Origin of the sequence: Westiellopsis prolifica IICB1 (assembly GCF_004323185.1) — a bacterium.
Lineage (GTDB): Bacteria > Cyanobacteriota > Cyanobacteriia > Cyanobacteriales > Nostocaceae > Pelatocladus > Pelatocladus prolificus_A.
In genome coordinates, this window is the sequence record NZ_NAPS01000001.1 from 2,590,993 (window position 1) to 2,641,441 (window position 50,449).

35 protein-coding genes, 1 tRNA gene and 1 pseudogene are annotated in these 50,449 nt (G+C 40.4%); 17 read left to right on the forward strand and 20 right to left on the reverse strand.

Features of this window, described 5'->3' with window-relative positions:
• Positions 1–176 precede the first annotated feature (176 nt).
• From B4U84_RS10820 to B4U84_RS10830, 3 genes are read right to left on the reverse strand one after another with little or no spacing between them, the layout of a single operon-like run.
• Positions 177–1,793: a hybrid sensor histidine kinase/response regulator gene (locus tag B4U84_RS10820; protein ID WP_131118870.1), complete on the reverse strand. Its 1,617-nt coding sequence runs from the start codon at positions 1,791–1,793 to the stop codon at positions 177–179.
• A gap of 59 nt (positions 1,794–1,852) precedes the next feature.
• A complete protein-coding gene (locus tag B4U84_RS10825; RefSeq protein WP_131117744.1) occupies positions 1,853–2,458 on the reverse strand; it encodes a chemotaxis protein CheC in 606 nt (201 codons plus the stop codon).
• Between the two features lie 7 nt (positions 2,459–2,465).
• The gene (locus tag B4U84_RS10830; protein ID WP_131117747.1) at positions 2,466–2,831 is read right to left on the reverse strand and encodes a response regulator; all 366 of its coding nucleotides are present in this window, start codon (positions 2,829–2,831) and stop codon (positions 2,466–2,468) included.
• A gap of 698 nt (positions 2,832–3,529) precedes the next feature.
• Between B4U84_RS10830 and B4U84_RS10835 the strand changes: the two genes are divergently transcribed.
• The 6 genes from B4U84_RS10835 to B4U84_RS10860 all read left to right on the forward strand — a co-directional run bounded on the left by B4U84_RS10835 (position 3,530) and on the right by B4U84_RS10860 (position 10,693).
• Positions 3,530–5,731 carry a chemotaxis protein CheA gene (locus tag B4U84_RS10835; RefSeq protein WP_165490295.1) on the forward strand — a complete coding sequence of 734 codons (2,202 nt, stop codon included), beginning with the start codon at positions 3,530–3,532 and terminating at the stop codon, positions 5,729–5,731.
• Between the two features lie 150 nt (positions 5,732–5,881).
• Complete coding sequence (locus B4U84_RS10840; protein WP_131117753.1) at positions 5,882–6,340, forward strand: chemotaxis protein CheW; 459 nt, start codon at positions 5,882–5,884, stop codon at positions 6,338–6,340.
• A 158-nt stretch (positions 6,341–6,498) separates the two neighbouring features.
• A complete protein-coding gene (locus B4U84_RS10845) occupies positions 6,499–7,803 on the forward strand; it encodes a methyl-accepting chemotaxis protein (protein ID WP_131117756.1) in 1,305 nt (434 codons plus the stop codon).
• 187 nt (positions 7,804–7,990) lie between these two features.
• Entirely contained in the window at positions 7,991–9,046 is a 1,056-nt protein-coding gene (locus B4U84_RS10850) for a protein-glutamate methylesterase/protein-glutamine glutaminase (protein WP_131117759.1), read from the forward strand.
• Between the two features lie 11 nt (positions 9,047–9,057).
• Complete coding sequence (locus tag B4U84_RS10855; protein ID WP_242677597.1) at positions 9,058–9,891, forward strand: CheR family methyltransferase; 834 nt, start codon at positions 9,058–9,060, stop codon at positions 9,889–9,891.
• Positions 9,892–10,030: 139 nt separating this feature from the next.
• On the forward strand, positions 10,031–10,693 hold the full coding sequence (locus B4U84_RS10860) for a cytochrome b N-terminal domain-containing protein (protein ID WP_131117764.1): 663 nt from the start codon (positions 10,031–10,033) through the stop codon (positions 10,691–10,693).
• Here B4U84_RS10860 and B4U84_RS10865 read toward each other — a convergent pair.
• Positions 10,660–12,588, reverse strand: coding sequence for a cation:proton antiporter (locus B4U84_RS10865; RefSeq protein ID WP_017313318.1), 1,929 nt, complete (start codon positions 12,586–12,588; stop codon positions 10,660–10,662). The two genes, B4U84_RS10860 and B4U84_RS10865, sit on opposite strands and share 34 nt — an antisense overlap.
• Positions 12,589–12,949: 361 nt before the next feature.
• On the opposite strand from B4U84_RS10865, the gene B4U84_RS10870 reads away from it, so the two are divergent.
• A tRNA-Glu gene (locus tag B4U84_RS10870) sits at positions 12,950–13,022 on the forward strand.
• 102 nt (positions 13,023–13,124) lie between these two features.
• Here the strand turns inward: B4U84_RS10870 and B4U84_RS10875 are convergent.
• The 3 genes from B4U84_RS10875 to B4U84_RS10885 form a co-directional block, all read right to left on the reverse strand.
• Entirely contained in the window at positions 13,125–13,697 is a 573-nt protein-coding gene (locus B4U84_RS10875; protein WP_131117767.1) for an SRPBCC family protein, read from the reverse strand.
• Positions 13,690–15,750 (reverse strand): GAF domain-containing sensor histidine kinase, encoded by a 2,061-nt coding sequence (locus B4U84_RS10880; protein ID WP_131117770.1) that lies wholly within the window; start codon positions 15,748–15,750, stop codon positions 13,690–13,692. The genes B4U84_RS10875 and B4U84_RS10880 overlap by 8 nt, the downstream gene beginning before the upstream one ends.
• Positions 15,751–16,583: 833 nt before the next feature.
• Complete coding sequence (locus B4U84_RS10885) at positions 16,584–16,919, reverse strand: ribbon-helix-helix domain-containing protein (protein ID WP_009453717.1); 336 nt, start codon at positions 16,917–16,919, stop codon at positions 16,584–16,586.
• A gap of 401 nt (positions 16,920–17,320) precedes the next feature.
• Here B4U84_RS10885 and B4U84_RS10895 point away from each other — a divergent pair, with 401 nt between their 5' ends.
• A complete protein-coding gene (locus B4U84_RS10895; RefSeq protein ID WP_017313314.1) occupies positions 17,321–17,839 on the forward strand; it encodes an HNH endonuclease in 519 nt (172 codons plus the stop codon).
• 16 nt (positions 17,840–17,855) lie between these two features.
• On the forward strand, positions 17,856–18,245 hold the full coding sequence (locus B4U84_RS10900) for an alr0857 family protein (protein ID WP_044452134.1): 390 nt from the start codon (positions 17,856–17,858) through the stop codon (positions 18,243–18,245).
• A 122-nt stretch (positions 18,246–18,367) separates the two neighbouring features.
• Here the strand turns inward: B4U84_RS10900 and B4U84_RS10905 are convergent, their stop codons facing one another.
• Complete coding sequence (locus B4U84_RS10905) at positions 18,368–19,372, reverse strand: NAD(P)/FAD-dependent oxidoreductase (protein WP_017313312.1); 1,005 nt, start codon at positions 19,370–19,372, stop codon at positions 18,368–18,370.
• 306 nt (positions 19,373–19,678) lie between these two features.
• A complete protein-coding gene (locus tag B4U84_RS31565; RefSeq protein ID WP_231295048.1) occupies positions 19,679–19,852 on the reverse strand; it encodes a hypothetical protein in 174 nt (57 codons plus the stop codon).
• Positions 19,853–19,892: 40 nt separating this feature from the next.
• Here B4U84_RS31565 and B4U84_RS10910 point away from each other — a divergent pair, with 40 nt between their 5' ends.
• Positions 19,893–20,624 (forward strand): hypothetical protein, encoded by a 732-nt coding sequence (locus B4U84_RS10910; RefSeq protein ID WP_231295046.1) that lies wholly within the window; start codon positions 19,893–19,895, stop codon positions 20,622–20,624.
• A 305-nt stretch (positions 20,625–20,929) separates the two neighbouring features.
• Here B4U84_RS10910 and B4U84_RS10915 read toward each other — a convergent pair whose 3' ends face one another.
• The gene (locus B4U84_RS10915; RefSeq protein ID WP_017313310.1) at positions 20,930–21,475 is read right to left on the reverse strand and encodes an NADPH-dependent FMN reductase; all 546 of its coding nucleotides are present in this window, start codon (positions 21,473–21,475) and stop codon (positions 20,930–20,932) included.
• Between the two features lie 432 nt (positions 21,476–21,907).
• Here B4U84_RS10915 and ftsH point away from each other — a divergent pair, with 432 nt between their 5' ends.
• Positions 21,908–23,824, forward strand: coding sequence for an ATP-dependent zinc metalloprotease FtsH (gene ftsH, locus B4U84_RS10925; protein ID WP_017313309.1), 1,917 nt, complete (start codon positions 21,908–21,910; stop codon positions 23,822–23,824).
• Positions 23,825–23,986: 162 nt separating this feature from the next.
• Here ftsH and leuA read toward each other — a convergent pair whose 3' ends face one another.
• Positions 23,987–25,681, reverse strand: a complete 1,695-nt coding sequence (gene leuA / locus B4U84_RS10930; RefSeq protein ID WP_017313308.1) for a 2-isopropylmalate synthase — start codon at positions 25,679–25,681, stop codon at positions 23,987–23,989.
• Between the two features lie 765 nt (positions 25,682–26,446).
• Complete coding sequence (locus tag B4U84_RS10935; protein WP_017313307.1) at positions 26,447–26,989, reverse strand: CAP domain-containing protein; 543 nt, start codon at positions 26,987–26,989, stop codon at positions 26,447–26,449.
• A 634-nt stretch (positions 26,990–27,623) separates the two neighbouring features.
• Here B4U84_RS10935 and B4U84_RS10940 point away from each other — a divergent pair.
• Both B4U84_RS10940 and B4U84_RS10945 read left to right on the forward strand, forming a co-directional pair.
• Complete coding sequence (locus tag B4U84_RS10940) at positions 27,624–27,821, forward strand: hypothetical protein (RefSeq protein WP_017313306.1); 198 nt, start codon at positions 27,624–27,626, stop codon at positions 27,819–27,821.
• 161 nt (positions 27,822–27,982) lie between these two features.
• Positions 27,983–28,153, forward strand: a pseudogene (locus B4U84_RS10945) (GMC oxidoreductase); the annotation flags it as partial.
• A 117-nt stretch (positions 28,154–28,270) separates the two neighbouring features.
• Here B4U84_RS10945 and chlP read toward each other — a convergent pair.
• Both chlP and B4U84_RS10955 read right to left on the reverse strand, forming a co-directional pair.
• Entirely contained in the window at positions 28,271–29,527 is a 1,257-nt protein-coding gene (gene chlP / locus B4U84_RS10950) for a geranylgeranyl reductase (protein WP_017313305.1), read from the reverse strand.
• A gap of 145 nt (positions 29,528–29,672) precedes the next feature.
• Entirely contained in the window at positions 29,673–30,275 is a 603-nt protein-coding gene (locus B4U84_RS10955; protein ID WP_017313304.1) for a YdcF family protein, read from the reverse strand.
• A gap of 302 nt (positions 30,276–30,577) precedes the next feature.
• Between B4U84_RS10955 and cbiE the strand changes: the two genes are divergently transcribed.
• Entirely contained in the window at positions 30,578–31,798 is a 1,221-nt protein-coding gene (gene cbiE, locus B4U84_RS10960; RefSeq protein WP_207390920.1) for a precorrin-6y C5,15-methyltransferase (decarboxylating) subunit CbiE, read from the forward strand.
• Positions 31,799–32,043: 245 nt separating this feature from the next.
• Here the strand turns inward: cbiE and B4U84_RS10965 are convergent, their stop codons facing one another.
• Positions 32,044–32,514 (reverse strand): DUF4870 domain-containing protein, encoded by a 471-nt coding sequence (locus B4U84_RS10965; RefSeq protein ID WP_026082154.1) that lies wholly within the window; start codon positions 32,512–32,514, stop codon positions 32,044–32,046.
• A gap of 130 nt (positions 32,515–32,644) precedes the next feature.
• Between B4U84_RS10965 and B4U84_RS30510 the strand changes: the two genes are divergently transcribed.
• Positions 32,645–32,782, forward strand: a complete 138-nt coding sequence (locus B4U84_RS30510; RefSeq protein ID WP_165490267.1) for a hypothetical protein — start codon at positions 32,645–32,647, stop codon at positions 32,780–32,782.
• A 221-nt stretch (positions 32,783–33,003) separates the two neighbouring features.
• Entirely contained in the window at positions 33,004–33,585 is a 582-nt protein-coding gene (locus B4U84_RS10970) for a fasciclin domain-containing protein (RefSeq protein ID WP_017313301.1), read from the forward strand.
• Positions 33,586–33,780: 195 nt separating this feature from the next.
• Here B4U84_RS10970 and B4U84_RS10975 read toward each other — a convergent pair whose 3' ends face one another.
• The 5 genes from B4U84_RS10975 to B4U84_RS10995 form a co-directional block, all read right to left on the reverse strand.
• On the reverse strand, positions 33,781–36,639 hold the full coding sequence (locus tag B4U84_RS10975) for a CHAT domain-containing protein (RefSeq protein ID WP_131117776.1): 2,859 nt from the start codon (positions 36,637–36,639) through the stop codon (positions 33,781–33,783).
• A 150-nt stretch (positions 36,640–36,789) separates the two neighbouring features.
• Complete coding sequence (locus tag B4U84_RS10980; protein ID WP_131117778.1) at positions 36,790–41,088, reverse strand: two-partner secretion domain-containing protein; 4,299 nt, start codon at positions 41,086–41,088, stop codon at positions 36,790–36,792.
• Positions 41,089–41,182: 94 nt separating this feature from the next.
• Entirely contained in the window at positions 41,183–43,759 is a 2,577-nt protein-coding gene (locus B4U84_RS10985; protein WP_131117781.1) for a two-partner secretion domain-containing protein, read from the reverse strand.
• A gap of 661 nt (positions 43,760–44,420) precedes the next feature.
• Positions 44,421–47,453 carry a two-partner secretion domain-containing protein gene (locus tag B4U84_RS10990; protein WP_131117785.1) on the reverse strand — a complete coding sequence of 1,011 codons (3,033 nt, stop codon included), beginning with the start codon at positions 47,451–47,453 and terminating at the stop codon, positions 44,421–44,423.
• Positions 47,454–47,620: 167 nt separating this feature from the next.
• On the reverse strand, positions 47,621–49,603 hold the full coding sequence (locus B4U84_RS10995) for a ShlB/FhaC/HecB family hemolysin secretion/activation protein (RefSeq protein WP_131117788.1): 1,983 nt from the start codon (positions 49,601–49,603) through the stop codon (positions 47,621–47,623).
• A gap of 158 nt (positions 49,604–49,761) precedes the next feature.
• Between B4U84_RS10995 and B4U84_RS11000 the strand changes: the two genes are divergently transcribed.
• Complete coding sequence (locus B4U84_RS11000) at positions 49,762–50,307, forward strand: serine/threonine-protein kinase (protein WP_242677598.1); 546 nt, start codon at positions 49,762–49,764, stop codon at positions 50,305–50,307.
• Positions 50,308–50,449 lie beyond the last annotated feature (142 nt).

The window sequence follows — 50,449 nt, forward strand, 5'->3', positions numbered from 1 at the left end:
AACGTTGAAGCAGATTGAACAAACGCTTTAATGTTCTCTATGGATGGAGGAATGTTAATAAACAACGTTGAAGCAGATTGAACAAACGCTTTAATGTTCTCTATGGATGAAACAACGTTGTAAGCTAATGCACCTTGAATTGCTGATTGTGCCGTACTTTCAGCGGTGGGAGGATGTCAATTTTTCACAAGTGCTGCAATTGCTGCAACTAACTTTGCAGGATCAGCAGGTTTGGCAATATGCATTTGAAAGCCGGCTGCAAAAACTTGTTGTTGCGTCGTTTCTGCGGCGTAAGCAGTCAGAGCGATCGCAGGAATTTTTCCGCCTTGATGAGTCGGTAGCGATCGCAGTTTGCGAATTAAAGCGTAGCCATCAAATTCTGGCATACCCAAATCACTTAACAGCAAATCTGGCTTTGATTGAGCGATCGCTACGAGTGCTTCCTTTGCTGAGGTTGCGATCGTCACAGTTGCTCCCTGTTCTTCTAACAAAAACGCCAGAAACTCGCGTGTATCTGCATCATCATCCACGACTAACAACTGCATACCTTCGAGCGGCGCATGGAGCATACACAATGGATAGTAATCATCACATGTTTTGTGAGCTGCACTTACTAATTCTTGATTCTTTTGCAGCACAGGTAAACTAACTGTAAATATTGCACCTTGTCCTTCTCCTAGACTTTCTGCCCAAACTCTACCACCGTGTAACTCGACAAGTTGGCGTACAATCGCCAAACCAAGTCCTAGTCCACCTGATCTGCGGGTGATACTACTATCTGCCTGACGAAAATACTCAAATACATAGGGCAAAAAGTCAAGATTAATACCCTGGCCTGTATCCTGAACTCGAATGTGTACGTGAGAATCAATTTCTTCTAAATAGACATCAACTTTTCCGCCTGTTGGTGTAAATTTGACTGCATTAGAAAGCAGATTCCAAACCACTTGTTGCAGACGACCACTATCACCCTTTACCCGTCCAATCTTTCTCCCTAAATTCAGACTGATTTGAATTGATTTAGCTTCGGCTGCTAACCGTACTGTCTCTAAAGCAGCTTCAATAACAGCAGCAAGATTAACGGTTTCTAAATTGAGTCCTAACTTACCTCGAAGAATGCGCGAAATATCCAGCAAGTCATCAATTAATTGTACCTGCTGTTCTGCATTTCGTTCGATAGTTTCCACAGCCCGAACCTTAGCAACTTCATTCAATGAGCCTTTTTTCAAAAGTTTTGCCCAACCCAAAATAGGATGAAGAGGAGAACGCAATTCATGAGAAACAATAGCGAGAAATTCATCTTTGACGCGGTTCGCTTTTTCAGCTGCTTCTTTTGCTTTTTGATGTTCTTCTGCTAGAGATAATGCCTGATCTCGCAAGTTTTTATATTCTTGAACTCGAAACGTTAAATCAGTGACATCTTGAATTGAAAAAAGAGCATAAAATCCATCTCCATCTAATGCAGGAACAGCAGTTACTGTTGTGTGTTGAATGCAGTATCTATCCTGCGGTAGCGGTACGGGAAGAACATATTTATGCAATTGCGAAGAAAAGATTGTAGGAGGGCCGCCTTCAAAAATTTGGTGTAAGCGGTTAGTATAGCGAGGTTGATTTAGAGGAGGAAAATAGTCATAAATAGAGTTTCCTAAAATCTTACTCCTGGGAATTTTCGTCCATTCCTCTAAACAGCAGTTCCAGAATAAAACGGTGTAATTTGAATGCAGAACAAAAGCTCCTAAAGGAATTAGATCTAAAAGGCTAAATTTTTCTTGAGCTTGTTCAATTTCGTTCATCATTACATCAAACCGTTTTTGATATTTTTTGGCACCGAAAATTATGATAATTATCCGGATCAGGTGACGCTAATTTCTTTATCAATTGCATTGATTAGCGCATCGAATGTACTTACCTCAAAGACTAAAATAATATCTCCGATAATTTCCAATTGTTCAATTGCAAATCTTGCTTGAGCAAGTATAATGTTAGAGTCATTTACATGGGTAGGTAATAATAAGTTTTCAATCGTATCTTCCAAATAAACGGGTAATGTGTAGTTCATGTGTTGCTTAAGCACATTGCTGATCGAACCCATGACCCCATTAATCACAATATTACCAATTTCGCTTAAAGTTCCTATTTTTACCGCATCCAGATCAACTGAACCTGGTTCCTCTCCAGTCAAAATTGCAACTAATGTGGATGCACTCTCTGTGGGAAAAATCAAGCCAGCAGTACCATAAAAAGATCCTGTAAAACCAAGCCTGACAGTTGCTAAACTATCACTCTGAAATCGTGTTGCTAATTCATGATAGGTATCCGCAGCAGTTAAGACTTTCACAAACGGAATTTGCAAACGAATGTGAGAATCTAGCATTTCATTGAGTAGACTTGCTGCTCGACCAACTCCAATATTAATCAATTCTTGTAAAGCATCTAGTTGATCTGCTGTCACATTCATGAGAGCTTTATTCCTTGCTATGAAGAACTTGTTGAACCGCCTCTCGCAATTCATGTTCTTTTGGCGGTTTATTGATAAAGTTAACTGCTCCCAAATTATAACTTTTATTGCGTGCTGCTTCCTGGATATCGGCAGAAATGATAATTGTGGGAATTTTCAATCCTTCATTTTGTAAAGCCTGGAGAAATTCAAAGCCATTCATATCTGGCATTAAAAGATCTGCTAATATGCAATTTGGTGTATGGTTGTGAACCATTTCTAATCCCTCGCGTCCGTTGGTTGCTTCTAGGATTTCATAGCCATCCACTTGCAGAAATTTGCGAATCATTCTGCGAGAAAAAGCTGCATCATCAATAATGAGAACTAATGCCATCCGCTTTACCCTTTTGATGTTTTACTCATAACTCAATGAATTTTAGGTTGGTGATACTATGCCTAATTCTATAAAGTTTATATGATTACTTATAATTTAATTTAAACTCACTGTCATCGCCTCTCCTTGCTAATGATAGAAGTGCTAGAGATTGAGTCAGGTTTGTTATTATAAGTGATTAACTCATCTTGATATAAATGAAGTAGAAATTTTAGTAATCGTTTACATCCATAAATTTTAATTTTAAAAAATGTGACTTGATATTTATATGAATTAATATAAATTAATAAATTAAATGAGATCATACCAATGATTGATCAAGATGCACAGAATATTAAAAAATTAACCGCCATAGACGCGCTCATAGGCTACCTGCACTAAGCCACTACTGGGCTTTAGACCCAGCACTAAAGTTTTTATTGATGCTTCTTACATAGCTGCCTACCTGTGGAAGCGGCTCCGCGTCTACTGCCCTCAGCATAAATGCCTTTCTTGGTAATTTTAATCTTTTCGGGATTAAGTCATACATACATCTCTCCAAAGAAATACATTGTTCAGATAAAATCAGCCATTTATGAGAAAATATCTGGAAATAGGATGAAAATTTAGGTTTACCCCCATTCCCTACTCCTTATTGCTTGTTTTCAATTCAAGTTACGATTAACACAAAACAGGTAGACTTTGAGTGTATCCAACAAATGGAGTTAGCAGAAATTGACGATGACATAGAGGCTTTTTTAGTTGAGAGTTATGAAAATCTGGAGCAAATAGAACGAAATATTATCGATTTAGAAAAAGCATCTGCTGATGGAGAAGCGCTTGTTCGTATTTATCGCTCACTCCACACGTTAAAAGGAAACTGTGGCTTTTTACCGTTTCCCAAATTAGAAGCGCTTGCTCATGCAGGGGAGAGTTTGCTTTCATCTGTGCGTGATGCAGCAAAGCAGCTGCCTAATGATGATCGCAATCTAGTACTCACTCCTCAAATCATCAATATCTTACTGCAAACAGTTGACAGTATCCGACAGATTCTATCTCAAATTAAGAACACCAGGGATGAGGGGGACAACGATTATTCCGAACTCATCAAAACTTTGACGAAATTACAACAGGCTGAATCGAGTTCTCAGCTGGCTGTGAATACTCAAGTGCAACAGCTTAGTGAACCTGTACAATTTCTCAATGGTGAACTGCTAGAAGTTTCCAATTTAAGAGCATCAGAATCTTCCTATATCCGAGTTAATGTTGATTTGCTTGATCAGCTGGTGAACTTGGTGGGTGAACTGGTTTTAACCCGTAACCAGGTGATCGGCTTGAGTAACAAGTTTCAAGATACCACCTTTGCTGCAACTTGCCAGCGTCTGAACTTAATTACAGCCGACTTGCAGGAAGGAGTGATGAAAACTCGTCTGCAACCCATTAGTACTATCTGGCAAAAATTCCCTCGCGTGATTCGTGATTTAGCGATCGCACTCGGTAAACAAGTCCAGGTAGATATGCAAGGGGCAGATACGGAACTGGATAAAAGTATTATTGAGACAATTAAAGATCCGTTAACTCATTTAGTCCGCAACTGCATTGATCATGGCATTGAATCACCGACTGAGCGATTAGCTAATGGGAAATCAAGTATCGGACGCCTATTTCTCAGAGCTTTTTATAAAGGTGGTAAAGTCAATATTGAAATTGGTGATGATGGTCGTGGTCTTGATCCAAAACAACTCAAAGAGCGATCGCAGCAACTAGGTTTAGTCAGCGCTGTGCAGGCGGCGGCGATGACTGAGTCGGAAGCTATGAACTTAATTTTTCTACCTGGCCTCTCAACCACTGAACAGGTTAATAATCTTTCCGGACGAGGGTTTGGGATGGATATTGTCAAGAGCAATATCGAGAAACTTAACGGTAGTATTGAAATTTACAGCCAGCCGGGACAAGGAACAACATTTAAAATTAAGATGCCCTTGACTTTGACAATTATTCCAGCATTAATTGTCAGCAGTGGAGGCGATCGCTATGCCATTCCCCAAGCAAGTTTACAAGAACTAGTGCGTTTAGAAGGAGAGCAAGCACTAAATAGTATAGAGACATTTTACGATGTACCAGTGTATCGCTTGCGTGGTAATCTCGTGCCATTGGTTTACTTAAATCAAGTGTTGCAACTTTCAGACAACATCAAGAACCTGGAAACACTGAGTTTGGTAATTGTCCAAGCTGATAACTATCAATTTGGATTAGTTGTAGACACAATTGAAGACATCCAAGACATTGTTATTAAACCTCTAGGAAAGCAGTTGCAAGCCCTATCTTTATTTGCCGGAGCCACTATTCTGGGAAATGGAACAGTCGCATTGATTATTGATGCGATCGCTTTAGCAAATCAGGCTGGTGTGAGTGCAAAACAAAAACAGCTATTATCGAGTGCAACGCCTGAAAATAATCAAGAGCAAGTGAGTGATCGCCAAATGGTTTTGTTGTTTGAGGGTTCCCAAGGCGCACCCATGGGAATTCCCCTAACAATAGCTTTGCGGCTCGAAGAAATTTCCCCTTCTGCTGTAGAAAAAGTAGCTAATCAGTATGTAGTGCGCTCTTACGGTGAGATTTTACCATTAATTGATTTACAAAATATTTTTGGCGATCGCCATGCAAATCACCTCGATGATCCCCTCCCAATCGTGATTGTCTCCCTTTCCTCACAACTTAGTGTTGCGCTGGTAGTTGAGCGTATTCTCGACATTGTAGAAGAACCACTGACAATTAAAGGTATTCCCAGTAGACCAGGTATTCTTTTCTGTACTGTTATTCAAAATCAAATTATCGAAATTCTTGACATAGAAGCCGTGATTCAAATTGCTAACCCCTATTTGCTGCAAGCCACTAAAGAAGACACGGTGATCATGTAGACGTGGAAAACAGAAGACGCGGTGAAATAATGATAATTCTTTCCCTGTCCACACCAGGTGCTACAACGGAGGAGCCACTGCGGTGGACGGGTTCCCCGGTACCTCCGCACGCACTGGCTTCCCTTGTCCTCCTTGTCCCCTTCAAAAACAATGGCTCAACAACTGTGTACCTTTTTGATCAACGAAATTTGCTTTGGTATCGATGTACAGCATGTTCAAGAAGTAATTCGTCCCCAAGTAATGACCCGTGTACCGTTAGCACCAGCAGATATTTGTGGATTAATTAACCTGCGGGGACAAATTCTCACTGTCATCGATTTACAACTGCGATTAGATATGGGTAAATCAGCGATGCGATCAACAATTCACCAAGGAGATGAAGCCCAGGGATTTAATATTATCGTATGTTCTGATCATGAAGTAGCTAGCCTAGTCGTTGATCAGGTTGGGGATGTATTAGAGTTTACAGAAAACACCTTTCAGCCCCCACCCGCAACGTTAAAAGGTAAAATGCGTCAAATGCTAGCAGGAGCTTACCCACTTGCAGAAGGTTTTCTGTTTGTTCTAGACACCGAAAAAATTCTAGAGACTTTAAATCGTGAACAGTAAAGAGAGTAAAGATAGTAAGAATTACCTGAAACTGTACAGACGCGTAGATGCTCCTAAGAGCTGCTTCAAGGTAAGAGTATAATCGCGTCTTTAACTGATAATTGTACAGACGCGATGTTCCTCGCGTCTCTAACTAATAACTTAGGAGTACTTGGCAAATGGCTACAAGTCGATCTGGGAAAACAGTCAGCTCTAAATCTTCCTCGGTCAACAGTGCAGATGCGATCGAAACCAATCAAACTACAACAGATGTGCAATTGCAGCCGTTACTGAAAGCACTAAAAGCAGCCAAAAACGGTGATTTTACTGTTCGTTTACCAGTCGAGAACAATGGTTTGGGTGAAATTGCCTCAGTTTTTAATGAATGGGTGAGTTTGAACCAAAATGTTACCAAAGAAGTTGCTCGCATGGCATCTGAAATTGGTACGGAGGGAAAACTCGGTTCTCAAGCAGTTGTTAAAGGTGCTAAGGGTTCTTGGCAAGAATTACTCGACAACTTGAACCAAATGTCTGCAAATCTGACAGAGCGGATCAAAAGTATAAATGAAGTCACCCTTGCTGTTGCCCAAGGAAACTTGTCTGGGAGCATCGAAGCAACTAACACTGGAGAGTTTCAGCAGCTGAGTGATAATGCCAATCAGATGATTTACAGCTTAAGGTCTTCAATCCGCCAAATGGCAGATGTGGCGACAGCAGTTGCATCTTCTGCTGAAGAACTGACCGCAGTTAGTAAGGAAATGACAGAAAATGCCAAACAAACCGCAGAACAAGCCACCTCTGCATCCGTCTCAGCAGAACAGGTGAGTCAGAATACTACTACAGTTGTAACTGCGGTGGAAGAAATGAATGCTAGCATTCGAGAAATAGCTAAAACTGTCGCTGAAGGTACAAAAGTGGCAAATGAAGCCGTTAAAACTGCCGATCGCACCAACCAAACCATAGACAAACTCGGTCAAAGTAGTGTTGAAATTGGCAAAGTCATAAAAGTTATTAATTCGATCGCAGGGCAAACAAATTTATTAGCACTAAATGCCACAATTGAAGCTGCAAGAGCTGGAGACGCAGGGAGAGGATTTGCTGTAGTTGCCAACGAAGTCAAAGAATTAGCCAAGCAAACGGCAAATGCTACTGAGGATATTAGCCAGCGAATTGAAGCAATTCAGAGTGATACTAAGGGTGCGGTTGCTGCTATTACTCAGATTACTAGCATCATCAACCGAATCAATGATCTACAAAGTGCGATCGCAAGTGCAGTTGAGCAGCAAACAGCAACCACTAATGAAATCGCTCGTAATATAGCTGAAGCAGCCAAAGGAACGTCGGATATTGCCAAAAATATCGGGATTGTAGCGCTCAATGCTCAAAGTACAACAATTGGAGGCAGTAACACATCCGACGCAGCCACAGAATTAGCTCGTATGGCAGTAGATTTACAGAAAGTCGTCAACAATTTTAAGTATTAATCTAATGGTCTGTCACACTAAGTATGCTGAGTAAAATAGTTTTTAGACTTATCTTCTTTCCCTCTTCCTTCGCGCTCTTGTCGAGTCTTTGATCATCGCAAATTGTACAGACGCGAGGAACATCGCGTCTGTTCCCTATCTCCACAAATGAATTTAATTTTGTCCAATCACTTAACTGATAACTCTTATGCCAAAAATTCGGGTGCTGATTGTAGATGACGCGGTGGTAGTTCGCAGTCGAGTTAGTAAAATTTTGTCCAGCGATCCAGAGTTAGAAGTTGTAGGAGTTGCTGCTAATGGTCGCATTGCTCTTGCTAAGATTCCTCATGTAAATCCCGATGTTGTGATCTTAGATGTTGAGATGCCGGAGATGAACGGCTTAGAAACCCTGGCCGCTATCCGACAAACTTATCCCCAAGTGTCGGTAATTATGTTCAGCACCTCCACCCACACCGGAGCGAGTGCAACACTAGAAGCTCTATCTTTAGGTGCTTCAGATTATGCAACCAAACCCAGTAACTTAGGAAATGTGGAGGCAATCAACCAACATATCCGCGAGGACTTGATTCCCAAAATCAAGGTATTTGGTGCTGTAAATAGTCCTTCTCCCAAGCCAATCACAATTGCTCATGCAGTTACTTTTCCTATCCGTACGAAGATAGATCGAGTGGATGTTGTAGCAATTGGGGTTTCTACTGGAGGCCCTAATGCTCTGGCTACACTACTTTGTCAGCTTCCAGCCAATTTATCGGTTCCGATCCTGATTGTGCAACACATGCCTGCGATGTTTACAAAATTATTAGCTGAAAGATTATCCTCAAAATGTCAAATCTCAGTCCAAGAAGCTGTTTCTGGAGTGATAGTAGAACCAGGACACATTTGGATTGCACCAGGAGATTTTCACATGGTAGTGCAACAGGACAAAGCTGTGGTTCGATTGGCTACCCATCAAAAACCCCCAGAAAATTCCTGTCGCCCTTCAGTCGATGTCCTCTTTCGTTCGGTTGCACAGGTGTATGGTGCTGGGACACTCGCAGTTATACTTACAGGCATGGGACAAGATGGGTTACATGGCTGTCAATGTATCCGTGAAGTCGGTGGACAAGTGCTGGCACAAGACGAAGCTAGTAGTGTAGTTTGGGGAATGCCTGGTTTCGTTGTGAATGCTGGACTTGCCGATCAAGTTGTGGGACTCGATCGCATGGCAGATGAGATCATACGACGAATTTTTTTGGATCAGTAATGCAGCAGACTATGAGTATAAGCACTACTGATTTTAACTATCTGCGTCAATTAGTTTATCGTCATTCCGCAGTTGTGTTGGATGCTGATAAAAGCTACTTGGCAGAATTACATTTACAGCCAATTGCTGAATCAGCAGGATTTGCTGCGATCGCTAATTTGGTAAGTTACCTGCGAAGTCAACCGTTTAGCAGTTTGCACATTCAGACTGTTGAGGCGCTAGTCACCAACGAAACCTCATTTTTTCGTGATGGCTATCCCTTTGAAGCACTCAAACAATTTGTGTTACCAGAGTTGATCAAAAAACGAGCTATTGAGCGATCGCTAAATATTTGGTGTGCTGCTTGCTCTCATGGACAGGAACCCTACAGTATTGCTATGCTGCTGCACGCCTATTTCCCCATGCTTGCCAATTGGTCTGTAAGGCTGATTGCTAGCGATTTTTCCAGCAAGGTGTTAGCGCGGGCGCGTCAAGGACGTTATAACCAACTGGAAATTAAGCGTGGGTTGCCTAAAACTTTCTGTGAACAGTACTTTCAAAAGCTAGATAGTGAGTGGCAAATTCAGGAAGAAATTCGCCAAATGGTTGAGTTTCGTCAGATCAATATTGTCCAACCTTGGTCATCCCTGCCCAAAATCGATGTTATTTTTTTACGCAATGTTTTAATCTACTTTGATATATCAACCAAAAAATCCTTACTGAAAAAAGTTAAGCAGCTATTAAGGCCAGATGGTTACTTGTTTCTTGGTAGTGGCGAAACAACTATCAACCTGGATCAATCATTTGAGCGAGTTCAATTAGATAAAGGTATGTGCTATCGATTACATAATCCTGAAATTGGGTAGAGGGGATCGGGACAAACAAGTTAAAAGTCAGCAGAGACGCCATGTTCCTCGCGTTTGTACAAAGTCAAACATTTCTTAATATTTCTTAGTTAAAATTGTATAAAAGTACATTTATAGCGAAGAAAAGGAGCGGTGAGTGATGGAAAGCACCGATTTTAATAGGGTTCTGCGGCGCATAGCCACGATATTATCTGTCGTCATTATTACCCTATCTTTGGTTGCAGCTTCTACTGGCATTTTGTTGTCTATTTACTACGAACCAGCAGCAGGTAGGGCTTATCAGTCGTTAAAACTAATAACAGATCAGGTACAATATGGTTGGTTATTCCGTAAAGCCCACAATATTGCTGGTAATGGAGTAATTGCGATCGCACTGGTGCAAATTGTCGTGTTATTTTTGGGTAGACAATTTCGCAAGAGTTGGCTATCAGCCTGGATTAGTGCGATCTTCTTCACCCTAACAGCAATTGGATTAAGTTGGACAGCAATGATTTTAAGCTGGGATCAAGAAGGATTCTGGCGTTTTAGCATTGAATTGGGAACCATTGAAGCGATTCCTTTGATTGGTTCGCAGTTACGTGAAATCCTGACTGGTGGCGCAATTAGTACGCTCACTATCCAAAGACTCTACACCATCCACAGCTATATTCTTTCCATTGCTGCCATTATCATTTCTGTGGTGCATTTATTGAGCGTATTGTGGCAAGAAAAACAAATGAAAGCTCAACTTGCAAACTCTCAAGGTCACAACTTACCATCGAGTAATGTTCAAGGTGCGGGAGCATCACTAGCAGAAAGTTGAGATTGAGATAATTTAGTGATTGGAATTTCTTCGACTTCTGGTAGTTTTTCTAGAGAGAGGCGATTCGCATCTCTACCACCCGAAAGACGTTTCAAAAGATTCGGTCTGGGATCATGCAAAAGGTAGATAATGCGATCGCCACTTTGCCAAGCTTCACCCGCAGGCATGATTTGCAATTTCTCATCCCGTTCTAAAAATAATGGTACTAACTCCCCAGTCCGGATTAATGCTTGTAATTGAACCTTTTGCAATGAAAAACCCGGTTCTTTAAGTGTTGTCATCCCTAACTTGACTTGCCCATCTTTGAGATATTGATTCCAGGTTTTAATTTGAAAGTCTGCTATAAAAGCCTGGTTCACTTTAGTATTATTTTTACCATTATTAGCTTGGGGATCGCGGGGGAAAATTGCTAAGACGCGGGGTGGGTTAAACTCTTCTGCGGCTCGTTGTGCTAACACAAAATTCACCTCACCATTTTTGGTCATTGCCAAAAAAGTCCCCATCGAAGCCAATCCTGCTTCTTCTAAAACATTAACATCCAAAGCACTACTGGTTAATACTCGCAGGTTTTCAGCTTGGGCTTGTTGACTTGCTTCAGGATCAGTGTCAATCATGACAACCGCTTCTCCTCTTTCTTGTAGCAGGCGACCAATAAAAATACTCAAAGGATTGCAACCAACAATTACCGCTCCTGTCGCTTCTTTGGACGTAATTTCCAACCATCTAGCAATCCAGCCAGCAGTTAGCCCCTGACAGAAAACTGTCATGATAATTGTTAAGAAGACAAGGGCTTTAATAGAATCACCACCGTTAATACCGTGTCTGGTCAGTAAAATCGCAAACAAAGAAGCTACAGAAGCAGAAACAATCCCTCTAGGTGCAACCCAGCTCAGAAATAGTTTTTGTTGCCAGTTCAAGTCACTGTTCCAGGTACAACATAGGATGTTGATCGGACGGACAACAAACATCAACGCCAAAACAGTAAATAAACTGCCCCAACCTAGTGCAAACAAACTGTCAATAGATAAATCAGCAGCCAGTAAGATGAACAAGACTGAAACGCAGAAAATCGTCAACTGACCTTTGAAGTGTCGCAGAAGCCGTTCTTCTGGCACCGAAGCGGTTCCAAACACCACACCAGCCACTACAGTCGCCATCAATCCTGATTCACTGCGGAGCATTTGGGCTAATACAAATAAGCCCCAGGAACCAGCCAAGACTACTAGGTTTTTGACCTCAAAGGAAAGAAAATTAGCATATTTGCAAATTAACGCCATCAGCCACCCGCCTACGGCACCAATTATGCCACCAATACCTAGTCGCATGAGCAAGCTGCTGATTGCCCCAAAGGCGTCGGCGTTATCATTTAAGATCGTGTTCAGCACTACTACGGCTAGAATGGCTCCAACAGGGTCAATTAAAACTCCTTCACCCTCTAGCAATGTGGCTACTGGTCGTTCCACATTAATTTGCTTAAGTAAAGGACTGATTACCGTCGGTCCTGTGACAACTACTAGAGAGGCGAACAGAAAAGCAATAGCCCAAGGAAATTCACCCAGCCAGTGAGCCGCCATCGTCCCACCAACTAACGTGATTAAAGTTCCCAAGGTTACGAGTAATTGCAAACTTGTAGAAACTTTGTTTAACTCTCGCAGTTCTAGATTAAGTCCACCTTCAAACAAAATTATTGCCGTTCCCAAAGCGACAATAACCTCTAACCCAGTGCCTAACAAATGGGGATGCAGTAACCCAAAGCCGTCAGAGCCAAGCAGAATACCAAACAGTAATAAAAATACGATACTGGGTACTCGGAGGTACGCAGCTATTACTTGAGCGCTGATGCCCGCAACGACGGCTATAACCATCTGCAAGGTGATTTCAAAAGATGCTTCCATGTTGTAGATTTTGAGCTATGTTTTTCAAAATCTCTTGTAAAGAATTGTAAAGATTTAACTGACTAGGTGCAACATCACAACTTAATTTTTTTTGGTTCAGTAGAAAAACATTTTCCACTTAGTTGCTTATAATACAGCAGTTTTGGTGATTGGTAAAATCAAGACGATGCTAATCCTTGCTTTATCAGCTTTTGAGTGTCATGTTTACCTCCTAAAGTGCATTTTTTAACCATTGGCTATGAATCACTTTTGCTTCCACTAAGTTTAACCTGCTGCTATTTAAAATTTTGCTATCAAATTATTCGTTTGACCTGTTGACATTAAAAGTAAAAGCCGCTAAATTTATAAAAGTGTGAACCGCGCCCCCATCGTCTAGAGGCCTAGGACACCTCCCTTTCACGGAGGTAACGGGGATTCGAATTCCCCTGGGGGTATCCTTAGATATATAGAAAAATTAAGCCCTGTTAGAATTTGTAAATCTCTAGCAGGGCTTAATTTTTTCGTTAAGAGACTTCCCACACTCCCTTGTCTTAAGTTTATTTTTTGGAGTTCTCTAAACGCTGATAAATGGCCAGTAAATTGAGTTGTAGGTCTTTGGCAAGGCGATGTTCAATGATTCCCACTGGCATAGTCAGTTTAGGCCAAACTTTGACTGTGTAGGAAAGATTAGTTCCTATTTGTTGACCCAGGGAACACGGTTCTAAGCACCAGCTACCAGAGAAATCTTTAAAATCACCCTCTATCATTTGGAAAGTGATTTTTTTGGGAAAGCGTTCCTCAAGATCGAGAACCACACGTGCAGAAAAATTCATGCGTAAAAAGCGCTGAGAACCTATTTGTTCTAAGCGAATACCCCCGTTGGGGTGTTCCAGCAAACGACTTTGAGCTAAGTTTGGGATAAATTCGGCTAAGGCTTCATAGTTGGTGAGTACTTCCCAAACTTGTGTCACTGGTTGGGGAATTTGAATTTTAGCGGTAATTTGTCGCTGTCGGTCAGTGATCTTCTCGATTTGAATAGCCACAGCTTGCAAATCATTCGCTTCTAGGGTGGTTTCGTCTTCAATGGCGATGAAGTCGAGTTCTTCTGGTGTGTATTTTTCTTCAGTCACTTTCGGAGTAGGTTTGATCTTGGTCAGAAAATTGGGGCAGATTTAAAAGAAAACAGATTTTGCTGAGATCTGTATTTTCAATCGGAGTACTCTCCACAGCGATTTCCCCACTCAAATGCTGCACTAAGGATTTTACCAGAGCAAGTCCTAAGCCAGTGCCAGGAGTCCATCTTCCTCTACCGCGACGGAATGCATCAAATATATAGATGGCTTCTGCTTCTGAGATGCTATGTCCGACGTTGGTTATTTTAATAATAACCCGATCAACTTGTTGAATAAGTTGGTGTGTGGCTTCTAGCTGGATGATAGTATCTGTTTCTGAGAATTTAATAGCGTTAGTTAAGAGTTCTTGCAAAATGCGATCAAAACTTTCTATTTCAGTTTGTAGTTCTAGGGATGGTTCCGGTAACTCATAAGAAATAGTTAATCTTTTTTCTAGGAGTTTTTTCTCAAAAGATGCTGATATTTCTTGGATTCTGCTATTTAAGTCTAGGGTGGCAAATTGTGGGGGTTCTTGATGAGTGTCTAGTTTTTGGAGTGTCAATAGGTCATTGATTAAATTTATTTCTTTGGTACACTCTTCCTCTAGTATATCTAGATACCTGGTTTGCTGTTCGGGGGATCTTCCTGGTTGACGCAGCATCCGTAAAGCCATACGCATATTTGTTAAAGGATAGCGTAGGCGATCGCTCATGTTACTTAAAAACTCATCTTTAAGTTGGTTAAGTTCTCGCAATTGCTCAACATATTGCTTTGTTCTTTCATAGAGTTTTGCTTGAACGTCTAAACTGCGCTTTAACTGGGATGTACGTTCATCTACTAAGGTTTGTACTTGCCGTAGTGTTTGTGTTTGAATGATGGCATTGCTCAGTTGAGCGCAGACCATTTCTACCATGTTGATTTGCGCTGTTTCCCAGTAACGCGGTTGGGTTTGCTGTAATGCCAAAAATCCTAAAACTTTGCCTTGATTCTCCAAGCGCATTAACAGCATTGCAGGTAGTTTTTCTAAAATAAAAGCTTTGGCGATTGTGGAGGTATCTTTGCGCCGATCTCCTGTATCATTAATAATTACAGGCTTACCAGATTCTGTTGTAAAAGCACGCCGACTAATACCACAATCTAAAAGCCAGTAGGAATAGTCTTGGTTGTCTTGTTTATCAAGATAAATATCTTCTGGTTGTCTAGACCATTGACCAATAACTGTGGCTTTTGCTTGCGGAATTTGTTTTTTACGTAGATTTTTAAATAGGGGATCAGTATATTTAAGTAATATTATTAAACCCCGGTCGGCTTCTAGAGCTTCGGCAGTAGAAGCGATCGCAACCTGAAGCATCTGATTAATCTCCAAGTTGCTACGGCCGAGTATTGTTAATTGCTTGATCAGGTTTTGATGCTTGCCACAAGTTTTGATATATTGCTGTTGTGAGGCGATTAACTGTGCTTGTGCCACATGTTCTAGAGCGATCGCGCAGACTGACTCTACTGATCGCAGCAAAGATTTTTCTGAATCACTCCAATCATATACCTGGGACTTAATTAAGTTAATGACGCCGTTCTTTTTGTCTGCGAAACGGGTAGTAATTGCCAGAACCGATTTGATTGGTATTGGCAATTGTTGACATCCTATTTTCAAACTATTTTGAATTGTAGCAATGTCTTCTATAGTTGGTTCAGCAGCACATTGGACTACTGGTAAATCCAACTGGTCTAATGAGAATATCTCATCTGGGGACGAATTTAAATACTCTTGGGGACACCAATTGGCAATCAATTCTTCGCTACCAGTCACCTCTTTGTGTGCAGTCACTAAGCAGCAGCAATCTACTTTGAATGTCACTCCTAGCAATTGGGCAATGCCTTGCAGCATCATTGCTGATGTTGAGCGATTGGCAATGATATAGTTTATCTTTTGTCCTAATTGGAGGGCTACCTCTTCCTCTTGCTGCATCAGATTGACCGGGTAGTGTGTGAGTCTATCTATTTCATCTGGGCGTTGTGCTAACGAAGACAAACGCTTTCTTATTTTTGGTACGCTTTTGGATATTGAACCCATTTTCTTTGTACCCAACCTCCTACCATATTCTTGATTTTTTTGTAAGGCTGCACCCTGCGATTGAATGGTTTATCTTGTCTTTTAAACTTTCTTTCACCTGTTATAGCCCTTTTGTATTAGAGATGGTGAAATCTCTTTGATACAAAAACTTTGAGTAATAAAACACATAAAAATTAGTTTCGTCGTACAAACAAAGATAATTACAACTTCTTACACATCTGTTTTGTTACTAATATTCACTTAGGTTATCTTGTCTTTAACTATACATAAACCGTATTTGCTCTAGATTTACAGCAAAGATTTCGTAATTTGTTCCCGCATTAATACTGAAAAATAATCAGAATAATGTAATATTTATTTTATATTTTGTCCGTTGACAGCTTACTTATCACCAGGTCAAACACCAGTAAAGGTAATTAACGTAAGGGTTTAGCAGACTTTTTGCTCACTAAACAAGTTCAGTAAAAAATGTGTACTGAAACTAGTTGCTTTGCTCCTTATTCTTTAGAATCACTTAATCTTTGTGCTGATGTTTTATATCTGTCAAGTGTAGTCACACCCCCTGTGCTAGAAAATACTCATTTTCTAAATAGTTTCGACATATCTTAAAATCTGTTTTTATATTTATGTATGGTATTGAATTGATTAAGTAGTTAGAATAGGGGTTTTTTAGTTAAATATTATACTTACCTATTTATTTGTTATGTATTGAAAATAGGAATAGGGAATAAACATTGGGAATGAACAAGTCTTAGCTAATAGTGAATACAGCTTAGTTTTGCTTGAACAACTTCAACAACATTAACTAAGCTGCATTCAGTTGAATCCAAAATTTAACCGGCTAAACTTTCGACACTTAGAGGAACCATATCGCCCGTCCTCGTCAGTCCTAACAGCATCGGTTGTTGTGGCTGAATTAATTGACCCGTAAGTACACAACGTTCTTCTTGTTGGGCTGTAGCAGCTATACTGGCTCGAATGTCAGATCTCGAAAATCGAGGTTTCCACTCTCCTGATTTTTGCTGAACATAATTCCAAAGAATATCGCGGATGAGAGCTTGATATCCTTGATTGCCTGCTAGATCTTTAAGCTTATCTTTTAATTCGCGCTCAAGACGGATGCTGGTGACTTCCATATCGGTGGTGGGGGTGCGGGTAATCGTATGCATCAGTTTTTCTCCTAAAACTATAGACAGGATAGTAATACAAGTGTAGTATGTTTAAAGGAATGTTCAACAGGTGAAATTTTCTGTGATATCTATTTACCCCATCTCTACTTCTGTATGTGCCAACCACTCCCAAACTAGTTGGGAATCGGCACCTATGGGAGTGGAGTATTTATTTATGGGGTTAATTTGCCTGAAGCTGGGCAAATTTACAGAGGATAATCATGATTCTAAATATGCCAGGATTGGTGTAGTTATTCGAGCACCACAACTAAAACACAAAAGCGGGAGGTACAGACACTCAGATGCTGTACCGATATAAGAATCAAAGACTTTTAAGGTCAATTCTCAACCCCCGCTTTCACAAAGAAATAAGCGGGGGTTTTTTAATGAGGAGTCAAACCGTGACGATCGCAACGCAAGTTTTAGATCAATCTGTGGTGGTGTTTTCTCAAAATTACTTACCACTGTGCCGAGTAAACATCAAGCGAGCCATCGTACTCTTAATCACAAATAAAGCCGAACCGCTACATCTTAATACTAATAGCGGTTGGCAAATTCACTCTCCTAGCTTGATTATCGATGTACCAAAACAAATTCGCTTGACAATTGCTTCTCGTGAACGGATTTGGAAAGTTCCACCAGTAAATAGACGAGAAGTTTTACGGCGAGACCATCACAGTTGTCAATATTGCGGTAGCAGCAAACATCTGACACTAGATCACGTGCTTCCCCGTTCTCGCGGTGGACAGCACACTTGGAATAACGTGGTTGCTGCTTGCGAACGGTGTAACTCCAGAAAAGGAGATAAAACCCCCCAAGAAGCGGGTATGCGCTTACGTACTAAACCAAAAGCACCAGTCCATCCCACGATTGCTTTTGCGGAACAGTTTTGGATGGACGTGCAAATAAACCTGGAATAACAGGAGAGCATGAGGAATGCTGAAATTAACTTACACCGAAACGAGTTTTCACCTAGAGTGTCTAACTCTGTCTGTTGAGGAATGGGTAGCGCAACGAGTGATTTTGGCCCTACGAGTCGGTCAAAGTCTATCTATTGAACCTAGCACTGCTTCCTTTTTGCTTCCTGTGAATTTACCAGGACTAGAACAGCTCAAGGTGCAAGTGCGATGGGATGAAAGAAAAATTATCGCTTTATGTGTATCTGATTGTGAGTATGTTGAAGTCACTCTTAGCGGTTCTTGGCTATCGGATGGTTCTGAAAACGCACAAGGTGTGTTTGTTACTACAATGAGCGATCGCACTGAGTTTTTACTGCACAAACTTTGGGTTGCTGCTCAAGTTTGTACCTCTGTAATGAGTGAATAGTCCTCTAATAACCCAAGTTGCTTGCATCAGCCTACATGAAAAAAATGTAGAGACGTGTTCGCTTTTAGCGTTCCCGCAGGGTAATTTCGCGTCTCTACAAGGATTTTGGCTGATAGCCACACCTATAAATTATTCACTAAATAATCAGCAGCAGCTAATCCAGACAAAACAGCACCTTCCAGATTTGGTTGAATAAAAGCATCTCCACATAAAATTATTGGTCCCGGTTCAGTTAGCACCAAATAGGGTTCACCATACACTGTTTGTGGTTGACTGTAGCGCCAGCGATGCACTTGATAATCAATCACCGAAGATCCTAACCACGGTGATGCAGCCTCAAAAAGTAGATTGCTAATAACTACATTATCCTCCTCCCAGTGAGTTTCGCTAAACTCAGAATTTGCATGGAGTGTTACCGCACTACCTTGGGGTGAAATTCCCTTTTTTTGATTACAAGCAATCCAACTCAGGATATTTCCATCTAACTGCATACCCCCAGGACTAGGAATCTGGCTAGGTTGTGCCAACAAAGCTAGTACTGCTATGCAACGATAATAGACTATCTGTTCTAGTCGATGTTTTGTTTGTGGTGATAATTGTATTTGCGATCGCTCTAATAATTCCAGAGTTTGGGGTAGAGGTGGCGTTAATAATAACACATCTGCTGAAAAGGTGTCATTAGTTTCTGTCTCGACTTGCCAATAATCCTCCAGCCATGTAATATTACTCACTCTTGTATTTGTATGGACATCCAAATTTTCAGCCAAATGTTGAGCAATCGCACGGTTGCTACTAACTCCTCGATAGTAAATTTCTCTACTCAAAATGTGATTATTAAGTGACCACTGCTTAACAATTCCTTCTTGAATCCAGTTATTGACTAAAGTTTGAAATCTGGAATTTTGGACAGTAAAATATTGAGCGCCGTAATCAAAAACACCTTCGCCGTATTGAGCATTTTGGATGCGACGAGTTGCCATTCTCCCACCAATCGCTCGACCTTTATCAACTACAGTAACTTGCATGTGGTGATTGCGTAGTACTGTAGCTGCAATCAAACCAGACATACCACCGCCAACCACCAGATAGGAGAGTGTAGAGGCTGTTGAGGTCGTAAACGAAGACATGCGAAATACCTGCTCAAGAATATCGGGACTTGAAGTTCGATTTTCTCACGCTCTCTGCTTATTTTTTATTTTTTAAAATAAAAACATTTTATTATATACCGGGGCAGGCGATCGCTAACATTTCAAACTTCTGATAATTAGCACAGTTAAGTGAGAGCAATTAACATACATCAATACACCTTCTTGTTAAGTTTTGCACTTCCGTACAGTTTCAGAATTTTGCAAAGATTAATATTGATTAGCATCAAACTAACATATACTGAAACTGCCAAATTCTGAGCAGAAATTCAAATGTCAACAATTTGGTCAGTGAGTGCTATCAATAGCGATCGCCAAATTTGGAGGTAAGACATTGACAAATGGATCACACTCGCTCATCGGAGCAAAATTTAACAACAAGCAAAGTCTAAGCCAAACAATCTCCACCGACTTAGCTAACACAACCTCAGCAATTTCCTTAGTATCTTTAGATCTACCCACTGGTAGACAGGCTTTTACGAGCCAGATTATACCCAAAACCTTGAATGAGATTCTCCCGACCAAAGTAGATAACGTTGATACAAAAACTGAGGTAGCTAGCAAAGCTTTATACACTAAACCAAGTGAGCGAATAACTGGTTTTACTGTCCTATCAAATGGAACATTTGTTCTTGTAAGCACAGTATTAACCAAACACGGAAATTATAGTAAACTGCTATTTTTTGATCGTCGATCTTCTAAATCTAAAAAAATATCAGGATTTAAAAAAAACAATTGTACGATTGAAAGTTTAGTGGCTACAAAAGACGACAAACTAATTGCTATAGTCAGTCTCAATGGAGGTATTCCTCCTTTTGAGATGGTAGTAATTAATCCAAAAAATGGTAAGGTCTCTTCTGATTCTGATTTATTTTTACCAGAACTACCACCGGATAGGCGATTTAGCAATCTTGCACTCAGCCCGGATGGAAAAATTTATGGTACTACTCTGGGTATGGAAGGTATCACAAGATTGATACAACTAGACCTGGATAATAGATCAATGATTACTGGTAAAGGAAAAATTGTCACCTTGTCACCATTGATGTTTGACAACCAGCCTTTGCAAAATGACTTACTAAGTCTTAGTTTCTCTCCATCAGGAAAAGTTTATGCACTTGCTAATCCTAAACATGAAAAAACAAATTCTCTTTTTTCAGTTGATATAGAAACTGGAGATATGATACCTGTGTCAAAGATTGCAGTGGATAAAATTGCTTTTTCTCGAAATTGATATCTATTTAACTATATTTCCTCTTTGTGCCTTAGTGTCTTAGTGGTGAAAAAATAATCTTTTCAACACCCTACTCTAAGAGAAGCCGCTTTGCGTCTACGGGTACTCTACCTTGAAGCCGATGAGCGCGTCTACGCCACTTTGCCTACCCTTACGGGAAGCCGCTCCGCGTCTACGTGACGGGAAGCGGAGCCACTGCGTTGGACGGGTTCCCCGGCTTGTAGCACGTGGCGTCCAAGACGGCAAGTGGACTCACCAAGACACTAAGACACTAAGAAATTTTCGTTTTTCAGATTTACCCTTAATTAATCCACTTCTCTAAGCTTGCGGGTATTATCTACCAAACTTTGAGCAAACTGATCAAAACGTTGAGCAAGCTTGTCATCTAACAACTTCCCTTCAGGACTGAAAGCTTTCCACGCTTGTCCAATAGCAATTTGTTCGGGAATCACCCAGCCATGTACCCAACGCATAATTATCCTCAAATCATTCAGGGCGTTGCTGTTAGGTTGTCCCCCCAACACACTAATTAATCCAGTAACTTTACCAGACAATTGCTCAAAGCTCATCAAGTCTAAGGCATTTTTTAAAACACCGCTGACACTGCCGTGATATTCTGGTGTTGCCAAAATTAAGCCATCGGCACGACTCACAGCATATTGCAACTTCTGTACATCTGGATAATCTGGATACTCCTGTTCTCCGTTACAAAACGGTAATACCATTTCCCGTAAATCCAGTATTTCCACTTCTGCGCCTAAAGCTTCTACCCGTTGGGCTGCCAAACGTAAAGCTATTTGACTATAAGAGTCTGGCCTTAAACTGCCACCAATGCCAACTATTTTTACCATAATCAATTACCCAGTTGCTAATTAACTTCAATAAAAAGTCTCATTAACTGCATATACCACGGTTAAACAATGGCTAGTTGTTAACCATGACCAATGTTTCATTCCCACACCCTTACACTCGTATATCTCTTTTGAAATTAGCTAAACTTGCTTGAGGAATATATTTTTTGCAAGACAAACTCATTACGACTATGCTTATATCTTAACCATATGTAACTAAACCTGTCAAATTCTTGTTGAAAAGAATATTTTCTGGTAAAAAAATTAATAATCCCCGATCCCTGATCCCCGATCCCCAATCCCCAATCCCCGATCCCTATTTTCAAGACAGAGCTACACTAGAGTGAGAAAAGGTTATTTCTACTCTTTCTAAAAGATAAAGCCATAAAAAACCAGCGCTCAGATCATGGCAGCGGACAAAGGGTAATTCTTATGAGAAGTTTTGAAAAAAAGGTATCAACAAAACAGCGACCGACAAAACGTACAGCTTTGGCAGGGGCGTTGGTAGCTAGTATGATGATGTTGCCAGGATTTGTGACAGGTACTCCAGCCTTGGCACAAAAAGCAGAACAGCAGGATAACAACACTCTTACTTATGGTAAACTGCTCCAAAAAATTGAAAATGGAGAAGTCGTCAGGGTAGATTTAGACGAAACCGAAAAAGTAGCAGATGTGTATCTTAAGGGACAGGAGCCAAATGCTCAACCGCAACGTGTAAAGCTTTTGGATCAAAATCCAGAATTAATCAATACACTTAAAGCTAATCGAAATGTCCAGTTTGACGAGGTTTCCTCTGCTAACAGTAAAGCTGCTGTTGGTCTTTTGATCAATCTCATGTGGATTTTGCCACTGGTTGCTTTAATGTTGTTGTTTCTACGCCGATCTACGAATGCTTCTAGTCAAGCTATGAACTTTGGTAAATCCAGAGCTCGTTTTCAAATGGAGGCAAAAACTGGTATCAAGTTTGATGATGTCGCGGGTATTGAAGAAGCAAAAGAAGAACTGCAAGAAGTTGTTACCTTCCTCAAACAACCAGAGAAATTTACTGCTGTTGGCGCACGCATCCCAAAAGGAGTGTTGTTAGTAGGACCTCCGGGTACTGGTAAAACTTTATTAGCAAAAGCTATTGCTGGGGAAGCAGGCGTTCCCTTCTTTAGCATTTCTGGTTCAGAATTTGTGGAAATGTTTGTTGGTGTGGGTGCGTCTCGTGTTCGTGACTTATTCAAAAAAGCCAAAGATAATGCCCCTTGTTTGATATTTATCGATGAAATCGATGCTGTTGGTAGACAACGGGGTGCTGGTATTGGTGGTGGTAACGACGAAAGAGAGCAAACTCTTAACCAGTTGCTGACCGAAATGGATGGTTTTGAGGGCAATACAGGAATTATTATTATTGCTGCTACTAACCGCCCAGACGTTTTGGATGCAGCATTACTTCGACCTGGAAGATTTGACCGTCAGGTAATTGTTGATGCACCAGACAGGAAAGGGCGTTTGGAAATTCTAAAAGTTCACGCTCGTAATAAGAAGGTTGATCCAGCAGTTTCTCTAGAAGTTGTTGCACGCCGTACCCCTGGTTTTACAGGAGCAGATTTAGCTAACCTGTTGAATGAAGCAGCTATTCTTACAGCACGCAGACGCAAAGATTTAATTACACAGATAGAAATTGACGATGCTATTGATAGGCTGACTATTGGGTTAACTCTCAACCCATTGTTAGATAGCAACAAGAAGCGATTAATTGCCTATCACGAGATAGGACACGCTCTGTTAGCTACACTTTTACCCCACGCAGACCCTTTAAACAAAGTTACCATTATTCCCCGTTCTGGTGGAGTGGGTGGTTTCTCTCAACAAATTCTCAATGAAGAGATGATTGATAGTGGTCTTTACACTCGTGCTTGGATACAAGACAACATTACCATGACATTGGGAGGAAAAGCCTCAGAGGCAGAAGTATTTGGAGAATCTGAAGTTACAGGTGGTGCTAGTAACGATTTGAAAATGGTTGCGAACCTAGCCCGAAAGATGGTGACAATGTATGGGATGTCTGACTTGGGACTAGTAGCTTTAGAAACTCAAAATAGTGATGTCTTCCTGGGTAGAGATTGGGTCAGCCGCAACGAGTATTCGGAAGAGATGGCCACTAAGATTGATAGACAAGTGCGGGAAATGGCTATTGCTTGTTACCAAGAAGCCCGAAAAATTATCCGTGAAAACCGAGCATTGGTAGATCGCCTTGTAGACCTGTTAGTAGAACAGGAGACTATAGAAGGAGAGCAATTCCGAAAAATTGTTGCTGAGTATACTCAGTTACCTGAAAAGCAACAGTTAGTAGTTAGTAGTTAGTGAGTAGGAGCTTGAAATCAAAATCCCCGAAAGCATTTCTGTCAAAGGAAAACTTCAGCTTCAAAGGGAAAGATCCCCGACTTTTTAGAGAATTCGGGGATTTGATCTATTTGGAGTTGCAAAATTATTTTACTGATGAGCGATCGCAAATCACTATCAAAGCTACACTACATTTACACGCTGCAAAGCGCGATTCACAGCACTTAGTATTGCCAAGATTGACGCTGTGACAATATTGGCATGAATACCTACACCGTGTAATGTACCTGGGATGAAATTACCTGCGATTTCAACACAGGCTATAGCATCTGCATTACTCCCAGTATTGCGCGATCGCTCTTCGTAATGGTGAATTTGTATATCTAAACCCAAAGCATTGACAAAAGCGTCAATCGGCCCGTTACCTTGACCTTGAACTGTGATCATTTTCTCATCCTGTTGCAATCTAACTGCAATGTTTTGCACTCCACTGTAATCTTCAGTTTCAGATAAGTGATGAGTCATGTATTTCATTGGCGTACAAACTTGCAAATATTCCTGCTCAAATAATTGCCAAATATCAGCAGAGGACATTTCCTTCCCAGAAGCATCCATTGCTTTTTGGACAATTTGGCTAAACTCGATCTGCAAGCGACGAGGTAATACTAAATCATAATCCCGTTCCAGCAAGAAGGCGATTCCACCTTTACCTGATTGACTGTTCACCCGCACCACAGATTCATAGGTACGTCCCACATCTGCTGGATCGATGGGTAAATAAGGAACTTCCCATACAGCATCTGGTTTCTGTACAGCAAAGCCTTTTTTTATGGCGTCTTGATGGGAACCGGAAAAAGCAGTGAATACCAAATCGCCGACGTAGGGATGACGGGGATGAATGGGTAATTGTGTGCAATCTTCAATGATTCTAGCAACTTCGTTAATATTGGAAAAATCTAACCCTGGATGGATGCCTTGAGTGTAGAGATTCATTGCCAAAGTGACTAAATCAACATTTCCAGTGCGTTCACCATTGCCAAACAAACAGCCCTCAACCCGTTGAGCACCTGCCATTTGGGCAAGTTCTGCGGCTGCGACTGCACAACCGCGATCGTTATGGGGATGGACGCTGATCATCACGCTATCTCTGCGAGTTAAGTTGCGGTGCATCCACTCTACTTGATCTGCAAAGATATTTGGTGTGGCAACTTCGACACTTGCAGGTAAATTGATGATAGCTTTGTGTTGTGGTGTGGGTTGCCAGACATCTAAAACTGCATTGCAGATTTCTTGAGCAAAATCTAATTCTGTGGTTGTAAAGATTTCGGGTGAATATTGAAATTGCCAGTTTATCTCTGGTTGTTCGGCTGCTAATTCTGGAAATAATTTAGCTGCATTAACTGCTAAATTGATTGTCCCCTGGCGATCTAAACCAAAAACGATGCGGCGAAAAACGGGAGAAACTGCATTATATAAATGTACGATCGCACGTTTTGCACCTTTTAAAGCTGCAAAGGTACGACGGATTAATTCTTCTCTAGCTGGTGTTAAAACTTGGATAGTTACGTCATCAGGAATTAATTCCTGTTCTATCAAGCATCGCACAAAATCAAACTCAGTTTGGGAAGCCGAGGGAAAAGCGACTTCTATTTCTTTGCAACCAATGCTGACTAAAAGCTGAAACAGGCGTAACTTGCGGTGAATATTCATTGGTTCAATCAACGCCTGATTTCCATCTCTTAAATCAGTACTTAACCAGATTGGCGGATGAGTGATTGTTTGATTTGGCCAGGTGCGATCGCGTAACGGCTCCTTCAGAGCATCGTTTAAATTAATTGGTGCAAATGGGCGATATTTTGTTGCAGGATTTTTTAACACGTTTGTTTTTTCCTTTGTTGTTGATGATGTTTGTGAGGCGTTGTAGCGAAATATGTTGCGGAAAAAATTGGGCTATCAGGTTGCCACTTTGTCCAAACCTGACAACCCACAGATAGTCGTAGAAATGCCTCTAGTGCTAGATGCAATTGCATAAGAATCTCCTAATTTGTTGGTTTTTGGTTCTTGTTGCAAAGTTTTAGATCCCCCTAAATCCCTCTTTCTAAGCAGGACTCTGATTCTGTTTTGGAAAGGGGGCTAGGAAAGATATAGAAATATACTGCTAAGGGTTTAAACCTTAAACAAATCAAGTAATCTGCTTAAGCATACTTGAACTATGAGACTGCGATTTTAATCGCAGTTCTTTTAAAAATTTGGGATACTCGCGTTCCCTGTTAACAGTTCCCTTTTTAATTTAAAATCTATTTGCGTTTAAGGCATAGTAGCAGCCCTAGCCCTAATAGAAGGCTAGAAGTTAGTTGTAGAGAAAGCTGCTTGGTAAACATAGTATTAGTCTGAAAAGTCAACGACTTACGATAATATTAACCCTAAACAATTAATTAGGTCAAGACGGATTATATTCAAAAAAAAGAGAAGTTGGGGATCTATGTAAACATAACTGAGTTACAAAAAGTAAACATACCTAAAATCCTTACCAATGACCAATTACGAATGACAAATAACGACCCCAACTCATATCAGACGAGCCAATAGCGCTATAGCGCATGGCTTCGCGCTTGGCGCGTCTGGTACATTTGTGCCGACTTACTATCGTGTGCGAAGAAAAATTTGTGTAAAGTAAACTTCGCCTTGGCTATTGTTCGCAACACCAATTCCAGCAAGATTATAATTACTTTTTATATTAGCCAGATGTTCTGGACTATCTAGCCAGGATTTTACGGCTTGTGTTGCAGGATCACTGTAGCCCTGGTTATAAGCTATGTTTTCTGATGCTGCGCTGTAGGCAATACCAATACTTTGGATCCGCTGTTCCAATCCACTATGATCGAATGGGACTGTACCATTAGCCATGTTTCGACTATGAGTCCTAGCCTGCTCATCTATCGCAACGTTACGAGTAAAAGCTGGTAGACCTTGAGAGGCACGGTAATCATTAATTTGTTGAAAAACGGAATCTTCTATAACAACAGTATCTATAGTAGATGCTGTGATTTTAATAGTATGATGCGGTAATTGAGAATGCACCCAGCGTTTTGGTATATCAGTTTGGCTTGGTTTAGAAATTGCCATTACTCCACTGCTGAGGATAAAAGCTCCTATAAAGATGCTGCTAATTACTGTTTTAAACATCTAAAATTTTGCCTATATAGTTAGTGAATTATATTTTACTCTCTTAGAGAAAAAGAATAGTACCATATACGTATCAGTTTGACTAGTGAATAAAACAATACAATTAGCCCTTTCAAGGTGGAGCAAAATTCTCAACAATCAACTCCTCTGTAAGCTCTTATCTCTGTGTTCTCTGTGCCTCTGCGGTTAAATAAATAACTTTTAAACCGCAGAGAACGCAGAGAGCGCAGAGAGGAAAAAAGAGATTTTATGAGTCACCTTGAAAGGGCTAAACAATACAATTTAGCTAGTCGATTGATTTATCTAGTCTACCTGTTAAATTTTCTTCAGAATCACAAGATCAGGCAATAATTGAAGCAGCCTGTGTGAGTTAAAAATTTTTGTGATGTTGTGCTTTGCGTGAGTAAATGCAGTATTAAAAAAGAATCAAACAATCATAAAAACATTTGCTGTGTAGGAATTACACGAATAATATAAAAATTATTTCAAAAAAGTTGAGTATTTTTCCGTAAAAAAAATTTAAATTGATATAAAAAATAGACGTTTTCACAAATGAGCTAACGATACTTACTGCACAAGGCTTGTATATTCTTTTTCTAGGCTGTCTAACAACAGTAGACAGTGTTGTGCTGGCATGAACCAGCAGATTCAGGATAAATCTGCAATCCAGTTCGCTCAAGGTTTTTATGATAGATTGGGTTACGCAACTTCGGAAATTCAAGATGTATTTCCAAGAGCCTTTCAGGAAGGTTTAGTGGCGATTAAACTAGAAAACCTTTCCCAAGCCGAGATTCCAGTTATTAAAACAAGAATAAATATAGATAAACATTAAAGAAGCCAAAAGAGTAGCGATCGCGTGGCGATTCAGTTACCCACCAGTCCAACATGAATTGTCTCCTTTGATACCACACGTGGCTGATTATACTGTAAATCTTGTACCTTGCCCTAAATCCTTTGTCAGCAACCTTTTCAAGACTTAACGGGAAAAGTCAGGTCATAAACAAGGTTTGTGACTCCTATGGTCGCGTGTTCGGACACCCAGGTCTTTACATAGTGGATGGGTCATTGATTCCAGGTTCTGCTGCTTGCTCTACTCCCTCTTTGACGATCGCAGCTCTAGCAGAGTGGTGCATGGACAGAATCTTAAATGATGTCAAGAAATAGTAATTTTTTAATCGTACTTAAAAAAATTAGACGCACCTAAACTGGAGAAATTCCCCCAAATCAGGTGCGTCTTGTGTGTTCTCTTCTCAATACCCTTAATATATCAACTATCTGCGATTAGGGAGCAAGGGCATTACCGCGAATTAAGCTACCAATGGTCTTAGCAGTAATTTTTAGCTGGGTAATGGGATTAGCTGGCACGACGGTTTTGTACAGATAGCTATCAAAGGTTAGCCTTTGTACATCAAGGTCAGCACACATTTCTACAAATGCCTCGCGGGTGGCATCGGAACGATAGAATACGCTTTGCAGCAGGTCTAAGACTTTGTAGGTGAGTCCATATTTTTTATCCCAACGCTTTAAGTAGACCTTGAGGTCAGCTTCGGTGGGGATAAGAGCGCCGCTGTTGGACATTTCTACAATGGTTTCAGCACACATGCGTCCAGATTTGGCAGCAAAGTAAATACCTTCTCCAGAGGATTTGGTGACATAACCTGCTGCATCTCCTACCAACGCGATGCGGCCAACAACGCGACGGGGACGGGGATGTTCCGGAATGGGGTGTGCTTCGACTTTGATGATTTGACCACCTACTAGCTTATGGGCAGCACGGGCGCGAATACCAGCTTGCAATTGTTTGATGCTGGCTTTGTTAACGTGCATTGTGCCAGTACCCACGGCTACGTGGTCGTATTTGGGGAAAACCCAAGCGTAGAAGTCGGTAGAAACGTCGTCACCGACGTACATTTCTGCTAGGTCATTGTAATAGACCATTTGCTCTTGGGGTAGGCGAATCCGCTCTTGGAAAGCGATCGCATAATTATAATCCCCTGCGTCCATTTCTTTGGCAATACGGGAGTTTGCGCCATCTGCCCCAATAATTAAATCAACTTTGAGGGTTTTGGCAATGCCTTGGGCGCCACCTTCTGTATGGTCTACATAATGGATGGTATAGGGGTCAGTGTTGTTTGTAGGAATATCTAGCTTATGAACTGTGGCATTTATTAAATTTGCGCCTAATTTTGCCGCACGATTTCGCAGATAACCATCTAGCACCTCGCGACGGCACATTCCTATATATTCATCTTGTTTTACTAAATTGATATCAACCTCACGATTGGAGGGTGAAATCATTTTCATCTTCCGCACCTGGCGATCAATAATATCCTGGGGCAGGTCAAATTCACTGACCATGCACAGAGGAATTGCACCGCCACAGGGCTTGGCATTATCTAGCTTGCGCTCGAACAGGTAGGTTTCGATCCCAGCTTTTGCCAAAGTTTCTGCGGCAGATGAGCCAGCTGGGCCTGACCCAACAACAGCAACCCGTAATGTCAAAGGTCTACTCCCAATCTTCACATTTACCGAAAGCATCGTATCACGGACTTTTGGCTCATTTCTCTGTGTATCTTAGGATTTCACAGAATTGCAATATTCCTTAATGTTTCGCAATCAAAAATGCTGTTTTGGGGATTGGGGGTCGGGGATTGGGGATTGGGGATCTGGGATTGGGGAACATTTACAGTCTAAGTAAAAGATAAACGAAACAACCGAATGTTTCTCTGATCAGAAACTGAAATTTAGTTTGAAAACTGCGATAACGAGTAGTAGGTGTTGCAGATGGATGTGCATCCATTCCTAAGTCTTGTGCCATCAAAACTGCTCGTTTGAGATGCAAAGGATCGCTAACAATGAGAAACTTAGATAAATGCTGAGATAATGCAATATTCTTGGCATACAAAAGGTTCTGCTGAGTATTTTGAGAAGCAGTTTCGGTTAAGATATTTGCTTTTTTGACACCTTTGGAAATTGCATAGCGTTTACCAACAATTGCTTCGGCTATTTCTTTGTTTTTGCCAACTCCACCAGTAAAAATGAGATTGTGAACTTTTCCATGTTTGTAGAGATTAATTGCGTGGTTAATTCGTTCTCGAAAAACTGGTGAAGGTTTTTCTCCCCAAACTTCGGCTCCTAAAACAATAGCTGCATCGGCATTAATAACCTTAGTTTTGTTGCTGTAAGTGTAGATGCTGAATGTAATTATTGCAAGTATTGGCATAATTACAGGCATAAGACAAAGTAAAACGATAGCCAAATATGACTTTTTGATTTTGTCAATCATGAACATCATTTCGTTAACTGAAATCTTGTGCTGTCTGCTCTTGCCTCTTTGCTCAAATATTTAAGGTTATTAGTTAATATCACTGTCTCACACCATTTTTGTCATCCTGCTTTGAGATTATCTCGTGAGTTATAAGCTGGATAGACAAGCGATCGCAGATAGCATTACCTGGTATATTATATCGGACGATCTAAATATTATTTACAGAGGCTGTGAAGTCAATTCCATTTTCCATAGACGTGTAAGCGGCTTCTCGTAGAGTCATCTAAAATCCAAATCCAAAATCTAAAATCTAAAATCGAATGACTGACGTGCAAAAATGGCTATCTGTGGTAGGTATTGGTGAAGATGGGCTATCAGGATTGAGTGCGATCGCTTGTTCTATACTGCAAAATGCAAAGGTAATAGTTGGTGGAAGTCGTCATTTGGCTATGCTACCAGCCGATGATCAACGCGAAAAAATCATTTGGTCATCACCTATCAGCATATATGTAGAAGAAATTCTCCGTCGTCGGGGTCAATGTGTCTGTGTTTTAGCTAGTGGTGATCCCATGTGTTTTGGTATTGGTGTCACCCTCAGACGTAGCATACCGATTACTGAGATGACTATTATTCCTGCGCCTTCATGTTTTAGCCTTGCCTGTGCAAAACTAGGATGGTCACTTACAGAAATAGAGACATTAAGCCTCAACGCTCGTCCTCCGGCTCTACTCCAGACTATGATTTATCCTGGGGCGCGATTGTTGATTTTGAGTGAAGGGAAGCAAACCCCGATAATTGTAGCTGAAATATTGACAAAACGCGGATTTAGTGATAGTAAAATTACAGTTCTAGAACGCATGGGTGGTTCTCAAGAACGGATCATTGAAGGGACAGCCGCCTCATGGACAACTACAGAAGTAGCTGATTTAAATACTATTGCTGTTGAGTGTATTGCTGATCCTGGGGTTGTAGGATTATCTCGTTTAGCAGGCTTACCAGATGATGTTTACCATCATGATGGACAACTCACCAAGCATGAAGTACGAGCTATTACTCTTGGGGCTTTAGCTCCTGTTCCGGGACAATTATTATGGGATGTTGGTGCAGGGTGTGGTTCGATAGGTATTGAATGGATGCGGACTCATGCTCGTTGTCGAGCGATCGCGATTGAACAAAATCCCACTCGATTACAATATATTGCTGACAATGCTATTACCCTTGGCACACCCAATTTACAAATTGTCCACGGAAAAGTCCCCGCTGCATTAAAAGATTTACCCCAACCCGACGCTATTTTTATCGGTGGTGGTGCAACCGCACCAGGATTATTTGAAGTATGTTGGCAAGCTTTACCTCCCGGTGGGCGCTTGGTTGCGAACGCTGTCACCATCGAAAGTGAACAAAAGTTGCTGCAATGGCACAATCAAGTTGGTGGGGAATTGATGCGCGTTGCAGTTCAAAGGGTTGCTCCCATTGGCGGATTTTTGGGATGGAAACCAATGACACCTGTAACGCAATGGATTGTAGTAAAGTCTGAATAGTAATAATATCCTAAGCTGATGTGCGGTTAGATTAAATATTCTTGCGTTAGGGCTGTCCAGGGTCACTCGATTTTGGATTTTGGACGCGTGGATTTTAGATTAACCTCTTCTTTAAATATGCTTTTTAACCCACTTGAAGTGGGTTTTAGCTATGAGCCAGCTATTTATTTGAGGGCGAGATGTTGTTCCTCATCACATCGATCAAACTCACGTTATTACAAGTGTTTAAATGGACATGATATTACTCAATTTCTCAAAAATCTAATTGTACAGGGATAGCGATAGTGTTGACCTTTGTAGGCTTTTACAGAGGCAAAAATGACTAAACATAATTGTGTTAATAATAATATAGATATGAGTATGATTAAAACTGTTAATAAAGTATTTAAAGTTGTTTCTAATTGTTTAGAAGCTACATTGTTTGTGAGCGCAATCCCACAAGTTGTAAAAACTAGGAATAGGGAAATTATAATTACAATTAATGTATAAACTGTGATGGAAAGCTGAAAATTTAAAGATTCTTTGCCTTGAAAGTCTATCCACGGGTCTTGTGATTTTTTCCATTGCCATACTATCAATGGACCAAGAAGATTGAGTAACGGAAGATATATGGGTATGCCAATAAAGACTAAAGAAATTAATGGTATCCACAACAAAGCTGAGAGATGACACAGCATAGCCCAAATGCGTATTTGCTTGTTGTTACTTTCTCTCATAAAACCTCTCGGTATGCGGGAAACGAGCAAGTATGCGCGTTCTAACAGAGAAGCGACACGTAGCAAGATCCCGAAGGGTGCGATATGAACATCGCCGTGTTCCATTATCGCATTGCGGTGAAATAACACTGTGAGTATATTCGTTTGCTCAGAGTTCTCACGCTACTACGAAAGCATTGATGTTGGCGATTTGATCAGTATTAAGGGAATAGGTGCGATCGCTGAGAACAAAATTAATATTGATTTAAAAGTGTTATTTATTACTTAAATCAGATTATATTTCAGTACAAGCAAATTAAATAAGCTACTGTAAACAAGATTTTGATACAAAACAAATTACAGGACAGACTTTACTTGAATAATTTGATACTGATTTATACAATAGTGGTGTCATTCCAATTTTTAGTCTAAAATTATATAATTTTTCCGAAAACTAGCATTCAACTCTTGTAGTATTAGCGTAAAACTTAGAGTTACCAGGTAAGTCTTATGTTTCCTCAAAAAATTCATGCCTTAAGTGGCAAAAAATGGTTTGTCCGATTGGCTTGGGTGATGGGGATTATTGGTGTCACAACCATGATTAGTTCTCCAGTATTAGCTAGAAGATTCTATGGCTTTGCCTTTTTGCAACCTTCTGCTTATCGGAACTATCCTTATCGCAACTCCAATAGTACCATTGCTGATACTCTTGCTAAGGATGGTAAATATGCCAATCTAGTTTATGAATTGAAAGAAGCTAAACTTTTTGACCAGCTCAAACAGCCAGGTTATTTCACAATTTTTGCTCCGACAGATAATGCATTCAATGGCTTAGATAGCAATGTCTTCACCAAATATAGTAACAACCGTGAGAAAGTTTTGAAATATCACGTGATTGTTGGTGAAATTACTCCTGAGCAAATCAAAACTGGAGTACTCAAAACTCTAGAAGGTACTGAACTCAAAATCACTGAAGAGGCTGATGGTGAACTTAAGATAGGTAATGCTAAAGTCAACCATCCTGCCACAACTACCACAAATGGCGTGATTGTCCAAATTAATGGACTACTCATACCTTCTGATGTCCAATAACAACCTTTAGCTAATTTAGTTCAATCTTATAGACCATCCTAGAACATCCCCCAGCTTAGTTTTTCGTAGAGCTGGGGGATTTTTAAATTTTATAGGGCTTATGCAGGTGTCATAAGTAGAGACGCGATAAGAGACGTGATATATCGCGTCTCTACATTATTTATGTGTATCGCAATTAACGTGAAATGGTATTATTTATTGCCAGTTACCTACAACGACAAATGGCGCCCAGAAGTGGGGATTGCTGTATTGCTTGTCTTTAAGAAGAACTCGTTGTGCTTCCTGGAGTGCTTGCGCTTTGTTGATTTTAGTGGTCTTGGCATTTTCTAACTGACTATATAATTCACCCATGAGTTTAGCTGTGCTTTTATCTTCCACTGACCATAAGCTTGCCATTGTACTACGCGCACCAGACCGTACTGCTACTCCCGCTAGTCCTAAAGCAGCACGTTGATCACCAATCGCTGTTTCACAAGCACTAAGAACTAATAATTCTATCGGACTACGGGAAATTAGGGCGTTGTTTCGTAGCAGATTACCTAACTGTTTAACATTCAAGCGTTGATCCCAAAACAAGATAAAAGTATCGTCAGCGATCGAACTAAATTGAGCATGAGTTGCTAAATGAACAATCGAAACATCTGAGTTGAGAATTCGGTTTTGAATCTCTTTAATTGTAAATTTTTCGTTCAGGAGTGGTTTAGGTGCAATTCCTAATTTTTCGATTTGGTTTAGTTCCGATTGCACTTGAGCTAATTCTTTAAAACCTTGATGTGGTTTGCTTATTCCTGCTGTGAGGGCTTTGATATTAATGTCTGCTAGTGGTTTTGGATTAATTAGCTGTAACCCAGGAGTTAAAGCAATGGCATATTTTTCCAATAAATATTGTTGACCATCGTGCAGTACAGACATGGGAATATTTCTGAGTTTTTCATCCAAAACAAACACTAAGGTGTCAACTTTGCTGTTTTCTAAGTCTTGTTTGATAGGTCTAATTAGCCAATCGTATACTTGTTGGTACAAAGGCAAAGATTCTTCAAGCTTAGTATCAGGGTTTTTTAGAAAAGCCTGTATTTGTTCTACAGTCTCTTCTAATTCTTGTGTTTTAATTTGGGTACTGTAAAGACGTAGAATTCGATCACTTTGAGATGTTTTGCTTTGAGCTTTATTACTTTGGGATTGATTTGGTAGGCTAAGAATTACTTCTAAGCTGTCTTGGTCTGGCTTTTGTTTATTTGACAAAACAATGGGATAAATAACTGCGGCGCTGGTGTCTACTTCATCGATTTTTGTGCTATTTGCTTCTACACATGCTTCACGGAAAAAGTTATTAAGTTCAGCCAATTGTAGAGATTCTAATACATCTCTAGCTTGAGTTAATCGTTTCTGTCTTTCTTCATCTTTTCCGGCTTTTTTCAAGAATTGAGCATATTCCAATTCTAGTTCGACGAGTTGGCGATAAACCGGTTCTACACTAGCTCGAAAAGAAAACTGTACTTCTGGATTAACTGCTACTAAATCAGTACGTAATGATTGTAGGGAATTATAAGCCTTGGTTGAAGCTGCGATCGCATTTTCTAGATTTCCTTGCTTTCTGTGTATCCTGCCTAATTGCCAAAAATATTGATAGGATATATGCGGTGAATCAAGGCTCGAAACTGTACTCAAAGCTTGTCTAGTAAAATTTTCTGCTTGAGATAAATCCTCTTGACTACCTCTTTGTTCATACAGCGCACCGCGATTTCCGATTGCATAAGCTTCAGCTGGTTTGTCTCCTAATTTTTTAGCTTGGCTGGCTGCTTGTTCTAAAATCTGATCAATTTGGTCAAAACTTGGTAGTTGTGAATCTTGTTTTTGCTGAGATTTTTCGGGTTGGATGAGTTCTGCTAAACTTTGAGCATAATTGATTTGCTCGTAAACTCCTGTCCGACTGGGAGAAAATTGAACATTTTCAAGATTGAGAGATAACCAAAAAGCTTCTGCTTCTTTATATTTTTCTGGATCAGATTTTGCTTGTTTTAATAACAAACTGAGTTGATTTAGTTGTGCTTTTTGCCGTGTAGATGGTGATGTAGTTAGCTTTGATGCTTGGGTATAAGCATTTATAGCTCCTTGATAGTAATTTTCTCTGACGCGGCGTACTCTTTCATTTTCAGCTAAGGTTTTGGTTGTGTTACCAATACTTAAATAAGTAGCTGCTTGTTCTTGAGTAGAGTTTAATTTCTTAGCTAAATCTAAGCTACTTTTTAAAACAATTTGAGACTGTTCTGGTTGACCAATAAAACGGAGTATTTCACCCAGACTTCTCAAAGCTATCATTGTGGTTTCAGAAGAAGATTTGCTTGTAACTTTTTTGATTCTTTCTGTTAAATCTTCTGATGATAATTGATTAAAATCTTGACAACTGCTAACTCCAATTTCTGGATTCAAGACTTCCAATAAAGTTTTGCAAGCACGGGGGAAAAGACCCAAATCTTGCATAACTTGAGTTTGGTTAATTTTGTTTTGTGCTAATTTTGCAGGTTCCTTGATTTGACTATAAATTTTCGCTGCTTGTTGCCAACTTTCAAGACTTTGTGTTGATTGTCCAATGTCTCTTTGTAAATAGCCTTGAATATCTAAAGCTTGCGCCAAAATTTTCTGTTTGTTTTGACTTTCGGGCTGGGTTTGCAGTATTGCTAAACTGTCCTGATTAGCTTTGATGGCTTTTTCCCACTGTCCAAGTTGTTGATAAGTCAATGACAGATTGCTCAAAGCCATTGCTTGATTTAAATTATCTTTTTGGCTAGAAAATGCAGATACTGTTTTTTCCCACACAGCAGCAGCTTCTTGGAACTGACCAGAACGGTATAATTCGGTTGCTTGGCTAACGAGCTGTTGTGTATTGGTCTGAGTTTGCACAATTTGGGTTGATTGCGAAACCTTAGCAATCACTGGTGGTGTTGTAGATGCAAAGATAAACAGCAAAATTGCCAGAAAGAGCGATCGCTTACTATATATTTTTTTTATCTGACTACTTAAATTACGATTAAACTTTTTTCCCTTTGGTTTCATCTTAATATTCCCAATAGTGTTGTTTATTGTTTGGTGGTGGTTAATATAATAAGTAGAAATCAGTTAACAGTTAACAGTTAAGTAATAGAATTTGATAACTGAATAATCGTACAGACGCGATGTTACTCGCGTCTCTAACTGATAACTGATTTAAAACGGTGCAGGACAAGACGCAGAGACTTTACTACTACGCTGAGGAACAGAGGTTGTGGGATCATAGGATGTGAGAACCACTTCGCCCTTTTCGTTGAATATCCATCCTTGAGCCGGGATAATTTCCTTAGTTGCAGTTTGAATTTTTGGTAGATTATTAGTTACATTTTGAGGATTCTTGTTACTAGTAATAGGCTCTAGCAAATCAACGCGGACATTGTCACTGTTGAAACCGTCGTTAGGACCAGATGGGATACCACCGCGTCCAGTAATAACAAATGCACTACCAGAACCTTTCTGACAAGGATTTTGGGCAATTTGGCTACTGGGGTCTGTAGTATTTTCTGGTAATTCACTTAATCCCTGAGTCGGGTCAATATCTAATGTGTTGAGGTTAACATTACCAGAAACACCAGATTGGGAACTAGCGGTAATATCGCTGAGGGGTGTAGAGAAATCACGCGGTTGAATACCAAAGACAGCATCAGCTTGGATATTAATGTTACCTCCATTACCCCTGAATGCATCTGCTCTGATATCACTATTTTCCTGGGGTAAAGCTACGAGCAAGCCAGTATTAATATTGATATTCCCGCCATTACCAGCACCTTGATTTCTACCAGCAGTAGCAGATATCTCACTGTTACGGCGTAATAACAATACATCCTTAATATCTAGGGTGATGTTACCACCTGTGGCGCTACCACTTTCAGCCGTAATTTTTCCCCTGTCTAGGGTAAGATTACCAGCTTTGAGATCTATATTACCTCCCTCTCCGGTACCCGAACTCGTTGCAGAAATAATCCCACCATCTTTGATTGTGACTTGTTTGGGGTCAATGAAAATGCTACCACCTTTGCCTGTGGAACCTTCAGCGGTGTTAGCAAAGATACCGCTTTGTGGACCTTGGTTAGTAACCACATCTGTTGGTTCACCAAAGTTTCTAGCTTGCTCAAATCTTTGATTAAAGTTGGGGTCACTACCACTAATAGTTAAATTATCAGCAACCTTGAGGGTAATATTTCCAGCAGCACCATTCCCGCGAGAAGTTGTCAGTACTTGTCCACCACCAGTAGCACTAAAGTTTCTCGCATTAATAGTGATGCTACCCCCACTACCATCATTAGATGTTGATGCATCTACTACTGCGCCATCTGCAATCCTGAAGTTACCTGTGGTAATAGTAATATCACCTGCTGCTTGAGGCTGAGTTGCTGTTGTTCCTCTTTCCGCGCTGGTAAATATTCCACTAGAGAATTGTGTAGAACCGATGCCAGAAATATCGATAAAATCTTTAGCATTGATGACGATGTTTCCCGCTTTTCCTTTTCCAGGGGGTAAACCGTTTACTTCGCGGAAAACAACAGCACCAATCTCAGCACCACTAGTAAGGGTAAGGGATTTAGCATCAATATTGATATCACCTCCAAATCCTTCACCACCTGCTTCTACATTGCTTCTAATTTGGCTGGAATTAGTAAGTTTGATTGATCCATCAACTTGTATTGATATATCGCCTGCATTACCTTTACCAGAAGTGCTGTTATTGATCAGAGCAGAATTTGTCAAAGAAAGTGATCCTGCATTAATTGAAATATCACCACCCTGGCGATTCCCTGTTGATTGTGGTACTACACCACCAACAAGACTGGAAATTGCAGTAGAAAAATTATTACTCCCAACTCCATCCAGTGAGAGTGTATCGCGAGCATTAATTTTGATCGTACCTGCATTTCCTTGTCCAAAAGTACTGGCGCTAATTCGAGCGCCATTTTTGAGAAAGATGTTGTTTGCACTGAGGTTAATACTACCGCCATTACCATTACCATTTGTATCTACTTCACTAGCAACAGCACTAGGTAGTTGATTACTTCCCACTCCATCGAAAATGGCATCTTTAGTAATGTTAATGGTTATGTTCCCAGCATCTCCCCTGCTAAAAGTGTTAGCAAGAATTTGACCACCATTTGTCAAAGAAAGTGATCCTGCATTAATCGAGATGTCACCACCCTTGCGATTCCCAGTTGATTGTGGTAATACACCTGTAACAAAACTAGCTATTCGAGTCGAAATATTATTGCTTCCAACTCCATCAACTGAGAGTGTATCACGAGCCGTAATTTTGATAGTACCTGCATTCCCTTGTCCGAAGGTACTGGTGCTAATGCGAGCGCCATTTCTCAAAAAGAGGTTGTTTGCACTGATTTCAATCGTACCCCCATTACCTTCACCTGGATTTATTGCTTCGCTTCCAAGGCCACTAGGCTGTCCGTTGCTTGCGACTCCATCGAAAATGGCATCTTTGGTAACATTAATATTTATTAAACCAGCATCTCCCTTGCCAAAAGTACTGGAATTCAATTGACTTCCTTCGGTCAACAATAGTGAACCCGTCTTCACTTGGATATTACCTGCTTTACCATCTCCCTCTGTTTGGGAACGCAGTCGAGAAGTACCTCGAACATTTAGAGATTCAGAGATGTTCAAGTTAATATTGCCTGCATTAGAGGAACCATTTTCTCCACTAGAGCCAAAAGTACCAGTAAATAATAGTGCGCCATTGTCGAAGGAAAGCGATCGCGCAGTAATATCAATATCGCCTCCTTGTCCAGTATCAGAAGTAGAAGTACTGGCTGTACTCTTATTAAAAGAAACATTTGCATTCGGACTATCAATAATAATTTTTCCTGCATTACCAGATGCAAAAGTCGCAGCTCGCATACTGGCGTCATTACTGAATGAAACAGACTCAGAAGCTTTGATGCGGATATTTCCTGCATTCCCCTGTCCAAGGGTGGAGGTAGTTAATGCAGCAGAGTTGGATAAAGATAGCGATCGCGCATTAATATCAATATCGCCTCCTTGTCCAGTAACAGAAGTAGAAGTACTAACTGTACTATTATCGAAAGAGAGATTTGCATTTGGAGCATCAATAATTATTTTTCCTGCATTACCAGATGCATAGGTAGCAGCTTGCAGAAAAGAGCCACCACTAACAGAAACAGACTCAGAAGCTTTGATGCGGATATTTCCTGCATTTCCTTGTCCGAGAGTGGAGGTAGCTAATTGGGAAACGTTGGATAAAGATAGCGATCGCGTATCGATCACAATATCATTAGCATTACCTGTAGCTGAGGAATCAACACTACTACCGATTCCACTACCTTGTCCCTCTAACCCTTGCAAAGATACTTTATCTGTTGCTATGATGTCTATCTTTCCTGCATTTCCTTGTCCAAAACTAAAAGAACCGATTACAAATCTACCAGTTCCTTCTAAACTATTGGCATTAATAATTATATTTCCTGCATTACCTTGTGCTGAATCAAATACCACATTTCTAATTAAACTACTAGAATTACTATCTCCCTCAATTTTCACTGCTCCTGACGCATTAATGACAATATCGCCAGCTTGCGCTGAAGGTGTTCCCAAACCTGATTCAATTCCAGCAACAATATCTCCACCCCCGAAGACATTGAAATTGCGAGCATTGACATTAATACTACCTCCTCCTTCACCAAGTACATTGACAGTAGCAAAGTTTCCCACTGACACATCAGCTTTTGTCACACCATTGGGAAAACTCAAGCTACCATCAGGATTCAACCCAACGGTTCCCGCTTGTGATAATCCTCCTAGTTCAACTCTTGCTCCTGGCGCATACATAATTGCTTGATCTAAGCTAACGTTACCGCCTACTAATGCCAATGTTTCGCCTGATCGCACTCCAAGACCAAAAGTGCCTGCATTATTAGTAATATTGCCAGGATTATCCCGAAATCTCAAACCAATGGGAATATTAATAGTTAACTGCGGTACTGGTTGTGGATTGCTGGCACTAAATTCAAAGTTGTCAAATAATACACTATCGGCTGTAGTGCCAAAAAATGAACCACCACGCAGGTCTAGACTTGCATTCGGTCCAAAAGAAATCCCTCTTGGGTTAATCAAAAATAGATTAGCATTACCTAAAACACCAAGAACGCCTTGGATACTTGAGCGATTACCACCTGTAACTCTGGTGAGAATATTCGCAATACCAGCAGGGTTAGAAAAATAAACACCCCTACCTGCATCAACGTTAAAATCTTGAAAACTGTGAAATAGATTTGAATTGCGAATTGCACCCCTATCAATGCGATCGCTCGGTAAACCGTTAATCACATCTGGATTCACAACAGAACTTTCCACACCCAAGCTAGTATCTGGGTTAAGTTGGGCTATAGCTTTATGTATGGGTGCAAGATAGCCGAAAGTTACTAGAGATAAGATGAGGAAGAAGAGCGATCGCATATAAGGTTTCCTGGGATTTATAGTAGTATCTTGATCTTCTCTGTTGTTTATTAAACAGTTATTGAACTAGAAAATCTACCACTCTTAAAAAGCCTTAAAAACCAGCAGCGCAAACCGCAAAAGTACGAGAACTGCGTTGATAAGTAGCAGCTGTAGGGTCATAAGCTGTGAGAACTACCTCACCTTTGTTGTTAAATACCCATCCTTGAGCGGGGATAATTTGCTTGGTTTGGATAGTTCGTTGTTTAACAGTTGAACTGCGAGAATTACTGCTGTGGTTGGTTGGCTGAACTAAATCAACGCGGACATTGTCGCTGTTGAAACCTTCATTCGGTCCAGGAGCAAAACCACCCCTTCCTGTGACAGTAAATTCACTACCGATACCTCTTTGACAAGGATTTTGGGCAATTTGATCTGTGGGGTCTGGTAAATTATCTGGTAATTCAACTAATGCTTGACTAGGATCAACATCTATGGTGTTGAGTTGCACAGTACCATTCAAGGTTGCATTTTGTCGAGAAATAGCTGTGATATCGCTAGTAGGTTGCTTTCTTGGGTCTAAGTCTTGAGGACGTAATCTTTGCCAATCTTCACGAGTCCGTACAAATAACCCAAAAACACCATTAGAATTAATTACAACTTTTCCTCCCTGACCTTGATCAGCATTAGCTATGATGTCGTTGTTACCAAAGGGTTGGGCAATTAGAAAACCCCGGTTCTTGGTGAGGGTGTTAATGTAAATATTGCCACCATTACCATTTATAGCTTCAGTAGAAATAACACTTTCACCACCCATAAACAAATAATCTTGAACATCAAGATAGATATCACCACCATTTCCTGAAGTTGCTTGTGCGGTTATACTTCCTTTATTTTCGAGACGAATTGTATCAGATGTCACTCTGACTTCACCTGCATTTCCACTACCTTGACCATCGACAATAATTTTTCCCTGGTCTCGAATGATTAATTTGGGAGTTTTTAGGATCACAGTACCACCATCACCGATTGTGTTGTCACCAAGGACTACACTAGATATCGCGCTACCCTTTCCCCTAATTTCTGTTGATTCGGAAGCTGTGATATCTAATGTGGCTGCTTTCCCGGCGCTGATTGTACCTGTAACTAATTGTCCCCCATCCGTGATTTTTAACTGGCGCGTTTCTAGAGTTAAGTTTGAACCTGAACCTGTACTACCAAACTGGACAATCGTACCAATTGCAGTCGGAAGGGGAAAACCTGCTAGTGATAGCTGACCTTTAATTTCTACAGAGTCATTAGCTTTGATAAATACATTACCAGCTGACCCTGCTCCATAAGTATCAGCACCTATTTGTGAGCCACCTTGCGAGATTAATCGGTTAGCTTGTATGGTTAAATCGCTACCATTACCAGTAGCATTTGGTGAAACAGCAGTGTATATGGTACTGGGAACTGAATCATTGGTTGAGATTCCGCTGACCTCTAAGGTATCAGCAGCATTAACGCTAACATTTCCCCCAGGTTGAGAACCTGTAAAAGCAAAAATACCAGAACCATCGGTAAGTTTGATATTTCTTCCCTGTACTTGGATTTCTCCAGCACCCGCTTCACTACTACTATCTATTGAAGCTTTTTGAGTCAGAGAAATATCTCGGAAACCTGGTACATTTGTATACCCTAGTTGCCAGCCTTTATCTATAGGAGTGATACTAACAAAACTGGAATTATCAACACTTCCAACTTCAATTCTACCGCCATCTGCTAACAGATTTCCTCCTTCTAAATTGACATCACCACCCACAAGAGCAAGGGTTTTACCAGGTTGGACTGCTAAACCTGGAGGAGGAGTTGAGTTTCTGCTGAATTCTAAAAATTCTGGATTGAACTGGAGATTGTTACCCGACCCTTGAACACCAATTATTCCAGGATTATCCCGAAAGCGTAACCCGATGGGAATGTTTATGGTTAATTGTGGTGGTACTTGAGCGTTCCTAGCGCTAAATTCAAAGTTATTGTCAAAGACAAAACTATCAGCTGTCGTCGCCAAAAAAGAACCACCCAAGTCTAAACTGGCATTTTGTCCAAAGAAAATTCCTTTCGGATTGAGTAAAAATAAATTAGCATTACCCAAAACACCAAGTCTTCCAAGAATATTCGAGGGATTACCACCAGTGACTCTGGTAAGGATATTGGCGATTCCAGCAGGATTGGAGAAATAAGCTCCCCTCCCTGCATTTACATTGAAGTCTTGAAAAGAATGGAACAAATTTGACCCACGAATTGCACCACCATCAATGCGATCGCTTGGAATATCATTAATTATATCTGGATTCACAACTGAACTTTCTGCACCCAAGCTATTATCTGGGGTAATTTGAGCTATAGCTTTACCCAAAAACATCAAAATCATCAAGTTTGGTAAAAATAAAGCTATAGCAACTAACAATGTTGATCTCTTGATATCCCCAACTTGAAAAAAGGGTGTGGGAGTGTAAGGGTGTAAGGGTGTAAGAGGAGTTCTATTTTTATATTTGGTTGTGGGATTTTCCCGTGATTGACTAGCCTGATTCAAAGCAGGACTAATATTTTCTTTCTCGGTAGATAATAGAAACAGAGGTTTACGTCTGTATTTGTTGCAACCTTGAAAACTTATGTAATTACCGAATAACCCATGTTTTGTACATAGCATAGTAGAAGCCTCCTTATTTCAGGAGAGTGATAAATCTCAACAAACAGTTATTCATTTAGAACTTACGCACTGTACAAATTGTCTATTGTGCATAATATGTTCATAAGGATATTTGGTTGTCTGGGAGTATTATCGATTTTAATCGCGTAATGATGGCTTTATACGATTTTGGATTTTAGACTTCATCGTGAGCGCTCAGTCGAACGATTTTGGATTGGGAAACTCTTTGTGTATAAGAGTTCTATGAATCTATCTGTCACATTCTTTTTTGAAATTGGTATAATTCCGGCGATCGCTACGGACTTGTTTTTGAACAAACGCATTTATTTTGGAACAAACGCATTTATTTTGGAACAAACGCATTTATTTTGGAACAAACGCATTTATTTTGGAACCAAGGGACTTGTGTTGTGAACCAACGCACTTGTGTTCTGAACCAACGCACAATTTAGGTCTTTTCACTTTGTGTCTTAGTGTCTTTGTGTTAAAAATTTTAACTTTTGAACCACCAAGACACTAAGACACCAAGAAAAATACATTTCACCACCAGGGTTGATCCTATCATCAAGGGTTTTCAACCCTTGTCTGTCTAGCTGCGGCTGACCATTACCTTATGCAAGATGTTAAATTTGATAACTGATAATTGATAACTGGTCACTGGTCACTGGTCACTGGTCACTGAACAAGCCGCAGTTGCTTGAGAAGTACGTCCCTGAGTAGAATTGGTGGGATCATAAGCTGTCAAAACGACTTCACCTTTTTTGTTAAATATCCATCCTTGAGCAGGAACAATATTTTTGGTGGTCTGACGAATCACTGGTGACTGATTAATTTTGAGATTTGGGGAATTACTAGTAATGGCGACAGGTTCTACTAAATCGATACGAGTCTCGTTACTGCTAAAACTATCACTTGGGCTGGATGGTAAACCACCCCGTCCAGTAACGGTGAATGAACTACCAGAACCTTTTTGGCAAGGATTTTGGGCTATTTGATTTGTAAGATCTATAATATTCTCTGGTAATTCGGCTAATCCTTGACTGGGGTTAATATCCGTAGTGTTAATTTCTACTGTTCCATTGAACTCTAGTCCACGGTCAGAAGAAGCAGTGATATCACTATCCTTACTACGGAAGAGATAATCAGCTTTAATAAATATATTACCTCCAGACCCTTGTTCGGCATTGGCGGTGATATCACTATTTTCTAAGGCTACTAGATTACCAGTCTTGATATTGATATTTCCACCACCAACTGTACCGGTAGCATTAGTTGTAATATTGCTATTGCGACGCAAGATTAAATCACGGGAGTTGAGGGTTATATTACCTTGACCACCTCTAGTTTGAGCGGTAATTAACGCATTGTTATCTAGCCGAATGTCTTTAGCTGCCGTAACTTCTATATTACCTGCTCGTCCTGTGCCTTGACTACCAACATTGATTCTTGCACCGTTATTAACGAGTAAGCGTCCGGTTGTAATCTTTAAGCTTCCACCTTGGGCTGAAGAATTTGGTAATGTATATGCGTAAATCCCGCTAGCACCAGTATCATCACGACCTAACCTAAACTCTGCTGTTCCTCGTCCTATCCTCTTAACTTCTTGGTTAAATACTTGCTGGAAATTAGGATTACTGCCTGAAATGGTGATACTATCAGAGGCATTGAGGTTAATTTTTCCTGCATTACCTCTGCTTGAGGCAGTGTTAATAATTTTTCCACCACCAGCCAAATCAATTACACGAGCATTGACAGTGATATCCCCTCCCGAAAACGCTCCTTGAGTTGCTGCTTTTAAACTTCCTCCATCACTGATACGCAAAGTATCAGCGTTAATAATAATATCACCAGCAGGCCCTTGGGCATTGCCGACAGTATTTGTTACCAATGTGCTGTATACGTCTCGCGAACGAGTTAGGTTGAATTTATTTGGGTCACTGAATAATGGATTGATACCGGAAATCTCGACTATGTCTTTGGCATCAACCTGAATAGTACCACCAAACTTGCTATTGTCTAATGTTCTTGCTGTGATTGTTGAACCTTTAGTAATAAAAACTGACTGTCCTGATAAAAAGATATTTCCAGCATCACTGGATTTTGTAACTGTGTCACGCAAATCAGTAAAGATTACACTTGATTCCACTAACACTGGACCTTTAGATATCAATCGAACGTTACCAGGATTTCCTTTCCCGTAGGTTGTAGCAGCAATTTGACTGTTGTTGGTTAAGCTTACTGAAGTATCGCCCTGCAATAATATGTTTCCAGAAGCAGCAAGATTATTTCCACTAAAGCTAGTACTGACAAGATTAGCGTTGTCTAATAAAATAGAGCCTTTCGCGACTAGTGAAATATCTCCCTCGCCTAGCCCTCTATTACTGGCACTATAAGTGGATATGACTTTATTCTCAAGATTTACAGTTCCAGGTACGCCTTCCCCAATTAAAGTGATATCACCATCGGCTGTGAGTGAAATGTTGCCACTGCGACCTATGCCGACAGTACTATTGTTTTTAAAGTTACTCGCATCCAATGCAGGCTTATCTTCTGGTGGAGCGCCTCTTAACGGCCAGTAAACAGGATTACTGATGTAAATATCTCCCGCTACAATATTAATGTCACCAGCATCACTTTGCCTACCAAGGGTACGAGTGCGAATCTGTCCGCCACCAGTCAGTTCCAAGTAATTTGCTTTGACATTAACATCACCTGCGTTACCAGTAGCATTTTGATCAGCAACATTTTCTACCAAGCTTTGTCCGTTGATTTTAATCGCCTCAGTTGCGTCAAGGGTGACGTTTCCAGGGACAGAAGTACTAGCTGTTAAGTTTGGTTTAATCCCAGCAGATACGGTACTTCCGGTTTCTATATTTAAGTTGCGAGCAATGATATTTACACTACCCTTTCCTTGATCTGCAACATCAATCCTGGAACCATTTCTCAGAAGTACATCTGCTCTGGTGATCCCATTGGGAAAACTGAGATTACCATCAGGGTTTAATCCTATAGTTCCAGCTTGCGTCAATCCTCCTAACTCAACTTTTCCTTCTGGTGCGATGAGGCTTCCTGCATCTAAGTTGACATTACCGCCTACTAATGCTAGGGTTTTTCCCGTTTGTACTTGAAGAGAGCCATTATTGCTAATACTGCCGGGATTATCTCGGAATCTCAACCCGATGGGAATATTTACATTTAACAGTGGGACTGGTTGCGGATTGCTGGCACTAAATTCAAAGTTGTCAAATAATACACTATTGGCTGTAGTGCCAAAAAATGAACCACCACGCAGATCTAAACTAGCATTCGGCCCAAAAGAAATTCCTCTTGGATTGAGTAAAAATAAATTAGCGTTACCTAAAACACCAAGTCTTCCAAGAATATTCGAGGGATTACCACCTGTAACTCTGGTAAGAATATTAGCAATTCCAGCAGGGTTGGAAAAATAAGCTCCCCTCCCTGCATTTACATTGAAGTCTTGAAAAGAATGAAACAAATTTGACCCACGAATCGCACCTCCGTCAATGCGATCGCTCGGTACACCATTAATCACATCTGGATTTACAACCGAATTTTCTGTTCCACCCAGGTTGCCATCTGGAACAATTTGTGCTGTAGTTCTATTTTGCGATACCAAAATGCTGCAAATAGTTGGGGATAAGGTGAATAGAACTAGTAACCAAGAAAATTTCATCGTCAATTCTCACAGCGATCGTAACAACAAGCAAGCATTTTTTCTTCTGAACTCTCAATCTCCCTAAGCAAAGTCAGAACGCGAGTCACCAAACGAAAACACTACTGAAACCCTTACCAATGACTCTTGTACAGACGCGATTTATCGCGTCTCTACCAATGACCAATCTAAAACGGACTATAATTGATTGAGAAATACAAACCTTGTTCTTGCAATGTCCGATCTCTATCCCCTTCAATATCAATGAGAGGAACAGCATAGTCAAGACGAGCGCTAAATGTTTCACCCATTTGCCATTGCAAACCCAAGCCTGTACCAATTAAGGTATTGGTATTAGGATCGGGAGTAGAATCAGAGTCATTATTCCAGCCGACACCCAAGTTGATAAACGGTATGACTTGCAAAAGTCCTTCTACTTGTCTTTGGCGCCAAACAGGAAATCTGACTTCCGCGGAAGCAAATAAGCCATTATCTGTTAAAAACTGATCTTGTCGATAACCCTTGACAGTTTGTAAACCTCCCAAACGAATCTGTTCGATGGGTACAAGGGATGTGCTTGCGAATTGCATTTCTGAACGCAATACCAGCAACGTATCTGGTGCTAATAAGCGCACATACTGTCCTTGTCCTCGCCAAGCAAAATAGCGACTATCTGGAGCATCGCTGTTAACAGTAGCATCTAACCAGCCTACACCAAGACTAAATTGCGATCGCAAAGCAAAGACTTGTTGAGAGTTACGTTGAGTGTACTCCTGAAAAAACCTCACTGTTGAAAGGCGAGTTCTTCCTTTGTCATCTGAACCCGCAGATAAAGGAAAGTTTTCTCCCAATAATCTATTTTCGCTTTGCTGTCTAGAGAAACTTAAACCGAGTGCAAATTCTTGAGTCGGAGTTTGGAAAAGTGGCTGGCGTACATTCAAATCAATGTAATAATAATCACCTGTAATATCAATTCGATCAAAGGGTGGTTCTACTACTGTGACAGCCGTTCTACCAGTGTTGAAGCCTACGGTACCGTTGCGAGCATTAATCGGAAATGCGTAACCTAAGTCAAAAGCGTTACTACCATCACTGTTGATGAATTCCAAAGATAAGCGATCGCCAAAGCCCAATAGATTACCTTCACTCAGGTTAACACCCCGACGGAAAGTTCCCACACTTGGATCACCAGCGTTATCAGCAAATATATCTACTTTGAAAGAATCTGCTTCTACAACATTTACTTCCAATAGACTTTGGTCTGAACGGGAACCTGTAGATAATTCCGCAGAAATATTCGCAATTAAGGGATCAAGTTGTAGTAATTGCAGTGCTTCTAAAAGCTTTTCTCGATTTAAAGGTTTGGAGGTTGCTAAAGCAATGCGACTACGCACATAATTCGGTTGTAGACGCTTTGTACCCGTCACCCTGATATCTTCTATTCCACCTTCAATGATTTGAACTTTAACAACAGCACCTTCTCTTGCAAAAGTTTGTTCTGCTGGAATCACCGCACCGGAATTAATGTACCCCGAACTGATGTATAGATTAGTAATGATATTTTCAACTTGTAAAAGTTCAGCAAAAGTTATCGGTCGGTTAAGAAAAGATTTTATTGCTTCGTTTAACCGTTCATTACTAAATGCTGTGTTTCCTTCAAAATCGAATTTTTGAATTGTAATAGTTCCAGGAATTCCGGGAAGTGTTGGAGATTCTGGTGGTGGAGATGGAGTTGTATCTAGAGGAGGTGTAGGTGATGGTTGTGGTGTTGGGATTGGCCTTGGTGGTGGTGCAGGAGGAAGAGGACCAGGAAGTTGCGATAAAATCAGAAATTTATCCAACTCTTTGTCTTGATTGCTGTCAACTATTTCATGTAACTTAGAAGTATTGGGAGGATCTGATTTGAGTCGAACATCATGATTGAGAAAATAATATTCGTTCCCAATATCTGTTTCGTTATTCTGGCTGATTTGGTTTTCCACAGCAGCTATGGTATTTTTTAGCTGTTGTATGTTGTTGACCTGTGTTTCATGACTTCCCATAGAAAAGCTGTTAGTGTCCGCAGCCTTAGATGGTAAGTTTCCAGCAGAAGCTTTCAAAGCAGAGAACGCTATCAAAACTTCCAAGAATAAAGAAACAGTTAAATTCAGTTTCAAAGTGTGGTTGTGCATTAAAACTTGATTAACTTTTATTAATTAAACTTAAATACCATAGAATATGGTTTGTAGTATAGAGAATCATAATAAAATTTAACGAGGTAGTTTAGGAAACTAAAATGAAATATAGGTAGTTATAAAATATTGCTTTAAATGAAGGAATATATATTAAGATGACGGAAGGCAACAACAATCTATTATGTGGCCGCTACCAAATCATCCAAGAGCTAGGCAGGGGAGGTTTTGGCGTCACCTATCTGGCTACAGATACATCCTCTAATGTATTGTGTGCAATTAAAAAACTCGACCCTCTCAATGCTGATCTAGAAACAGCTAAAAAATTTTTTCATAGAGAAGTTAATATCTTAAATACTTTACAGACCAATCAGCAAGTTCCTAAGTTCTTTGACTACCTGGAAGAAGACAACAATTATTATATTGTCGAAGAATATATAGAAGGTACATCCTTAGCAGAACTAGTTCATGAAAAATGGCCAGAATACACTGTAGTTAACTTCCTACAACAAATTTTATCAGTACTAGCATACTTACATGCAAAAAATATTATTCATCGTGATGTTAAACCCTCCAATTTAATTATTAGAAAGGGAGACAACAGGTTTGTCTTAATTGACTTTGGCTCTGTGAAAAAAGTAGATAATCAATATCAATCCTCTCGGGAGCATCCCAATTTTGCAAAAATAGAGAGAGAAAAATAATTCGCGAGATATCATCGCGAATAAATAGGGAGTTTCAATCTTGCGGCTCTTCCTCCTCCTGTTCCAACCCAGAACGAATATCGAGGAGACACTCATCGAGAGTATCAATGATTCTCTGTAATTCTTCCCAAACAGAGCGTCG

Excerpts from the sequence above, each read along its gene's own strand:
- B4U84_RS10820 (WP_131118870.1), bottom strand. The coding sequence starts at position 1,793 with ATGAACGAAATTGAACAAGCTCAAGAAAAATTTAGCCTTTTAGATCTA.
- B4U84_RS10825 (WP_131117744.1), bottom strand. The coding sequence starts at position 2,458 with ATGAATGTGACAGCAGATCAACTAGATGCTTTACAAGAATTGATTAAT.
- B4U84_RS10830 (WP_131117747.1), bottom strand. The coding sequence starts at position 2,831 with ATGGCATTAGTTCTCATTATTGATGATGCAGCTTTTTCTCGCAGAATG.
- B4U84_RS10835 (WP_165490295.1), top strand. The coding sequence starts at position 3,530 with ATGGAGTTAGCAGAAATTGACGATGACATAGAGGCTTTTTTAGTTGAG.
- B4U84_RS10840 (WP_131117753.1), top strand. The coding sequence starts at position 5,882 with ATGGCTCAACAACTGTGTACCTTTTTGATCAACGAAATTTGCTTTGGT.
- B4U84_RS10845 (WP_131117756.1), top strand. The coding sequence starts at position 6,499 with ATGGCTACAAGTCGATCTGGGAAAACAGTCAGCTCTAAATCTTCCTCG.
- B4U84_RS10850 (WP_131117759.1), top strand. The coding sequence starts at position 7,991 with ATGCCAAAAATTCGGGTGCTGATTGTAGATGACGCGGTGGTAGTTCGC.
- B4U84_RS10855 (WP_242677597.1), top strand. The coding sequence starts at position 9,058 with ATGAGTATAAGCACTACTGATTTTAACTATCTGCGTCAATTAGTTTAT.
- B4U84_RS10860 (WP_131117764.1), top strand. The coding sequence starts at position 10,031 with ATGGAAAGCACCGATTTTAATAGGGTTCTGCGGCGCATAGCCACGATA.
- B4U84_RS10865 (WP_017313318.1), bottom strand. The coding sequence starts at position 12,588 with ATGGAAGCATCTTTTGAAATCACCTTGCAGATGGTTATAGCCGTCGTT.
- B4U84_RS10880 (WP_131117770.1), bottom strand. The coding sequence starts at position 15,750 with ATGGGTTCAATATCCAAAAGCGTACCAAAAATAAGAAAGCGTTTGTCT.
- B4U84_RS10885 (WP_009453717.1), bottom strand. The coding sequence starts at position 16,919 with ATGCATACGATTACCCGCACCCCCACCACCGATATGGAAGTCACCAGC.
- B4U84_RS10900 (WP_044452134.1), top strand. The coding sequence starts at position 17,856 with ATGCTGAAATTAACTTACACCGAAACGAGTTTTCACCTAGAGTGTCTA.
- B4U84_RS10905 (WP_017313312.1), bottom strand. The coding sequence starts at position 19,372 with ATGTCTTCGTTTACGACCTCAACAGCCTCTACACTCTCCTATCTGGTG.
- B4U84_RS10915 (WP_017313310.1), bottom strand. The coding sequence starts at position 21,475 with ATGGTAAAAATAGTTGGCATTGGTGGCAGTTTAAGGCCAGACTCTTAT.
- ftsH (WP_017313309.1), top strand. The coding sequence starts at position 21,908 with ATGAGAAGTTTTGAAAAAAAGGTATCAACAAAACAGCGACCGACAAAA.
- B4U84_RS10935 (WP_017313307.1), bottom strand. The coding sequence starts at position 26,989 with ATGTTTAAAACAGTAATTAGCAGCATCTTTATAGGAGCTTTTATCCTC.
- B4U84_RS10940 (WP_017313306.1), top strand. The coding sequence starts at position 27,624 with ATGAACCAGCAGATTCAGGATAAATCTGCAATCCAGTTCGCTCAAGGT.
- chlP (WP_017313305.1), bottom strand. The coding sequence starts at position 29,527 with ATGCTTTCGGTAAATGTGAAGATTGGGAGTAGACCTTTGACATTACGG.
- B4U84_RS10955 (WP_017313304.1), bottom strand. The coding sequence starts at position 30,275 with ATGATTGACAAAATCAAAAAGTCATATTTGGCTATCGTTTTACTTTGT.
- cbiE (WP_207390920.1), top strand. The coding sequence starts at position 30,578 with ATGACTGACGTGCAAAAATGGCTATCTGTGGTAGGTATTGGTGAAGAT.
- B4U84_RS10965 (WP_026082154.1), bottom strand. The coding sequence starts at position 32,514 with ATGAGAGAAAGTAACAACAAGCAAATACGCATTTGGGCTATGCTGTGT.
- B4U84_RS10970 (WP_017313301.1), top strand. The coding sequence starts at position 33,004 with ATGTTTCCTCAAAAAATTCATGCCTTAAGTGGCAAAAAATGGTTTGTC.
- B4U84_RS10975 (WP_131117776.1), bottom strand. The coding sequence starts at position 36,639 with ATGAAACCAAAGGGAAAAAAGTTTAATCGTAATTTAAGTAGTCAGATA.
- B4U84_RS10980 (WP_131117778.1), bottom strand. The coding sequence starts at position 41,088 with ATGCGATCGCTCTTCTTCCTCATCTTATCTCTAGTAACTTTCGGCTAT.
- B4U84_RS10985 (WP_131117781.1), bottom strand. The coding sequence starts at position 43,759 with ATGCTATGTACAAAACATGGGTTATTCGGTAATTACATAAGTTTTCAA.
- B4U84_RS10990 (WP_131117785.1), bottom strand. The coding sequence starts at position 47,453 with ATGAAATTTTCTTGGTTACTAGTTCTATTCACCTTATCCCCAACTATT.
- B4U84_RS10995 (WP_131117788.1), bottom strand. The coding sequence starts at position 49,603 with ATGCACAACCACACTTTGAAACTGAATTTAACTGTTTCTTTATTCTTG.
- B4U84_RS11000 (WP_242677598.1), top strand. The coding sequence starts at position 49,762 with ATGACGGAAGGCAACAACAATCTATTATGTGGCCGCTACCAAATCATC.